The sequence below is a fragment of the Pseudomonas sp. DCB_BI genome, from assembly GCF_026240995.1.
Taxonomy (GTDB): domain Bacteria; phylum Pseudomonadota; class Gammaproteobacteria; order Pseudomonadales; family Pseudomonadaceae; genus Aquipseudomonas.
This window is the reverse complement of sequence record NZ_JAPFCG010000002.1, coordinates 285,623-342,149: the sequence shown is the minus strand read 5'-3', so window position 1 is coordinate 342,149 and position 56,527 is coordinate 285,623. Positions and strand designations below refer to the sequence as shown.

General features: G+C 61.4%; 56 protein-coding genes (2 of these 56 cut by a window edge). 5 read left to right on the top strand and 51 right to left on the bottom strand.

The genetic code is table 11. The features are described 5' to 3' along the window. The 34 genes from OO258_RS03890 to OO258_RS03725 all read right to left on the bottom strand — a co-directional run. Nucleotides 1-1,076, bottom strand: the 5' portion of a protein-coding gene (locus OO258_RS03890; RefSeq protein WP_266028922.1) for a protein-glutamate methylesterase/protein-glutamine glutaminase. Its footprint begins 49 nt before the window's first position; 1,076 of the gene's 1,125 nt are visible here — the first part of the coding sequence; the start codon lies at nt 1,074-1,076; its stop codon lies off the left edge, out of view. Between the two features lie 46 nt (nt 1,077-1,122). Next, entirely contained in the window at nt 1,123-3,360 is a 2,238-nt protein-coding gene (locus OO258_RS03885; RefSeq protein WP_266028921.1) for a chemotaxis protein CheA, read from the bottom strand. Between the two features lie 12 nt (nt 3,361-3,372). Next, on the bottom strand, nt 3,373-4,161 hold the full coding sequence (locus OO258_RS03880; protein WP_266028920.1) for a protein phosphatase CheZ: 789 nt from the start codon (nt 4,159-4,161) through the stop codon (nt 3,373-3,375). Nucleotides 4,162-4,181: 20 nt separating this feature from the next. Then, the gene (locus OO258_RS03875) at nt 4,182-4,556 is read right to left on the bottom strand and encodes a chemotaxis response regulator CheY (protein WP_010955070.1); all 375 of its coding nucleotides are present in this window, start codon (nt 4,554-4,556) and stop codon (nt 4,182-4,184) included. A 108-nt stretch (nt 4,557-4,664) separates the two neighbouring features. Then, a complete protein-coding gene (fliA, locus tag OO258_RS03870; RefSeq protein WP_110747204.1) occupies nt 4,665-5,405 on the bottom strand; it encodes an RNA polymerase sigma factor FliA in 741 nt (246 codons plus the stop codon). Continuing rightward, a complete protein-coding gene (gene fleN / locus OO258_RS03865) occupies nt 5,402-6,235 on the bottom strand; it encodes a flagellar synthesis regulator FleN (RefSeq protein WP_003254408.1) in 834 nt (277 codons plus the stop codon). The genes fliA and fleN overlap by 4 nt, the downstream gene beginning before the upstream one ends. Nucleotides 6,236-6,328: 93 nt before the next feature. Then, entirely contained in the window at nt 6,329-7,636 is a 1,308-nt protein-coding gene (gene flhF, locus OO258_RS03860; RefSeq protein ID WP_266028919.1) for a flagellar biosynthesis protein FlhF, read from the bottom strand. Nucleotides 7,637-7,647: 11 nt separating this feature from the next. Continuing rightward, nucleotides 7,648-9,777 carry a flagellar biosynthesis protein FlhA gene (flhA, locus tag OO258_RS03855; RefSeq protein ID WP_266028918.1) on the bottom strand — a complete coding sequence of 710 codons (2,130 nt, stop codon included), beginning with the start codon at nt 9,775-9,777 and terminating at the stop codon, nt 7,648-7,650. 429 nt (nt 9,778-10,206) lie between these two features. Then, nucleotides 10,207-11,349 carry a flagellar biosynthesis protein FlhB gene (gene flhB, locus OO258_RS03850; RefSeq protein WP_266028917.1) on the bottom strand — a complete coding sequence of 381 codons (1,143 nt, stop codon included), beginning with the start codon at nt 11,347-11,349 and terminating at the stop codon, nt 10,207-10,209. 2 nt (nt 11,350-11,351) lie between these two features. Beyond that, the gene (fliR, locus tag OO258_RS03845) at nt 11,352-12,128 is read right to left on the bottom strand and encodes a flagellar biosynthetic protein FliR (protein WP_266028915.1); all 777 of its coding nucleotides are present in this window, start codon (nt 12,126-12,128) and stop codon (nt 11,352-11,354) included. 7 nt (nt 12,129-12,135) lie between these two features. Then, nucleotides 12,136-12,405, bottom strand: a complete 270-nt coding sequence (fliQ, locus tag OO258_RS03840; protein ID WP_266028914.1) for a flagellar biosynthesis protein FliQ — start codon at nt 12,403-12,405, stop codon at nt 12,136-12,138. 21 nt (nt 12,406-12,426) lie between these two features. Next, on the bottom strand, nt 12,427-13,182 hold the full coding sequence (gene fliP / locus OO258_RS03835) for a flagellar type III secretion system pore protein FliP (RefSeq protein ID WP_266028913.1): 756 nt from the start codon (nt 13,180-13,182) through the stop codon (nt 12,427-12,429). Next, on the bottom strand, nt 13,182-13,616 hold the full coding sequence (gene fliO / locus OO258_RS03830) for a flagellar biosynthetic protein FliO (RefSeq protein ID WP_266028944.1): 435 nt from the start codon (nt 13,614-13,616) through the stop codon (nt 13,182-13,184). Before fliO ends, fliP begins: the two co-directional genes overlap by 1 nt. 12 nt (nt 13,617-13,628) lie before the next feature. After that, nucleotides 13,629-14,096 carry a flagellar motor switch protein FliN gene (gene fliN, locus OO258_RS03825; protein WP_266028912.1) on the bottom strand — a complete coding sequence of 156 codons (468 nt, stop codon included), beginning with the start codon at nt 14,094-14,096 and terminating at the stop codon, nt 13,629-13,631. 47 nt (nt 14,097-14,143) lie between these two features. Next, nucleotides 14,144-15,112, bottom strand: a complete 969-nt coding sequence (fliM, locus tag OO258_RS03820; RefSeq protein ID WP_012273501.1) for a flagellar motor switch protein FliM — start codon at nt 15,110-15,112, stop codon at nt 14,144-14,146. A gap of 9 nt (nt 15,113-15,121) precedes the next feature. Then, complete coding sequence (fliL, locus tag OO258_RS03815; RefSeq protein WP_110747218.1) at nt 15,122-15,619, bottom strand: flagellar basal body-associated protein FliL; 498 nt, start codon at nt 15,617-15,619, stop codon at nt 15,122-15,124. 356 nt (nt 15,620-15,975) lie between these two features. Further along, nucleotides 15,976-17,241 carry a flagellar hook-length control protein FliK gene (locus OO258_RS03810; RefSeq protein WP_266028911.1) on the bottom strand — a complete coding sequence of 422 codons (1,266 nt, stop codon included), beginning with the start codon at nt 17,239-17,241 and terminating at the stop codon, nt 15,976-15,978. Between the two features lie 72 nt (nt 17,242-17,313). Next, a complete protein-coding gene (locus tag OO258_RS03805; protein WP_266028910.1) occupies nt 17,314-17,661 on the bottom strand; it encodes an Hpt domain-containing protein in 348 nt (115 codons plus the stop codon). 48 nt (nt 17,662-17,709) lie between these two features. Continuing rightward, entirely contained in the window at nt 17,710-19,401 is a 1,692-nt protein-coding gene (locus OO258_RS03800; RefSeq protein ID WP_266028909.1) for a fused response regulator/phosphatase, read from the bottom strand. A gap of 8 nt (nt 19,402-19,409) precedes the next feature. Beyond that, nucleotides 19,410-19,718 carry an STAS domain-containing protein gene (locus OO258_RS03795; protein WP_110747226.1) on the bottom strand — a complete coding sequence of 103 codons (309 nt, stop codon included), beginning with the start codon at nt 19,716-19,718 and terminating at the stop codon, nt 19,410-19,412. Between the two features lie 162 nt (nt 19,719-19,880). Then, nucleotides 19,881-20,333 carry a flagellar export protein FliJ gene (gene fliJ / locus OO258_RS03790; protein WP_266028908.1) on the bottom strand — a complete coding sequence of 151 codons (453 nt, stop codon included), beginning with the start codon at nt 20,331-20,333 and terminating at the stop codon, nt 19,881-19,883. Between the two features lie 6 nt (nt 20,334-20,339). Then, nucleotides 20,340-21,695 carry a flagellar protein export ATPase FliI gene (gene fliI / locus OO258_RS03785; protein ID WP_266028907.1) on the bottom strand — a complete coding sequence of 452 codons (1,356 nt, stop codon included), beginning with the start codon at nt 21,693-21,695 and terminating at the stop codon, nt 20,340-20,342. Beyond that, nucleotides 21,685-22,479: a flagellar assembly protein FliH gene (fliH, locus tag OO258_RS03780; protein WP_266028906.1), complete on the bottom strand. Its 795-nt coding sequence runs from the start codon at nt 22,477-22,479 to the stop codon at nt 21,685-21,687. The genes fliI and fliH overlap by 11 nt, the downstream gene beginning before the upstream one ends. A gap of 186 nt (nt 22,480-22,665) precedes the next feature. Beyond that, nucleotides 22,666-23,685 (bottom strand): flagellar motor switch protein FliG, encoded by a 1,020-nt coding sequence (gene fliG / locus OO258_RS03775; protein WP_013973604.1) that lies wholly within the window; start codon nt 23,683-23,685, stop codon nt 22,666-22,668. Then, nucleotides 23,678-25,456 (bottom strand): flagellar basal-body MS-ring/collar protein FliF, encoded by a 1,779-nt coding sequence (gene fliF / locus OO258_RS03770; protein WP_266028905.1) that lies wholly within the window; start codon nt 25,454-25,456, stop codon nt 23,678-23,680. The genes fliG and fliF overlap by 8 nt, the downstream gene beginning before the upstream one ends. A 15-nt stretch (nt 25,457-25,471) precedes the next feature. Further along, complete coding sequence (gene fliE / locus OO258_RS03765; RefSeq protein WP_003254438.1) at nt 25,472-25,804, bottom strand: flagellar hook-basal body complex protein FliE; 333 nt, start codon at nt 25,802-25,804, stop codon at nt 25,472-25,474. Nucleotides 25,805-26,046: 242 nt separating this feature from the next. Continuing rightward, entirely contained in the window at nt 26,047-27,402 is a 1,356-nt protein-coding gene (locus OO258_RS03760) for a sigma-54-dependent transcriptional regulator (RefSeq protein WP_266028904.1), read from the bottom strand. After that, on the bottom strand, nt 27,402-28,619 hold the full coding sequence (locus tag OO258_RS03755; protein ID WP_266028903.1) for a sensor histidine kinase: 1,218 nt from the start codon (nt 28,617-28,619) through the stop codon (nt 27,402-27,404). Before OO258_RS03755 ends, OO258_RS03760 begins: the two co-directional genes overlap by 1 nt. Nucleotides 28,620-28,838: 219 nt before the next feature. Continuing rightward, entirely contained in the window at nt 28,839-30,314 is a 1,476-nt protein-coding gene (fleQ, locus tag OO258_RS03750; protein WP_110743612.1) for a transcriptional regulator FleQ, read from the bottom strand. A gap of 354 nt (nt 30,315-30,668) precedes the next feature. Then, nucleotides 30,669-31,046 carry a flagellar protein FliT gene (locus OO258_RS03745; protein WP_266028902.1) on the bottom strand — a complete coding sequence of 126 codons (378 nt, stop codon included), beginning with the start codon at nt 31,044-31,046 and terminating at the stop codon, nt 30,669-30,671. Beyond that, nucleotides 31,043-31,441 carry a flagellar export chaperone FliS gene (gene fliS, locus OO258_RS03740; RefSeq protein WP_266028901.1) on the bottom strand — a complete coding sequence of 133 codons (399 nt, stop codon included), beginning with the start codon at nt 31,439-31,441 and terminating at the stop codon, nt 31,043-31,045. The genes OO258_RS03745 and fliS overlap by 4 nt, the downstream gene beginning before the upstream one ends. A 94-nt stretch (nt 31,442-31,535) precedes the next feature. Beyond that, nucleotides 31,536-32,936 carry a flagellar filament capping protein FliD gene (gene fliD / locus OO258_RS03735; RefSeq protein WP_266028900.1) on the bottom strand — a complete coding sequence of 467 codons (1,401 nt, stop codon included), beginning with the start codon at nt 32,934-32,936 and terminating at the stop codon, nt 31,536-31,538. A 94-nt stretch (nt 32,937-33,030) separates the two neighbouring features. Beyond that, nucleotides 33,031-33,384 carry a flagellar protein FlaG gene (locus OO258_RS03730; RefSeq protein WP_266028899.1) on the bottom strand — a complete coding sequence of 118 codons (354 nt, stop codon included), beginning with the start codon at nt 33,382-33,384 and terminating at the stop codon, nt 33,031-33,033. 75 nt (nt 33,385-33,459) lie between these two features. Continuing rightward, nucleotides 33,460-34,596 (bottom strand): flagellin, encoded by a 1,137-nt coding sequence (locus OO258_RS03725; RefSeq protein WP_266028898.1) that lies wholly within the window; start codon nt 34,594-34,596, stop codon nt 33,460-33,462. Between the two features lie 180 nt (nt 34,597-34,776). On the opposite strand from OO258_RS03725, the gene OO258_RS03720 reads away from it, so the two are divergent. After that, entirely contained in the window at nt 34,777-36,480 is a 1,704-nt protein-coding gene (locus tag OO258_RS03720) for a tetratricopeptide repeat protein (RefSeq protein WP_266028897.1), read from the top strand. 48 nt (nt 36,481-36,528) lie between these two features. Here OO258_RS03720 and OO258_RS03715 read toward each other — a convergent pair whose 3' ends face one another. From OO258_RS03715 to OO258_RS03640, 16 genes are all read right to left on the bottom strand, one after another. Then, entirely contained in the window at nt 36,529-38,118 is a 1,590-nt protein-coding gene (locus OO258_RS03715) for a class I SAM-dependent methyltransferase (protein WP_266028896.1), read from the bottom strand. A gap of 224 nt (nt 38,119-38,342) precedes the next feature. After that, a complete protein-coding gene (locus OO258_RS03710; protein ID WP_266028895.1) occupies nt 38,343-39,275 on the bottom strand; it encodes a ketoacyl-ACP synthase III in 933 nt (310 codons plus the stop codon). 267 nt (nt 39,276-39,542) lie between these two features. Next, nucleotides 39,543-41,111, bottom strand: coding sequence for a flagellar hook-associated protein 3 (locus tag OO258_RS03705; RefSeq protein ID WP_266028894.1), 1,569 nt, complete (start codon nt 41,109-41,111; stop codon nt 39,543-39,545). Nucleotides 41,112-41,122: 11 nt separating this feature from the next. Then, nucleotides 41,123-43,171, bottom strand: a complete 2,049-nt coding sequence (flgK, locus tag OO258_RS03700; protein ID WP_266028893.1) for a flagellar hook-associated protein FlgK — start codon at nt 43,169-43,171, stop codon at nt 41,123-41,125. 10 nt (nt 43,172-43,181) lie between these two features. Next, nucleotides 43,182-44,351, bottom strand: a complete 1,170-nt coding sequence (flgJ, locus tag OO258_RS03695; protein WP_266028892.1) for a flagellar assembly peptidoglycan hydrolase FlgJ — start codon at nt 44,349-44,351, stop codon at nt 43,182-43,184. Nucleotides 44,352-44,388: 37 nt separating this feature from the next. Next, nucleotides 44,389-45,498 carry a flagellar basal body P-ring protein FlgI gene (locus tag OO258_RS03690; RefSeq protein ID WP_266028891.1) on the bottom strand — a complete coding sequence of 370 codons (1,110 nt, stop codon included), beginning with the start codon at nt 45,496-45,498 and terminating at the stop codon, nt 44,389-44,391. A 12-nt stretch (nt 45,499-45,510) separates the two neighbouring features. After that, nucleotides 45,511-46,206, bottom strand: coding sequence for a flagellar basal body L-ring protein FlgH (flgH, locus tag OO258_RS03685; RefSeq protein ID WP_266028890.1), 696 nt, complete (start codon nt 46,204-46,206; stop codon nt 45,511-45,513). A 54-nt stretch (nt 46,207-46,260) separates the two neighbouring features. Further along, complete coding sequence (gene flgG, locus OO258_RS03680) at nt 46,261-47,046, bottom strand: flagellar basal-body rod protein FlgG (protein WP_236198238.1); 786 nt, start codon at nt 47,044-47,046, stop codon at nt 46,261-46,263. A 71-nt stretch (nt 47,047-47,117) separates the two neighbouring features. Next, nucleotides 47,118-47,855, bottom strand: coding sequence for a flagellar basal-body rod protein FlgF (gene flgF / locus OO258_RS03675; RefSeq protein WP_266028889.1), 738 nt, complete (start codon nt 47,853-47,855; stop codon nt 47,118-47,120). A 213-nt stretch (nt 47,856-48,068) separates the two neighbouring features. Next, nucleotides 48,069-48,257 carry a hypothetical protein gene (locus tag OO258_RS03670; protein WP_236198240.1) on the bottom strand — a complete coding sequence of 63 codons (189 nt, stop codon included), beginning with the start codon at nt 48,255-48,257 and terminating at the stop codon, nt 48,069-48,071. Next, on the bottom strand, nt 48,257-49,555 hold the full coding sequence (gene flgE, locus OO258_RS03665) for a flagellar hook protein FlgE (RefSeq protein ID WP_266028888.1): 1,299 nt from the start codon (nt 49,553-49,555) through the stop codon (nt 48,257-48,259). The genes OO258_RS03670 and flgE overlap by 1 nt, the downstream gene beginning before the upstream one ends. 27 nt (nt 49,556-49,582) lie before the next feature. Continuing rightward, entirely contained in the window at nt 49,583-50,278 is a 696-nt protein-coding gene (gene flgD / locus OO258_RS03660; protein WP_266028887.1) for a flagellar hook assembly protein FlgD, read from the bottom strand. 12 nt (nt 50,279-50,290) lie between these two features. Next, nucleotides 50,291-50,734, bottom strand: coding sequence for a flagellar basal body rod protein FlgC (gene flgC / locus OO258_RS03655; protein ID WP_266028886.1), 444 nt, complete (start codon nt 50,732-50,734; stop codon nt 50,291-50,293). A 2-nt stretch (nt 50,735-50,736) separates the two neighbouring features. Further along, nucleotides 50,737-51,147 carry a flagellar basal body rod protein FlgB gene (flgB, locus tag OO258_RS03650; RefSeq protein WP_266028885.1) on the bottom strand — a complete coding sequence of 137 codons (411 nt, stop codon included), beginning with the start codon at nt 51,145-51,147 and terminating at the stop codon, nt 50,737-50,739. Between the two features lie 315 nt (nt 51,148-51,462). After that, on the bottom strand, nt 51,463-52,290 hold the full coding sequence (gene cheR, locus OO258_RS03645; RefSeq protein WP_110743631.1) for a protein-glutamate O-methyltransferase CheR: 828 nt from the start codon (nt 52,288-52,290) through the stop codon (nt 51,463-51,465). Nucleotides 52,291-52,342: 52 nt separating this feature from the next. Further along, nucleotides 52,343-53,272 carry a chemotaxis protein CheV gene (locus OO258_RS03640; protein ID WP_266028884.1) on the bottom strand — a complete coding sequence of 310 codons (930 nt, stop codon included), beginning with the start codon at nt 53,270-53,272 and terminating at the stop codon, nt 52,343-52,345. A 77-nt stretch (nt 53,273-53,349) separates the two neighbouring features. Here OO258_RS03640 and flgA point away from each other — a divergent pair, with 77 nt between their 5' ends. The 4 genes from flgA (at nt 53,350) to OO258_RS03620 (ending at nt 55,921) form a co-directional block, all read left to right on the top strand. Beyond that, nucleotides 53,350-54,102 (top strand): flagellar basal body P-ring formation chaperone FlgA, encoded by a 753-nt coding sequence (flgA, locus tag OO258_RS03635; RefSeq protein ID WP_266028883.1) that lies wholly within the window; start codon nt 53,350-53,352, stop codon nt 54,100-54,102. Nucleotides 54,103-54,266: 164 nt separating this feature from the next. Next, a complete protein-coding gene (gene flgM, locus OO258_RS03630) occupies nt 54,267-54,581 on the top strand; it encodes a flagellar biosynthesis anti-sigma factor FlgM (protein ID WP_266028882.1) in 315 nt (104 codons plus the stop codon). Nucleotides 54,582-54,630: 49 nt separating this feature from the next. Continuing rightward, a complete protein-coding gene (locus OO258_RS03625; RefSeq protein ID WP_266028881.1) occupies nt 54,631-55,098 on the top strand; it encodes a flagella synthesis protein FlgN in 468 nt (155 codons plus the stop codon). 79 nt (nt 55,099-55,177) lie between these two features. Then, entirely contained in the window at nt 55,178-55,921 is a 744-nt protein-coding gene (locus tag OO258_RS03620) for a flagellar brake protein (protein ID WP_266028880.1), read from the top strand. A gap of 69 nt (nt 55,922-55,990) precedes the next feature. Here the strand turns inward: OO258_RS03620 and OO258_RS03615 are convergent, their stop codons facing one another. Beyond that, nucleotides 55,991-56,527 carry the final stretch of an MFS transporter gene (locus tag OO258_RS03615; protein ID WP_110743637.1) on the bottom strand. It continues 804 nt past the right edge of the window, so 537 of the gene's 1,341 nt are visible here — the last part of the coding sequence; the start codon falls outside the window, past its right edge; the stop codon is at nt 55,991-55,993.

The window sequence follows — 56,527 nt, the reverse complement described above, 5'->3', positions numbered from 1 at the left end:
ACCGCGTCGGCCAGGTTGGCCTTGACGATGGCCATGGGCATGCCATAGATCACGCAGCTGGCTTCATCCTGGGCCCACACCGTACTGCCGCCCTGCTTGAGCAGGCGTGCGCCTTCGCGGCCATCCGCGCCCATGCCGGTGAGCACCACCGACAGCACCTTGTCACCGTACGACTTGGCCGCCGAACCGAAGGTGATATCCACGCAGGGCTTGTAGTTCAGGCGTTCGTCACCCGGCAGGATCTTCACCGTGCCACGGCCGTCGATCATCATCTGCTTGCCACCAGGCGCCAGCAGGGCCAGGCCCGGGCGCAGCATGTCGCCGTCCTCGGCTTCCTTGACGCTGATGCGGCAGAGCTTGTCGAGGCGTTCGGCAAAGGCCTTGGTGAACGCCGCCGGCATGTGCTGGATCAGCACGATTGGCGCCGGGAAGTTGGCCGGCAGCTGGGTCAATACCCGCTGCAGCGCTACCGGGCCACCCGTGGACGTGCCGATGGCCACCAGCTTGTAGGGCTTGCGCCTGGGCGGCGGCGAGTGCGCAGGCGTGGCCGTCGGGGCGGGTGCACGGGCCGGCACAGGCGCGCGCGCCGCTGTCGGGCTGGCAAAGCTGCTGGCAGGCGTGTGGCTGCTGGCCGGTGCTGCGACCGGAGCCGGGCTGCTGTAGCTGCCAAACCGGCGGTTGCTGCGGGAAATGGTATGCACCTTTTCGCACAGCAGTTGCTTGACCTTGTCGGGGTTACGCGAGATGTCCTCGAAGTTCTTCGGCAGATAGTCCACCGCGCCGGCATCCAGCGCATCGAGAGTGACCCGGGCGCCTTCATGGGTCAGCGAGGAGAACATCAATACCGGCGTCGGGCAGCGTTGCATGATGTGCCGCACCGCGGTAATGCCATCCATCATGGGCATTTCGTAGTCCATGGTGATGACATCGGGCTTGAGCGCCAGCGCCTGGTCGATCGCTTCCTTGCCGTTGGTCGCGGTACCCACTACCTGGATCGTCGGATCCGCCGAGAGGATTTCCGAGACGCGGCGGCGGAAGAAACCGGAATCATCCACCACCAGGACCTTGACTGCCATAAACACTCCATTAGGCGGCGCAACCCGCCAGGGTGCGCCACCGAAATCAAATACGCCGTGCGGCGTAACGCTTGAGCATGCTCGGGACGTCGAGAATCAACGCAATGCGACCGTCGCCGGTAATGGTGGCCCCGGACATGCCCGGGGTACCTTGCAGCATCTTGCCCAGCGGCTTGATTACCACTTCTTCCTGGCCCACCAGTTGATCGACGACAAAGCCGATGCGCTGGGTGCCGACCGACAGGATCACCACGTGGCCCTCGTGCTGCTCTTCGTGCACCTGGCCCTGCACCAGCCAGCGCTTGAGGTAGAACAGCGGCAGCGCCTTGTCGCGCACGATCACCACCTCCTGGCCATCGACCACGTTGGTGCGCGACAGGTCCAGGTGGAAGATTTCGTTGACGTTGACCAGCGGGAAGGCGAACGCCTGGTTGCCCAGCATCACCATCAGGGTGGGCATGATCGCCAGGGTCAGCGGCACCTTGATGACGATCTTCGAGCCCTGGCCCTTGGCCGAGAAGATGTTGATCGAGCCGTTGAGCTGGGAGATCTTGGTCTTCACCACATCCATGCCCACGCCACGCCCGGACACGTCGGAAATCTCGGTCTTGGTCGAGAAGCCCGGGGCGAAGATCAGGTTGTAGCAGTCCGACTCGCTCAGGCGCTCGGCAGCATCCTTGTCCATCAGGCCCTTTTCCACGGCCTTGGCGCGCAGGATGTTGGGGTCCATGCCCTTGCCGTCGTCCGAAATCGACAGCAGGATATGGTCGCCTTCCTGTTCCGCCGACAGCACCACACGGCCGGTGCGGGCCTTGCCAGAGGCTTCACGCTCATCGGGCATCTCGATACCGTGGTCGACGGCGTTGCGTACCAAGTGCACCAGCGGGTCGGCCAAGGCCTCGACCAGGTTCTTGTCGAGGTCGGTCTCTTCGCCAACCAGCTCCAGGTTGATCTCTTTCTTCAACTGGCGCGCCAGGTCACGGACCAGACGCGGGAAGCGGCCAAAGACTTTCTTGATCGGCTGCATGCGGGTTTTCATCACCGCAGTCTGCAGGTCGGCCGTGACCACATCGAGGTTGGACACGGCCTTGGACATGGCCTCGTCGCCGCTGTTCAGGCCCAGGCGCACCAGGCGGTTACGCACCAGGACCAGCTCGCCGACCATGTTCATGATCTCATCCAGGCGCGCGGTATCGACGCGCACCGTGGTTTCCGCTTCGCTGGCGGCATGTTTTTCGGCGGCCGGGGCCGGCGCGCGAGGCGCTGCGGCAGGCTTGCTGGCCGGCGATGGCGCTGGCGCGGCGGCTGGCTTGGCCACCGGCTGGCTTGCGGCCTTGGCGGCAGCCGGCGCGTGCGCCTGGGCAGCTACCGGGGCCTCTGCTGCGGCCACATCGCCGCCGAACTTGCCCTTGCCGTGCAACTGGTCCAGCAGGGCTTCGAACTCGTGCTCGCTGATTTCGTCGCTGGCTGCGCTGTGTTCCGGCGCGGCGGGTGCTGGTGCCTGGGCGGCGGGCAAGGCGCCCGCCTGGAAGGTACCCTTGCCATGCAGCTGGTCGAGCAACGATTCGAATTCGGCGTCGGTAATGTCGTCGCTGACCGCTTCGCTGCTGACGGCAACCGGCGCTGGCGCAACCTCGGCATTGAACTGGCCCTTGCCGTGCAACTGGTCGAGCAGCGATTCGAACTCGGCATCGGTGATTTCATCACCAGCAGCGCTGACAGTCTCGCCCTGCATCTGCTCGTCGGCCGCCGCTTGCGCCTTGACCGCATCGAGCGAATCGAGCAGCTGCTCAAACTCGCTGTCGGTGATGTCCTGGTGCTGCTCCTCGGCCTCGGCCGGCGCTGCAACCGCCACGCCGGCAACCGGCGCCGGCGCTGCAACAGCTTCGGCTCCGCCCGGTTCTGCCAGGCGCGACAACGCCGCCAGCAGCTCGGGGGTGGCCGGAGTGACTTCGGTGCGCTCGCGCACCTGGCCAAACATGCTGTTGACGGTATCCAGTGCTTCAAGCACCACGTCCATCAGTTCCGCGTCGACCCGGCGCTCACCTTTGCGCAGGACGTCGAAGACGTTCTCGGCGATGTGGCAGCACTCCACCAGCTCGTTCAGCTGAAGGAAGCCGGCGCCCCCTTTTACAGTGTGGAAACCGCGAAAGATCGCATTGAGCAGGTCGGCATCGTCGGGCCGGCTTTCCAGCTCGACCAGTTGCTCGGACAGTTGCTCAAGAATTTCGCCGGCTTCTACCAGGAAATCCTGGAGGATTTCTTCATCGGCGCCGAAGCTCATCAAACGTGCTCCTTAAAAACCCAGGCTGGACAGCAAATCGTCGACATCGTCCTGACCGGACACGACGTCTTCACGCTTATCGGCATGAATCTGCGGACCTTCACCCCGAGTCGGATGTTTTTCTCGATCTTTTTCTGCGCGCAATTGATCGTGGTCATGCTGGATGCCCGCAAAGCGGTCCACCTGGCTGGCCATCAGCACCAGTTTGAGCAGGTTGCTTTCCACATCGGTCACCAAACTGGTGACGCGCTTGATCACCTGGCCGGTCAGGTCCTGATAGTCCTGGGCCAGCAAGATGTCGTTGAGGTGGCCGGCCACCTTGCGGTTGCCTTCGGCACTGTGCGTCAGAAAACTGTCGACACGCTTGACCAGGTCACGGAACTCCGGCGCAGCCACTTCGCGGCGCATGAAGCGTTGCCAGTCGGCGCTCAAGGCCTTGGCCTCGCTGGCCAGCTCGTTGAGCACCGGGGTGCTTTCCTCGACCAGGTCCATGGTGCGGTTGGCCGCGCCCTCGGTGAGCTTGACCACGTATGACAGACGTTCGGTGGCGTCGGTAATCTGCGACACCTCCTCGGCCTGCGGCATGGTCGGGTCGATCTGGAAACTGACAATGGCACTGTGCAGCTCGCGGGTCAGCTTGCCGACTTCCTGGTACAGGCCGCGATCACGGGTCTGGTTCAGCTCGTGAATCAGCTGCACCGCCTCGCCGAAACGGCCCCGCTCCAGGCTTTCTACCAACTCCTGGGCATGCTTCTTCAGGGTCGATTCGAACTCGCCCAAAGAGTTTTGTGATGAATCCATGGCGCGCCCCCTGACGTGACTCAGCCGTTGACGCGTTCGAAGATCTTCTCGATCTTTTCTTTGAGCACCTGGGCAGTGAACGGCTTGACCACATAACCGTTGACGCCCGCCTGGGCCGCTTCAATGATCTGGTCGCGCTTGGCTTCGGCGGTCACCATCAGCACCGGCATGCTTTTCAGCTTGTCGCTGGCACGCACTTTACGCAGCAGGTCGATACCGGACATGCCGGGCATGTTCCAGTCGGTCACCAGGAAGTCGTAATGGCCGTTTTCCAGCATCGGCAGTGCCGTAGTGCCGTCGTCAGCCTCGTCGGTGTTGGTGAAGCCCAGGTCACGCAACAGGTTCTTGATGATCCGCCGCATCGTCGAGAAGTCGTCAACGATGAGGATTTTCATGTCTTTGTTCAAGTAGACCTCCAAGCAGTCTCAAACGCGCTCGGCCCCCGAGCGCGCGCATTCATTCAATTCGGTACAACATGGAAAACGACTGCAACGAACCCGGGCTCAACGCGCCCGCCATTCCCCCAGGCGGCTGCGCAGGCGCGCGGCACATTGGCTGTGCAACTGGCTGACCCGCGACTCGCTGACCCCCAGCACCTCACCGATTTCCTTGAGGTTCAGCTCTTCGTCGTAGTACAGCGCCAACACCAGGCGCTCACGCTCCGGCAGGTTGGCGATGGCCTCGGCCAGGGCAATCTGGAAGCGCTCATCCTCAAGGCCGCGCGCAGGTTCCACCTGCCCACTGGCGCCATCCTCATGCAGGCCTTCGTGCTCGCCGTCCTGCAACAGGTCGTCGAAGCTGAACAGCCGGCTGCCCAGGGTGTCGTTCAAAATCCCGTAGTAATCATCGAGACTCAATTGGAGTTCGGCAGCAACTTCATGATCTTTAGCGTCACGGCCTGTTCTGGCTTCGACCGCACGCATCGCGTCGCTGACCATGCGGGTGTTGCGGTGCACCGAACGCGGCGCCCAGTCGCCCTTGCGCACCTCGTCGAGCATGGCCCCGCGAATGCGGATGCCGGCGTAGGTTTCAAAGCTGGCGCCCTTGCTGGCGTCGTATTTGTTGGCCACTTCCAGCAGGCCGATCATGCCGGCCTGGATCAGGTCCTCGACCTGCACGTTGGCCGGCAAGCGTGCCAGCAGGTGGTAGGCAATGCGCTTGACCAGCGGCGCATAGCGCTCGATCAGCTCGTACTGGGCATCTTTCGCTGCCCGGCTGTACATCTTGAAGCCGCTGGCGTTCATAGCACGGGTCCCGCGCTGGTGGGTTGCACCAGGCGCTCGACGAAGAACTCCAGATGCCCACGCGGGTTGGCGGGCAGCGGCCAGCTGTCGACCTTCTGGGCAATCGCCTTGAAGGCCAGCGCGCACTTGGAGCGAGGGAAGGCTTCGTAGACGGCGCGCTGCTTCTGTACTGCCTTGCGCACGCACTCGTCGTAGGGCACGGCACCCACGTACTGCAGGGCAACGTCAAGGAAGCGGTCGGTGACCTTGGTCAGCTTGGCGAACAGGTTGCGCCCTTCCTGCGGGCTTTGCGCCATGTTGGCCAGCACGCGGAAACGGTTCATGCCGTAGTCGCGGTTGAGCAGCTTGATCAGCGCGTAGGCGTCGGTGATCGAAGTGGGTTCGTCGCACACCACCAGCAGCACTTCCTGGGCCGCGCGGACAAAGCTGACCACCGAATCACCGATACCCGCAGCGGTATCGATCACCAGCACGTCGAGGTTGTCGCCGATTTCGCTGAACGCCTGGATCAACCCGGCATGCTGGGCCGGAGCCAGGTGCACCATGCTCTGGGTACCCGATGCCGCCGGCACGATGCGCACACCGCCGGGCCCCTGCAGCATCACGTCACGCAGCTCGCAGCGCCCCTCGATGACATCGGCCAGGGTGCGTTTGGGGGTCAGGCCCAGCAACACGTCGACATTGGCCAGGCCCAGGTCGGCGTCCAGCAACATGACCCTGCGGCCGAGCTCGGCCAGCGCCAGGGACAGGTTCACTGAAACGTTAGTCTTGCCGACGCCACCTTTGCCACCGGTCACGGCGATCACCTGTACGGGATGCATGCTACCCATGTCTGTTCTTTACCTTGTCTCGCTGGGACTCAGGCCACACGTAGGGCAATTCTGCGTACCCCTTGGCATAGCTACTTTGCACACACTTCATGGTCAACCCGCTCGCCGTGGGTTGTGGTAGAGATCAGCGAACATGTCGGCCATGGCCTCTTCGCTGGGCTCGTCCTGCTGCTGCACGTTCACCGCCCGGCTGACCAGCTGGTGGCCCCGCGGCAGGTGCAGGTCGTCAGGAATGCGCGGGCCGTCGGTAAGGTAAGCCACGGGCAATTCATGACTGATGGCAAGGCTCAGCACATCGCCAAGGCTTGCCGTTTCATCGAGTTTGGTCAGGATGCAGCCGGCCAGGCCACAGCGCTTGTAGCTGTGGTAGGCGGCGGTCAGCACCTGCTTCTGGCTGGTGGTGGCCAGCACCAGATAGTTCTTCGCGGCAATGCCACGCCCGGCCAAGGTTTCCAGCTGCATGCGCAGAGCTGGGTCGCTGGCCTGCAGGCCGGCGGTATCGATCAGCACGACGCGCTTGCGCAGCAGCGGCTCCAGCGCGGCCGCCAGCGACTGGCCCGGGTCGACGTAGGTCACCGGCACATTGAGGATGCGGCCCAGGGTCTTGAGCTGCTCCTGGGCACCGATGCGAAAGCTGTCCATGCTCACCAGCGCCAGGTTGTGCGCGCCGTACTTGAGCACGTAGCGCGCAGCCAGCTTGGCCAGGGTGGTGGTCTTGCCCATGCCGGCCGGGCCGACCATGGCAATCACGCCGCCCTCTTCGATCGGCTCGATCTCCGGTATTTCGATCATCCGCGCCAGGTGGGCCAACAGCATCCGCCAGCCCTGGCGGGGCTCCTCGATCTCGGCGGTCAGCTCCAGCAGCTCGCGGGCAATCGGCCCGGAAAGGCCGATGCGCTGCAAGCGGCGCCACAGGTTGGCCTGCTGCGGCTTGCTGCCCTGCAGCTGATTCCAGGCCAGCGAGCCCAGTTGCACTTCCAGCAGTTCGCGCAGGCCCGACAGCTCGGAACGCATGGCATCGAACAGGCGCGGGTCGACCGGTGCAGCCGTTGCTGCAGCCGGCGCTTCGGGGGTCTCGACGTGCGGCTCGATCAACGGCTCGGCGGCGGTCAGCGACTGGCCGGCGAACAATTGGCGGTTGTTGTCGCTGCTGTCCTGACGGTGGTCCAGCTCGGCCTGGACAGTGGCGATGCGCGTGTGGGTCTTGCGCAGCTCCTCTTCCAGCTCAGCGTTGGGCACCCGCGGGGCCAGGGCGGACAGCTTGTAGTCCAGCGCGGCCGTCAGTTCGACACCACCGGCAATGCGGCGGTTGCCAATGATCGCGGCATCGGCGCCCAGCTCGTCCCGGACCAGCTTCATGGCCTGACGCATATCGGCGGCGAAAAATCGCTTAACTTGCATTATCCACTACCTCAGCCGTTAGGGCCCACGGTGGCAACGATGGTGACTTGCTTGTTGTCCGGTATTTCCTGATACGCCAGAACATGCAAATTCGGTACAGCCAGGCGACCGAAACGCGACAACATGGCGCGGATCGGGCCGGCGACCAGCAGGATGGCCGGCTGGCCCTGCATCTCCTGGCGCTGGGCCGCTTCGATCAGCGAGCGTTGCAGCTTCTCGGCCATGCTAGGCTCAAGAAGAACACCATCTTCCTGACCCTGCCCGGCCCTCTGCAGACTATTGAGCAAAATCTGTTCCAACCTTGGCTCCAGGGTGATCACTGGGAGCTCGGACTCAATGCCGACAATGCTTTGCACGATGGCGCGACACAATCCGACGCGCACCAGCGCCACCAGCGCGGCGGTATCTTGACTCTTGCCTGCGTTGTTCGCGATGGCCTCGGCAATACTGCGAATATCGCGCACTGGCACCTGTTCCGACAACAGGGCTTGCAAGACCTTGAGCAGGCCCGACAAGGAAATGACACCCGGCACCAGCTCTTCTGCCAGCTTCGGCGATGCCTTGGCCAGCACCTGCAGCAGTTGCTGGACTTCCTCGTGGCCGATCAGCTCGTGGCAGTGCTTCTGCAGGATCTGGTTAAGGTGAGTAGCCACTACGGTACTGGCGTCGACCACCGTGTAGCCCAGCGACTGGGCCTGCGAGCGCTGACCGACGTCGATCCACACCGCCTCCAGGCCAAACGCCGGGTCGCGCGCGGCTATGCCGTTGAGGGTGCCGAACACCTGCCCCGGGTTGATCGCCAGTTCGCGGTCCGGGTAGATCTCGGCTTCAGCCAGGATCACCCCCATCAGCGTCAGGCGGTAAGCACTGGGCTGCAGGTCGAGGTTGTCGCGAATATGCACGGTAGGCATGAGGAAGCCAAGGTCCTGTGACAGCTTCTTGCGCACACCCTTGATCCGCGCCAGCAGTTGACCACCCTGGTTGCGGTCGACCAGCGGGATCAGCCGGTAGCCAACTTCAAGGCCGATCATGTCGATCGGGGTCACGTCGTCCCAGCCCAGCTCCTTGGTTTCCAGCGCGCGCTGTGGCGAGGGCAGCAGGTCCTGCTGGCGCTGCGCCTCTTCCTGGGCCTTGACCTTGACCTGTTGTTGCTTCTTCCACACCAGGTAGGCGCCGCCACCGGCCAGCAGGCCGAGGCTGATGAACGCCACGTGCGGCATGCCGGGTACCAGGCCCATGACGATCATCAGCGCACCCGACACCGCCAGCGCCTTGGGCGAGTCGAACATCTGCCGGTTGATCAGCTTGCCCATGTCCTCGGAGCCCGAGGCACGGGTGACCATGATCGCCGCGGCGGTGGACAGCAGCAGTGATGGCAATTGCGCCACCAAACCGTCACCGATGGTCAGCAAGGCGTACACCCTGCCAGCATCGCCGAAGCTCATGCCGTGTTGCAGCATGCCGATCAGCATGCCACCGATCAGGTTGATGAACAGGATCAGCAGGCCGGCGATGGCGTCACCGCGGACGAACTTGCTGGCACCGTCCATCGACCCGTAGAACTCGGCCTCCTGGGCCACCTCGGCACGGCGGTGCTTGGCCTGCGCCTGGTCGATCAAGCCGGCGTTGAGGTCGGCGTCGATGGCCATCTGCTTACCGGGCATGGCATCGAGGGTGAAGCGCGCGCTCACTTCGGAAATACGCCCGGCGCCCTTGGTCACTACCACGAAGTTGATGATCATGAGGATGGCGAACACCACCGCACCGACCACATAGTTGCCGCCGATCACCACCTCGCCGAAGGCCTGGATCACTTTACCGGCAGCGCCGTGGCCCTCCTGGCCATGCAGCATGACCACGCGGGTTGATGCCACGTTCAGGGCCAGGCGCAGCAGCGTGGCCACCAGCAGGATGGTGGGAAACGCGGCAAAGTCCAGCGGGCGCAGGGCGTACACGCAGACCAGCAGCACCACGATCGACAGGGCGATGTTGAAGGTGAAGAACACGTCGAGCAGGAACGGCGGTATCGGCAACATCATCATTGCCAACATCACCAGCAGTAACAGCGGCACGCCCAGGTTGCCCCGGCCGAGCCCGGCCAGGTTGTTACGGGCGTTGCTGATTAACTGAGTGCGATCCACCGCGAGTCCTCTTGATGCAAAACTTTGACGCCCAGGGGGTGCCTGCGGCTGGCATTGCAAGAAGCTTTCCAACTTTGTGGTTTGGGGTGAATCAGGGTGTTCGCCTTGTGGTTTTTGGCGCCTGTAAGATCGAGCACCGCCCGCGCGGCGCTTCGCGGGGCAAGCCCGCTCCCACTGTCTGTTTCGGGCCAGTCACTCCAGTGAGATTGCCGCTGGCCGCCTTGTTTGTTCCCTTCGATATTTAAGGGTGCGCCGCCGCTTTTTCATCAATCTCCAGCCATGCACCCAGGGTGCGCGTACCAAGGGAACAGGAGTACCTGTCCCGAAACAGATGTGGGAGCGGGCTTGCCCCGCGAAGCGCCGCGCGGGCGGCGCTCGATCTCATGGCCAACAAAAACCTCAAGGCAAATACCCGCCACCTACCACCAATCAACTGTCGCGGCGCAAATCCGGCGGGATCGGCAGGTCGTCTTTCAATGGCTCCGGCCGCTTGCCCTTGCCGGCACGGTACTGACGGATCTGGAACACATAGGCCAGCACCTGCGCCACCGCCAGGTACAAGCCGGCCGGGATTTCCTGCTCGATCTCGGTGGAGTAGTAGATCGCCCGCGCCAGCGCCGGCGACTCGAGGATCTGGATCTTGTGTTCTACCGCAATTTCGCGAATCTTCAGGGCCGTGAAGTCAGTACCCTTGGCCAACAGCAACGGCGCCGCCCCGCCATTTTCCGGGTCGTACTGCAAGGCCACCGCATAGTGCGTCGGGTTGGTGATGATCACATCGGCCTGCGGCACCGCCGCCATCATCCGCCGCTGCGACACTTCGCGCTGCAACTGGCGAATCCGCTGTTTGACCTCGGGCTTACCCTCGCTGTCCTTGTACTCGTCACGCACTTCCTGCTTGGTCATCTTCAGTTTCTTGTGCGTCTGGTACAGCTGGAACGGCACGTCTGCCGCGGCGATCAGCAGCAACCCGGCCGACATCCACAACGCGCTCCAGCCCACCACCTGAAGGCTGTGGATGATCGCCTGCTCCAGCGGCTCGTTGGCAATCGACAGCAAGGCCTGACGGTCACTGGACAGCACCACCACCGCCACGATCAGGATGACGAAAAACTTCGCCAGCGCCTTGAGCAGCTCCGTCACGCTGTTCATCGAGAACATGCGCTTTATCCCCGACAACGGGTTCATGCGGCTGAACTTGGGTTGCAGCAGGCTGCCGGAAAACAGGAAGCCACTAAGGGCGATGGGTGCCACGAAGGAAATCACGAAAAGCAGAATCAAGACCGGCTGCACCGCCCAGATCGCCATCTTGCCCGAGGCCAGCAGGAAGGCCCCCATGGCCCGCTCGTCTACGATCATTTCACGGGTCAGGCTGAAGTTCATGCGCATCATGGCCAACATGGTCTCGGCCAGATGGCCGCCGAACGCCAGCAGGCTACCGGCGCCGGCCAGGGTCACCGCCACCGTGTTCAGCTCCTTGGAACGCGCAACCTCGCCCTTTTCGCGGCTGTCGCGCTTACGTTTGTCGGTGGGGTCTTCTGTCTTGTCCTGGCCGCTCTCGCTTTCTGCCATGTTCAGCGCGCCCCCGCCAGCTCACGCAGCCATTGCAGCGTTTCGCTGGCCAATGCCTGGTAGTGAGAGAGTACATCGGCCAGGCCGACCCAGAAGACGAACATGCCCATGACCAAGGTCAGCGGGAAGCCGATGGAAAAAATGTTCAGCTGTGGCGCTGCGCGGGTCATCACGCCAAAGGCAATGTTCACCACCAGCAGCGAGGCAATCACCGGCAGAATCAACAGCAGGCCAGCACCAAACACCCAGCCCATGCGCCCGGCCAGCTCCCAGAAGTGGTTGACCACCAGCGCACTTCCCACCGGCAAGGTGGTAAAGCTCTCGGTCAGCACCTCGAACACCACCAGATGGCCGTTCATCAACAGGAACAACACACTCACCAGCATGGTCATGAACTGGCTGATCACCGCGACGTTGACCCCGTTGGCGGGGTCAACCATCGAGGCGAACGCCATGCCCATCTGCACCGCAACGATCTGCCCGGCAACCACGAATGCCTGGAACAGCAACTGCAGCGCCAGGCCGAACAACGCACCCACGATGATCTGCTCGGCACACAGCAGCAGGCCCGGCAAACTCAGCGGGTCGAATTCAGGCAGTGGCGGCAGTGCCGGCACGATCACCACGGTGATGGCCACGGAGACGTACAAGCGCACCCGCGCCGGCAACATGCGGGTACCGAAGATCGGCATGGTCATCAGCACCGCCGTCACCCTGAACAATGGCAGGATGAACGTGGCGACCCAAGTGCCGATCTGCGTGTCGGTCAGCTCCAGCATCGCCGCATCAGCCTATGAGCTGCGGGATGTTGGTGTAGAGCGTGGTGATGTACTCCATGAATTTCTGCACCAGCCACGGCCCGGCAATGATCAGCGTGACCAGCATCACCAGCAGGCGCGGCAGAAAGCTCAGGGTCTGTTCGTTGATCTGCGTGGCCGCCTGGAACATTGCCACCACCAGGCCCACCAACAGGCTCGGCACCACCAGCACGGCAACCATCAAGGTTGTCAGCCACAAAGCATCACGAAACAGGTCGACAGCTACTTCAGGTGTCATCGGCGGCTCTCCTTGACGGCGTCAGACGCCGCCGAAACTGCTGGCCAGGGTACCCATGATCAGCGCCCAGCCGTCGACCAGCACGAACAGCATGATCTTGAACGGCAGCGAGATGATCAGCGGCGACAGCATCATCATACCCATGGCCATCAGCACACTGGCCACCACCATGTCGATGATCAGGAACGGGATGAAGATCATGAACCCGATCTGGAACGCGGTCTTGAGCTCCGAAGTGACGAACGCCGGTACCAGGATCGTCAGCGGCACCTGGTCGGGGCCGGCGATGTCGGTGCGCTTGGACAGGCGCATGAACAGGTCGAGGTCGCTCTGCCGGGTTTGCGCCAACATGAAGTCCTTGAGCGGGCCCTGGGCTTTGTCGATGGCCTGCTGGGCGGTCATCTGCTCTTTCAGGTAGGGCTGCAGCGCGTCCTGGTTCACCCGGTCGAACACCGGGGCCATGATGAACAGGGTAAGGAACAGCGCCATGCCGGTCAGCAGCTGGTTTGAAGGCGTCTGCTGCAACCCCAAGGCCTGACGCAGGATGGAGAAGACGATGATGATACGGGTGAAGCTGGTCATCAGAATGACGAACGCCGGAATAAAGCTCAGCGCCGTCATGATCAGCAGTATTTGCAGGCTGACCGAATATTCCTGCTGCCCGTCCGCAGTGTTGGACAGGGTAATGGCCGGGATCGACAGCGGGTCGGCGGCCAGGGCCAATGGCGCCGCCAGCAGCAACGCCAGAGTCAACAACGTACGCAGCGCGCCGCTCATCACTTGTTGTCCTTAGGGTTCTTGCCCATCAGCTCCAGCAGCCGCTGGGCGAACTCCGGCGTCGCCTGACGGGCGCTTTCCGCCACCTGCACCGGCTCAGCCAGCACATGCAACGCCTCGATGCTGCCAGGAGTATGGCCGATCAGGATCTGCTCCTTGCCCACCTGCACCAGCAGCAGGCGGTCACGCGGGCCGATGGCGCGACTGCCGACGATCTCGATCACCTGCCCACCCTTCACCGCCGTGCTCTGCAGGCGCCGCAGCAACCAGGCCAGGAAGAAGATCAGGCCGACCACCAGCAGCAGGCCGAAAACCATCTGCGCCAATTGCCCACCCAGGCTGCCAGGCGCAGCCGCCGGGGTAACCGCAGGCGTGGCAGCGGCCAGGCAGGCGTGGCTGGCGAACAGCACCGCGAGTGCCGCAATGGCGCGCATCGTGCCCTTCACTCAGCGCAGCTTCTTGATACGTTCGCTGGGGCTGATCACGTCGGTCAGGCGGATGCCGAACTTCTCGTTGACCACGACCACTTCGCCATGGGCGATCAGCGTGCCATTGACCAGCACGTCGAGCGGCTCGCCGGCCAGGCGGTCGAGCTCGATCACCGACCCCTGGTTGAGCTGCAACAGGTTGCGGATGTTGATCTCGGTGCTGCCCACTTCCATGGAAATGCTCACCGGGATATCCAGAATCACATCCAGGTTCGGGCCTTCGAGGCTGACGTTTTCGTTCGGCTTCGGCGAGCTGGCGAACTCTTCCATCGGCAGGCGGCCGGGGCCGCTGTTGCTGCCGGTGTCACCACCCAGCAATGCATCGATGTCGGCCTGGCCGGCGGCACCGGTTTCCTCCAGCGCTGCAGCCCACTCGTCGGCCAGCGCCTGGTCCTCTGGGGAGGTGATCTCGTTTTCGTTAGCCATGGTTTCCTCGACAGGCATTCAATTCGTTATGAGCGACCGGCACGCCGTCAGCGGCGTTCGATCGGGTCGATGATCTGCAGGGCCAGGTTGCCCTTGTGCGAACCCAGCCGCGCCTTGAACGCCGGCACCCCATTGGCACGCAGCACCAAGTGCTCGGGCAGCTCGACCGGGATCACATCGCCCGGCTGCATGTGCAGGATGTCACGCAGCTTCAGCTGACGCCGGGCGACGGTGGCAGTCATTGGCACGGCCACGTCCAGCACGTCCTCGCGCAATGCCTTGACCCAGCGCTCGTCCTGGTCGTCCAGGTCGGACTGGAAACCGGCATCGAGCATTTCCCGCACCGGCTCGATCATCGAGTACGGCATGGTCACGTGCAGGTCACCGCCGCCGCCGTCCAGTTCGATGTGGAAGGTGGACACCACAACGGCTTCGCTGGGGCCGACGATGTTGGCCATGGCCGGGTTGACCTCAGAGTTCATGTACTCGAAGGTGACCGGCATGATCGCCTGCCAGGCTTCCTTGAGGTCGACGAAGCACTGGTCCAGCACCATGCGCACCACGCGCAGTTCGGTCGGGGTGAACTCGCGGCCTTCAATCTTGGCGTGGCGGCCATCGCCGCCAAAGAAGTTGTCCACCAGCTTGAACACCAGCTTGGCGTCGAGGATGAACAGCGATGTGCCGCGCAGCGGCTTGATCTTGACCAGATTGAGGCTGGTCGGCACGTACAGCGAATGCACGTATTCGCCGAATTTCATCACCTGCACGCCACCCACGGCGACGTCGGCCGAGCGGCGCAGCAGGTTGAACATGCTGATGCGGGTATAACGGGCGAAGCGCTCGTTGATCATTTCCAGGGTCGGCATGCGACCCCGCACGATACGGTCCTGGCTGGTCAGGTCGTAACTTTTGATACTGCCAGGCTCGGATGCACTCTCGGTCTGCACCAGCCCGTCGTCGACGCCGTGCAACAGGGCATCGATTTCATCCTGGGACAGCAGGTCCTGTACGGCCATTACGGACTCCTACTGCAATACGAAATTGGTGAACAGCAACTGGTCGATGACCGGCTTGCCGACTTCCTTCTGCGCCACTTCCTGGACCACTGCGGTAGCCTTCTGACGCAGCATCTCCTGCCCTACCGGGCTGCTGGCGAGGGTGTCGAAGCCTTGCCCGGAAAACATCATCACCAGGTTGTTGCGGATCACCGGCATGTGCACCTTCAGTGCATCCAGATCAGCCTGGTTGCGCGCCTGCATGGTGATGCTCAGCTGCATGTAGCGCTGGCGGCCGTTCTGGTTGAAGTTGACCACGAAGGCCGGGGTGAGGGCCTCGTAGATCGCCGCAGGCTTGACGTTGCTGGCCGCGGCTTCAGCGGCCGGTGCTGGCTCGCTCTTGTGCATGATGAACCAGGTAGCGCCCACCGACAGGCCGATCGCCAGCAGCAGGCCCACTACGGCCAGGATGATCAGCTTGAGTTTGCCTTTAGTGGCGGGGTCTTTGACTGCTTCGCTCTTCGCCATGCCAATAATCCGTCGTCCATCGGGGGTTCAAGGGAGAATGGCTTGGCTTGAGCAAGTGTTATGCCAGAATTCGGCTTGAGGGATTTTACGCCTGTGAGATCGAGCGCCGCCCACGCGGCGCATCGCGAGCTGCGCTCGCTCCTACGTTTGTTTCGGGCCAGTATCCCAGTGGCAGACGCGCGCGACCGCCTGGTGTGTACTGCGCGATATCAAGCCATGCCCCCAGGCGTTCGCGCGCAAATCCCCCAGGAATAATTGGCCCGAAACAAACGTAGGAGCGAGCGCAGCTCGCGATGCGCCGCGCGGGCGGCGCTCGATCTCACTGCCCCCACAAGAACCAAGCCATGCACCAGACATCAGGCGTAATAATCGACCGCACTGTCGCCGACAACCACCTGCTGTTCCAAAGGCCGGGCGCTATCAACCACCTCGACCCCACCCTGTTCCGCCTGCCGCGCCGCGACCCCGGACAAGTTGCTGCCCTGCGCCTGCGCCTGCCCCTGCTGCTGTTGTTGCCCACGCGACTGATCAGCCACATTGACATCTGGCTGCGCCAGCCCCTGCTGGACGAACAGCTCGCGCAGGCGGTGCACCTGGCTGTCGAGGGCATCACGCACACCGGCGTGACCACTGATGAAGGTGACCTGAGTGGCCTGGTCCGCCGCGACATTGACGCGAATGTCCAGGCGGCCCAGCTCGGCCGGTTCCAGTTGAATATCCGCCGACTTGAGGTTCTGGCTGGAGAGGTACATGACCCGGTTGACCAGCCCTTCGGCCCAGGCGTCCTGGTTCATCGGCAACGGCTGGTGCAGCGGGCTGGCATTGGCCGGCACGGCGTTGGCGGTCTTGGCCGTGGCCGCCTGGGTCAGGCTCGCCAGGCGGTTGGCGAAATCGTCGACACGGGTGTCGCTGCTGGCGCTCTTGGTGTCCTTCAAGCCATCTTCGAGCAAGGCGCCAAAGGCCTTGTCACCCGGTTCACCGCTTTCGCCCTCGGCATTCTCGACCACATTCGCCAAGGTATTGACGGCCACCTGCCCATCTTCACCCTGGGCCTGGGAGGGATCAAGGGCATGTGCGGAGGTATTACCCTTGGCCTGGGCACTGTGCTCCAGCGCCAGGCGCAAGGTCGGCAGGTTGGCTAAAGGGTCGGCTTCCGGGTCGAACGCTTCTTCGGCAGGCGGCGCCTCAGGTAGCGCCTCCTGGATTTGCGCAGTAGCGGCCTGCAGCATCGGCGCCACCGCCTCGGCCTGGGCCTGGATCAGCTGCGCGCCCGGCTGGGCATCGGTGACCTGGCCGGCCACCAGGCTGGCATCAAGCAAGCCAGTATCAGCCTGGACCACCTCTTGCGCTGGCAATTTGTTGCCGTCATCGGCAACGGCGGTTTCGTCGGCCGGGTCTTCCTTGCCGCCCGCCACCACATCAGGTTTGTCCTTGGGTTTGGCCTGGGCGACCTTTTCATCCTGCCCCACAGCCTTGTCGCGGCCCTGTCGGGCCATCACCTGGCCAAAGCCGTCGCCCTTGTCGCCCACTGCCTGCTGCGGTTTGTCCGCCTGAACGGCGGCCGGACGCGATGTGTTGGCAGCGGCGTTAGCTTGCAATAGAGGGTTGGGTGCGACAGGCATCGAGGGGTCTCCGCGCCAGAAACAATAAAATCATCTGGCTAGAGACACGCAAGACTCGCGCCAACTCACAGTTCAGCCTGCAGATATACGCTGCTGCTCATCGCGGTAAAAGCGCTGCACTTCAGCGAACTCCTCGTCGATGCGGCTGATGAGGTCTTCGATGCCATACAGCGGGGGCCGCCGGGCACTTTCTTCCAGCTGCTGGCACAGCGCTGCGAGGGCAACCGCCCCCATGTTACTGCTGCTGCCCTTGAAACTGTGGGCAGCCGCGCCGAGTTCTTCGGCGTTTTTCGCCGCATGCAGCTGCCCCAGACGCCGTTCGGAGTCATCCAGAAAAGTTTGCACCAACTGCAGGTAGCCATCTTCCATGACCTCACGCAGGTCCCGGAGTACCTTGTGGTCAATATGCATGTCAGTCACTTGTTCACTCCTTGATCAAGCCAGATTATGCCCGAGCCAGCCGCTGGCTCACCAGACGAAGTCCACATGTGCGCAGCGCCCGCCTTCACTCCAGCGCGCATCACTGGCCAGCCGCTGCACCAGGTTCAGACCACGGCCGCTCAACCCCTGATCTCGCGGAGGCCGCGCCAGTACACGCTGCACATCGAAGCCGGCACCACTGTCGCGAACCTCGATCATCAGACGCCCGCCGTCGCCATGCGGTTCAACCTTGAAATTGATGCTTACAAAACCATCGGTCAGCGCGCCCAGGCGCCGGGCGCGCTCCTGATAGTAGTTGGCAAAGCCCTGCACATCGCTTTTCAGCTGCGAGTCCAGGCCGAGCACGCCATGCTCCAGGGCATTGGAATACAACTCGCTGAGCACGCTGTGCAGGTTGCCTGTACGCGTGCGCAGGCCGTGAATTTCCTGCAACAACTGCACCAGGTACGGCACCGGATTGAAGCGTTTCAGGCTCTCGCCACGAACCTCGAAGCCGAGCGACCAATCCAGCGGGCTGGAGCGGCCACTCTCAGCGTAGATCATCGGCACCGGGACCCGCTCTTCGGCGCTGAACATGCGGATGTCGCACAAGCTGATATCGTCGCGAGGACGCCCGCCAAACCGCTCCAGGGCCTGCATCAGCTCATCGAACAACTGGGCCGGCTCACGGTTATCGGCCAGCACTGCACGCAGCCGCTGTACGCCGAACAGGCGATCCTCGTCGTCGGCCGTATCGAGCACCCCGTCCGACAACAGCAACAGGCGCTCACCTGCCGCCAGCGGCAACACCTCGGTGCTGTCATCAAAGCGCTCGGCAGCGAGAATGCCCAGCGGCAGGTGCCGCGACTCCAACACCGACAGCACCTGGCCCTTTACTGACAGCCGGTAGCCATCCGGCATGCCGCCGTTCCATACCTCCACCGAGCCACGCTGCATGCTGAGGTTGAGCAGCAGCGCACAGCAGAACATGTCCACCGGCAGGATGCGCTTGAGCTTGGCGTTCATCTCGCGCAGGATCTGCGCCATGCCATAGCCCTTGGCGGTCATGCCGTAGAACACCTCGGCCAGTGGCATGGCTCCGACCGCCGCTGGCAAGCCGTGCCCGGTAAAATCGCCCAGCAGCACGCGCATGTCGCCGGCCGGGGTAAACGCCGCCAGCATCAGGTCGCCATTGAACAGCGCGTAGGGCGATTGCAGGTAGCGGATGTTCGGCGCCGACAGGCAACCGGAGTGTGCGACCTTGTCGAAAACCGCCTTGGCCACCCGCTGCTCGTTCAGCAGATGGTGATGGTGCCGGGTGATCTGGTCGCGCTGCTCCAGCACGGTGGCCTGCAACCGGCGCAGGCGGTCCATGGCCCGTATCTTGGCGGCGAGAATCACCGCGCTGTAGGGCTTGGCCATGAAATCATCACCGCCGGCCTCCAGGCAGCGCACCAGGCCTTGCTCCTCGTTCAGCGAGGTGAGGAAAATGATCGGCACCAGCGCCTCGCCTGCCAGGGCCTTGATCTGCCGCGCCGCTTCGAAACCGTCCATCACCGGCATCAATGCGTCAAGCAGCACCAACTGCGGGCGCCGCTCTACGAACAGCGCCACAGCTTGCTCGCCGTTTTCTGCGGTAACTACCTCATGACCCTGGCGGCGCACGATCTGCGCCAGCAGCAGGCGGTCGGCGGCACCGTCTTCAGCTACCAGCACGGTCAAAGCCTGTTCGGCCGGCATGTCGGGGCTCAACTACTGATATCGAAGAGTTTTTCGAAATTGGAAATGGCGAGGATCTTGCGCACGTCGGAACTGGCATGCACCACCCGCACATCCGACTCGTCGCCGCCTGCGTGGTCGCGCAGCAACAGCAACATGCCGAGCGCAGAACTGTCCAGGTAGGTAGTGTCCCTCAGGTCGACAACAACCGAATCTGGCCGGCTGGTCTGGCGTTCGTAAGCGTCGCGAAACTCCTGATGCTTGCCGAAATCGAAGCGCCCCTTGATCTTGATTGTCAGCTTTTTCCCGTCCTGCGAAAAATCAGTCTCGACTGCCATGCTAGCGATTCCTTCGATGATGGCGGATGCAACTCCTTTAAGGTTTAGCAGGCGATGGTGGGGGTGGCAAGTGTTCGCCGTGCGGCCTGCGGTGTCCGGGGGATCGAGCGCCGCGGGGGCGGCGCTCGATCTCACAAACGCTGCAAGACCAGCGACGACCCCCTACACATGGCTCTGCCGGGGCAACCGCTGGGAAAGCTCATCCAGCAACCGCTGCTCACGCTTGTCTTCGGCCCGTCGGGCTTCATCCAGGTAGCGCTGCACCAGCTTGCGCAAACCCTCCACCCTGGCATAGGCCTGCTGCCAGGTGCCTCGGGCGTTGTTGAGGTTGTTCTGGTGCCAGACCAGGCTTTGCCGCTGCTGGGTCATGGCCGCTTCCAGCTGCCCCAGAAAGCGCTGGTAATTGACCAGCCAGCTGCCATTGACCCCCTGCCCGCCACGGTTGATCCACTGCAATTGGTAATCCTCGCGGTAGCGCTCCAGCTCGGCCAGCTTGGCCTGGGCGGTGGCCACCTGCTGCTGGAAATGGCCAAGGCGCTGCGCCGCCTTGCGCTCGGCCTCCTCGGCCATATCCACCACCGGCGCCAGGCGCGCGGCACGTCCGGGCAGTGCCATGGCCTATCAGCCTGCCGGGGGCGTGAAAATCGCCCCCAGATCATCGCGGCTCTGCGCCATGCCCACGTTCTCATGCAGGCCCTGACGCAGAAACGCTACCAGCTTCGATTGCAAGGCAATGGCCAGGTCGGTTTCCGGGTCACCGCCCGCCACATACGCACCGACGCTGATCAGGTCGCGGCTTTGCGACAGGCGCGACCATAGCTGCTTGAATTTCTGCGCCTGGCGCAAGTGGTCGGCGTCCACCACCTGCGGCATGACCCGGCTGATCGACGCTTCGATATCGATGGCCGGATAATGGCCCTCCTCAGCCAGTCGCCGCGACAGGACGAAGTGGCCGTCGAGCACGCCCCGTGCCGAGTCCGCGATCGGGTCCTGCTGGTCGTCACCTTCCGACAGCACCGTGTAGAACGCCGTGATAGAGCCGCCACCCGGCTCGCCATTACCGGCCCGCTCGACCAGCTTGGGCAGCTTGGCGAACACCGACGGTGGATAACCGCGGGTGGCCGGCGGCTCGCCGATGGCCAAGGCAATTTCCCGCTGGGCCTGGGCGAAACGGGTCAGCGAGTCCATCAGCAACAGCACGTTCTTGCCTTTATCGCGGAAGTACTCGGCAATGCGCGTGCAGTACATGGCGGCGCGCAGGCGCATCAGCGGCGCATCATCGGCGGGCGATGCGACCACCACCGAGCGCTTGAGCCCCTCCTCACCCAGGATGTGCTCGATGAACTCCTTCACTTCCCGGCCCCGCTCACCAATCAGGCCGACCACGATGATCTCGGCTTCAGTAAAGCGCGTCATCATGCCCAGCAGCACCGACTTACCCACGCCGGTACCGGCGAACAGGCCCAGGCGCTGGCCTCGGCCGACAGTGAGCAGGCCGTTGATGCTGCGGATACCCACATCCAGCGGCTTGCTGATGGGGTCGCGGTTGAGCGGGTTGATCACCGGGCCGTCCATCGGCACCCAATCCTCGGCCTTCATTCCGCCCTTGCCGTCCAGCGCGCGGCCAGCACCGTCGAGCACCCGGCCGAGCATGCCCATGCCCATGGGCAGGCGGCCACCGTCGTCCAGGGGCACCACGCGGGCGCCCGGGGCGATGCCGACAATGCTGCCAACCGGCATGAGGAACACCTTGGGGCCGGCAAAGCCCATGACTTCGGCTTCGACCTGCACCGGGTGGTAACTGTCGTCATTGATGACCAGGCAGCGGCTGCCGACAGCGGCGCGCAGGCCTTCGGCCTCCAGGGTAAGGCCGACCATGCGCAACAGGCGGCCCTCCACGATGGGCCGCGCTGGCAACTCGATGGCCTCGGCGTAGCTACCCAGGCGCTTGCCGAAACTGGTGCGGTCAAGGCGCATCAGGGTTGTCCATGGCAGGCTCGACCGGGGCGTCCAGGTTTACCGACATGTCGGGAGCCGCCGGGTGCAGTGAATGGTCGTGCAACTGGTCGAACAGCTGTGCCACGGCCTTTTCGATACGGGTTTCCATGGTCGCGTCAATGCGGCTGTGGGCTGTTTCGATGCGGCAGCCCCCCGGCAGCAGCGCGCTGTCTTCCAGCAGCCGCCAGTTTTCCTCGTGGCGTTCGCGCAGGGCCTTGGCCAGCTCGAAATCCTGCGGGTGGAGGTGGATGCGGATATTGTCCGCCCCCATCGGCAGCAGCTTAAGCGCCTCGCGCAGCACCTGGGTGATCTGGCTGGAATCGCTGCGCAGTTCACGGCCGATGACCTGGCGGGTCATGTGCGCCACCAGGTGGACGACGGTTTTCTCGATCTGGGTGTCCTGCTCGGCGATCGGGTCCATCAGGTTGGTCATCAGCCGCTCGAGGCTGGACAGCTTGGCCTTCAGGGCCTCTTCGGCCTCCTGGCGGACCTTGAGCTGGGTGCTGTGGAAGCCCTCGCGTTCACCGGTGGCGAAACCCTCGTTGTAGGCTTCCTGACGAATGGCTTCGAGCTCTTCCAAGGTCAGCGGCTGGACTTCTTCCAGCGGCACTTCCTCTACTTCTTCCGCGATGACCTCAGGCTCCGGTTCCGGCTCGGGCTCTGGCTCGGGCTCCGGGTCGAAGCTGGGCAGCGTCCACACATCCACGCCCTCGAGGTCGCGGGCGCGGATCAGGTCGCTGGGGTGATGTTCTTTGGTGGACATGTTTTCAGGTACTCAATCCATGTTCAGCCAATGCACACTCGCTCAAAAAGATTGAACTGGCGCGCACGCTGTGGGAGCAGGCTTGCTCGCGAACACGGGCAACGCCCGTGCGATCCACCGCAGCGCCTGCTTCGCGGGCAAGCCCGCTCCCACAGGGTCAACGGCGGACTTGCCGCCGCTATAAGATCAGATCATTTCCTCGGCGCCCTTGCCGCCGAGCACAATCTCGCCGGCTTCGGCCATGCGCCGGGCGATGGTGAGGATTTCCTTCTGCGCCGTCTCGACATCGCTGACCCGCACTGGCCCCTTGGCCTCCAGGTCGTCGCGCAGCAGCTCCGAGGCCCGCTTGGACATGTTCTTGAAGATCTTGTCCTTGACCCGCTCGTCGGCGCCCTTGAGCGACACCACCAGCACGTCGGACGACACTTCGCGCAACAGCGCCTGAATGCCACGGTCGTCGACGTCGGCCAGGTTGTTGAAGACAAACATCAGGTCTTCGATCTGCTCCGACAGGTCGCTGTCGATTTCGCGGATCGCGTCCATCAGTGCGCCTTCCACCGAGCTGTCGAGGAAGTTCATGATGTCGGCCGCCCGCTTGATGCCACCCAGGGTAGTGCGCGCTGCGTTGGAGTTGCCCGAGAACTGCTTCTCGAGGATCTGGTTCAGCTCTTTCAATGCAGCCGGCTGCACCGTGTTCAGCGATGAAACACGCAGGACGATGTCCAGGCGGACCTTGTGGTCGAAGTTGCTCAGCACTTCACCGGCCTGGTCCGGGTCGAGGTAGGCGACCACGATGGCCTGGATCTGTGGGTGCTCGTAGCGGATCACGTCGGCCACGGCGCGCGGCTCCATCCACTTCAGGCTGTCCAGGCCGCTGGTGTTGCCACCCAGCAGGATACGGTCGACCAGGCCGTTGGCCTTGTCCTCGCCCAAGGCCTGGTTGAGCATTTTGCGGATATACGCGTCGGAACCCACGCCCAGACTGGTCTGATCACCGACGATCTCGACGAACTCGCTCATCACCTGCTCGACCTGGTCACGGTGCACATTGCCCATCTGCGCCATGGCCACACCGACCCGCTGCACTTCCTTGGGGCCCATGTGGCGCAGTACCTGGGCCGCATCGGTCTCGCCCAGCGACAGCAAGAGGATCGCCGCTTTGTCGACGCGGCTCAGCTTGGCGGTAACGGCTCGGTTATCACTCATCGGCGTTGATCCACTCTTTCACGACCTGGGCAACGCGGCCCGGGTCTTCGGCCACCAGGCCTTTGATTGCGTTGAGCTGTGCCTCGTAACCCTCGGTCGGGCTAGGCAGCAGAATGCTTGTCGGGCCACCCAGGCTGACGCGGTCGTTGGCCAGTTCGCCATCCAGACCCATCATGCCGCCCAGCTCCATGTCGCTATCCGAGGCAGCCTGCTTGCCGCCCCCTGTGATGTTGTTCAGCACCGGCCGCAGTACACCGAACACCAGCACCAGGATGAACACCACGCCCAGCACCTGCTTGACGATGTCCCAGAACCACGGCTGCTGGTAGAAGGCGATCTCGGCAATTTCCTCGCCCCGGTCGACGGCGAACGGCACGTTGATCACCGTCACGCTGTCGCCACGGCTGGCATCGAAGCCGACGGCGTCCTGCACCAGGCGGGTGAAGCGCGCCAGGTCTTCGGCGCCCCACGGTGCCCGGGTGGTGTCGCCGGTAGCCGGGTCGATCTTGACCTGGTCGTCCACCACTACCGCCACCGACAGGCGGGTCATGCGCCCTTGCTGCTGGCGGGTGTGGCTGATGGAGCGGTCCAGCTCGAAGTTCTTGGTGCTTTGCTGACGTTTATCTGACGGATACGGCGCAAGCATCGGCTGGCCGGTGGCCGGGTCCATGATCTGCTGGCCGTTGGCATCCACCAGCGGTTGGCCAGGCTGAATGGCCGCAGCCGGGGTGGCGGCGCCACCAGTGGTCTGCGGTGCCGAGGCAGCGCCGGGCGGCTGGTTGCTCAATGCGCCGGGCACGCCCTGCGGGCCCTGGCTGCTGGCACGCTGCTCATCAACCGACTGCTCGCTGCGCAGTGCCGGCTGGTCCGGGTTGAACTGTTCGGCGGTGGACTCGACCGCGCTGAAGTCGAGCTCGGCGGACACTTCGGCCTTGTAGCGGTCATTGCCCAGCACCGGCTGCAGGATGTTGCGCACACGCTGGGTGAGCATGCTTTCCATGCGTCGGCTGTAGTCGTACTGCTTGCCGGCCTCGGTCAAGGCAGAATCCTGCAACTGCTCGGACAGCAGGTTGCCCTTCTGATCGACCACGGTGACCTGGGACTTGTCCAGTTCCGGCACGCTGGTGGCGACCAGGTTGACGATGGCCATTACCTGACCGGCTTCCAGGGCGCGCCCTGGGTACAGCTCGACCAGTACCGAGGCGCTTGGCTTGCGTTCATCCCGCACGAACACCGAGCTTTTCGGAATGGCCAGGTGCACACGTGCGGCCTTGACGTTGTTCAGGCTGGACACTGTGCGCGCCAGCTCGCCTTCCAGGCTGCGGCGGTAGCGGGTGGCTTCCATGAACTGGCTAGTGCCCAGGCCCTGCTCCTTGTCGAGCAGTTCAAAGCCGACATTGCCGTCGCTGGGCGCCACCCCGGCGGCGGCCAGTTTCAGGCGCGCACGGGAGAGGTCGTCGGCCTTGACCAGCAGGGCGCCAGAATTGGGCTCTACATTGTAGGGAATGTCGGCAGCGGACAGGGTGTCCATGACCTGCTTGGTGTCCATGCCCGACAAGCTGCCGTACAGCGGACGATAATCGGGTTGTTGCGACCACAGCACCACGGCAAAGCCGATCGCCACGCTGGCCGCCAGTCCGACCATGAGGCCGATCTGCCGCAGCATGGGCATCCGCGCGATGTTTTCCAGAAACGCCATGCCGAACAGCGGCGGCTTGGCCGCTGGCGTACCAGACTTGGCGGGGGCGTTTTCGACGACTGCTTCAGCCATGGTTTACGTCCGCCCTCAAACCGGCATCTGCATGATGTCCTGGTACGCCTGGACCAGCTTGTTGCGTACCTGGGTCATGGCCTGCATCGACACGCTGGCCTTTTGCGAAGCGATCATCACGTCGGTCAGGTCGACGCCGCTCTTGCCGATTTCAAAGGCGTTGGCCAGCTGGGTCGAGGCCTGCTGGGTTTCATGCACCTTGCCAATGGCCTGGCCGAGCATGTCGGCAAAGGTACTTTGCCCCGGCGCCAGTTCGGGCGCCGCGGTAACCTTTGGCAACGACATGGCATCGGCCTGCATGGCCCGCATGTCCAACATCAGACGATTGAATTCAACACCTTGGCTCATGACCCTTCTCTCTCCTGCGGCCGCATTTTTTTGACACGCCTGCGGCGGATAGCCTACGTAAAGCAACAAAGGTGCCAGCCTTGGCAACTAAAGCGTGTGCCCAGGTGTTGGCCACAAAGGATGCAGCGCCTGTGAGATCGAGCGCTGAAGATGCCATGCCGAGCACCTGGCAACCCTGATGCCATAGCCAAAAACCCTGGAATCTCCCCAAGGAACCGCGCTGCAGCGGAGTGCGCTGTTCCTCAGCCGAACAGGCTGGCCTCGACGTCGAACCCGGCATCACGCATCTGCGCCAGCTTGTAACGCAAGGTGCGCGGGCTGATTCCCAGGCGCTCCGCTGCCTCCTTGCGGCGGCCCCGCTCGGCGCGCAGGGTGTCGATGATCATCTGGTACTCGTGGCGACGCATGTCATCGCCCAGCCCACCCACTTCGGCGGCCACTTCAGGTGATGGCTCGATGCCAGCTGACAATGGAATGGCACCCGCCAGACAAAAATCCGCCGCCTCGATCACCCCGCCCTGCTGCAGGATCAGCGCCCGCTGCAGGGCGTTGTCCAACTCGCGAACGTTGCCCGGCCAGGCATAGGCTTGCAGGCAGGCCCGCGCCTGCGGCGACAGGCGCACCGGGGCGTGCCTCATCTTGGCCACGTGTCGCGCCAGCAAGCGCTCGGCCAGTTGCAGAATGTCGCCCGGGCGCTCACGCAACGGTTGCCAGGCCAAGGGGAACACCGACAGGCGGTAGTACAGGTCTTCACGAAAACGGCCGGCCGCCACCTCACCCGCCAGGTCACGGTTGGTGGTCGCCAGCACGCGGATATCCAGGCTGATCGGCTTGCGCCCACCTACCCGCTCCACTTCGCGCTCCTGCAGCACACGCAGGAGCTTGGCCTGCAAGGCCATGGGCATTTCCGAGATTTCGTCCAGCAGCAAGGTCCCGCCTTCGGCCTGCTCGAACTTGCCAGCCTGGGCAGCGATGGCGCCGGTGAACGCGCCCTTCTCGTGGCCGAACAGGGTGGCTTCGAGCATGTTGTCGGGGATCGCCGCGCAGTTGATCGCCACGAATGGCTGCGCTGCCCGTGGCGATTGCTGATGAATGTACCGCGCCAGCACTTCCTTCCCGGTACCGGACTCCCCGGAAATCAGCACGGTCGAATCACTGCGCGCCACCCGCGCGGCCAGCTCCAGCAACTGTCGGCTGGCCGGCTCGCAGGCTACCGGGCCCTCTTCACCCGTCACCCGCCCGGCGGCATGCCGCTCGACGAGGCTGAGCAGCGCCTTGGGCTCGAACGGCTTGACCAGGTAATCGGCAGCGCCCTGGCGCATGGCCTCGACCGCACGCTCGACGGCGGCGTGCGCGGTCATCAACAGCACTGGCAGCTGTGGTCGCTGGCGGCGCAACTGGCTGAGCAACTGGTGCCCGTCCATACCGGGCATGTTCACATCACTGACCACCAGGCTGAAGGTGTCATCCTGCACCGCCTCCAGCGCTTCTTCGGCGGAGCCAACGGCCCGGTAGGCAAAGCCGCCGATTTCCAGGGTGTCGCCCAGCGCCTGGCGCAGTACCCGGTCGTCCTCGACCAACAGCACATTGATTGCCATTACGCGCCCTCCGCCAGCTGCCCGTCGATCAGCGGCAACTCCACCCGTACGCAAGTGCCTCGACCGATTTTCGAACGCAGGCTGATCACGCCTTGGTGCGCACGCACCACAGCCTGGACCACCGCCAGCCCCAGGCCGGTGCCCGTGGCCTTGGTGGTCAGGAACGGCTCACCCAGGCGCGCCAACAACTCGGCGTCGATACCGCTACCAGCATCACTCACGCACAGGTGCAAGGTGCGCTCGCGGCGGAACAGGTGCACTTTCAAGCGCGCCGAGCCATCGCTGGCTTGCAGTGCATTCTCGATCAGGTTGAGCAAGGCGCCGACCAGGGTGTCGCGGTTGCACAGCAGTTCACCCAGATGGCTGTCGCACTGCCAGCGCACGGCATGGCCTTGCACATGTGCCTGCGCTGCCTGCTGCAGGGCCTGGAACAAGGCTTTTGGGGTAACTCGGTCACCCAGTGGCAACTCACCACGGGCGAACACCAGCATGTCACGCACCTGGTGCTCCAGTTCGTGCAGACGCTCCTTCAGGGTGCCAGCGAAGCGTTGGCGGGTTTCTGCGCTCAGTGGTTGTTCGCTGTCGGCCAGGTGGCTGGCGTAGAGCATGGCGGCCGACAACGGTGTACGGATCTGATGCGCCAGCGAAGCGACCATGCGGCCCAATGACGACAGGCGCTCGTGGCGCGCCAGCTGGTCCTGCAGGCGACGGGTTTCAGTCAGGTCGTTGAGCAGCACCAGTTGGCCGGGTTCGGCATCCAGCGAACGGGTGGCGATCGACAGGCGGCGACCATCGCGCAGCGAGACCTCATGACCGTCATCCTTGCGCGGCGCAAAGCTGCGGGCAATCACCAGGCGCCAAAGCTCACCGATCAGCGGCTCGCCGAGCAGTTCGCAGGCAGCCGGGTTGGCTTCGCGCACAAGGCCTTGGCCATCGATCACAATCACGCCGCCAGGCAACAGGTCCAGCAGGTTTTGCAGGCGGTTGGCCAGGCGCTCCTTTTCGCTGAGTTCGTCGATGCGCTGGGCGCTGACCACGGCCAGCTCGCCCTTGAGTTCACTGACCCGGGCTTCAAGCAGGCTGTAGGACTGGCTCAGCTGGCTGGACACCTGGTTGAACAGGGCGAAGGCGTGCTCGATACCCTGACGGCTGTCCTGCTCGACCGGGGTATGCCCCTGCTGATCGGGGGCTCGGGATAGGTGGGCGACCTGGGGCATCGTGCTCTCTCGCGTGGCTGACCGTCATAAAAACGGTGTGATGCCAGCGGTGTAGCAATAGACGTGCCGGAGATAGGGATTTGGGTTGGATGTGGGATTGGGTCAGGGCGGAGAAGGGTTCGCCGTGCGTTTTGTTGCGCCTGGGAGATCGCGCGCCGCGCGGGCGGCGCTCGATCCCCGCCCAAACGCAAATCCCCAGGCGAACACCCCGCCCAAACATCAATCCTCCGCCTGCTCCTCACCGCCTTGGCGGCTCATGCCGTACTTGCGCATTTTCTCCACCAGGGTGGTACGGCGAATACGCAAACGTTCAGCCGCGCGCGCAACAATACCATTGGCATCATCCAGCGCCTGCTGGATCAGCCCCTGCTCCAGGCTACCCAAGTAGTCCTTAAGATCGAGGCCTTCCGGTGGCAGCATGGCATGGCTGCTGAAGTCGGGCGCGTGACCGTTGATCGCCACCCGCTCCTCCAGGTCGCTGCGCAGGCTGTCCACCATCTGCTCGTCTTCGTCATCGACGTAGCGGAATTTCTTCGGCAGCTCGGACACACCGATCACCCCGTACGGGTGCATGATCGCCATGCGTTCGACCAGGTTGGCCAGCTCGCGCACATTGCCCGGCCAGCCGTGGCGGCACAGGGACATGATCGACGCCGAGTTGAAGCGGATGGAACCGCGCTTCTCGTGCTCCATGCGCGAGATGAGCTCGTTCATCAGCAGCGGAATATCTTCTACCCGCTCACGCAGTGGCGCCATCTCGATGGGGAATACGTTCAGGCGGTAGTACAGGTCTTCGCGGAAGGTGCCGTCCTCGATCATGGTCTCGAGGTTCTTGTGGGTCGCCGCAATGATGCGCACGTCGATGCTCTGGGTCTTGTTGCTACCGACGCGCTCGAAAGTGCGCTCCTGCAGCACGCGCAGCAGCTTGACCTGCATCGGCAACGGCATGTCGCCAATTTCGTCGAGGAACAGGGTGCCGCCGTTGGCCAGCTCGAAACGCCCGGCACGGCTGGTGATCGCCCCGGTAAAGGCGCCTTTCTCATGGCCGAACAGTTCGCTTTCCAGCAGCTCGGCCGGGATTGCACCGCAGTTGACCGGCACGAACGGCGCTTCACGGCGCTTGGAGTGGTAGTGCAGGTTACGCGCCACCACTTCCTTGCCGGTGCCCGATTCACCCAGGATCAGCACGCTGGCGTCGGTATCGGCCACCTGCTGCATCATCTGCCGCACATGCTGGATGGCCCGGCTGGTGCCGACCAGGCTGCGGAACAGGTTGGGCTCGCGCTGGCGACCGCGCTCCCGCGCCTGGTCGTACATTTCGCGGTAAACCTGGGCACGGTGCAGCGAATCCAGCAGTTGGCTGTAGCTTGGCGGCATTTCCAGATTGGAGAGCACCCGGCGGCGAAGGTCTTCCGGCAGTTCGGCAGAAGAAATTTCACCTAAAAGCAGAACCGGAAGGAACTCATCCCAGGTAGCCACTGTCTTAAGCAGCCCAAGAAGGTTGCCCGGAGCATTTACGGTGCCGATGAGCACGCACAGCACTTCGCGGCTCGAGGACAATGGCTCGACCGCCTGCTGCCAGTCATTGCTGGCACATGCGAGGTTTTCTTCGCCGAGGAAGTTCAGCACCACCGCAAGGTCGCGGCGGCGCGCGCTGTCGTCATCGATCAGCAGAATCTTGGTTTCACGCCACATGCAATAGCAACTTCCCTAGTCATATCGGCGCCCTGCAGGGGCGTGCTCGACATCATTCCGACTGAATGGTCAGTGTTCGGACGTCTGAAATTCGAAAACAGCCACTAGTAAAGTCAAAAAGGCTCATGTAGTCAAATTTATGGCGCACATAAATTTACAAATGAGCTGCCGACTGACAGTGATGGTATACCATGACAGCGGCTTGAGCTTAGCGCGACAGGCGAATTCTCTCACGAAATTGAGGCAGCTGCCGCCCCGATACCCCGGCAGCGGACACCGCTCACAAAAAAAACCGACCGAACGGTGACGCAGATCAATTCAGTCGAGCTCGCTCAACCGGAGAGCTCGATGCACTCAAGCACCGGGGCTAGAAAAGAGATTGTAGATCTTGGCCTGGCTGGCTGACTTCCGGAACTCGGATACTTCCCTGGCGATTGCCTGGCGGGCCTGACTGGCATCCGCAACCAGTGAGCGGTAAATTTCCAACAGCGCTTCCAGATCTGCTTGCACCTGCGCACGGTCTAGACTTGGCTCGCTCAACACGGCCTCGACACATGCCCGGCACTCGATATCCAGCACGCTTACGGCCTCCCAGTCTTCCCTGGCCAACGCATCAGCCAACGCAACGCGAGAAGCGTTAACGCGCTGCGAAACCGAGATCGCACCCTCAGCCCCCACCTGCGCGGAGGCACCTGAGACCTGGGTATCTGCGCCCCCGTCATTCTGACTCATGACACCTCCGCTGCCTGCTGAGCGATACCATCCCAACCGATCTTCAGCTCTAGCAGTACCCTGGTCACCTCATCCAGAATCCGGGGGTCGCTGGAGCGATTTGCCTCAACCAGACGACGCATCATGAAATCATAGAGGCGCGCATAATCCATCGCCAACTGCCCACCCTGCTGGAAATCAAGGCTTTCGCGCAGCCCGGCGACGATCCCCATGGCCTTGGTAATCAGCTTGGCTTTTTCCAGGTGCTCCCCCCGCTCCATGCTTCCACGCGCCTGAGCGATACGGCTCAAGCCGCCTTCCATCAGCAACTGGATCAACCGATGTGGCGAAGCGCCGTGGATTTCCGACTGGGTGTTCACATTCTGGTATTGCCGAAGCGCGGCCATACGGTTCATTACGCTGCCCCTATCAAATATTTTTGGCGATGATCGCCATTGAAAAGTGTATCGGCCCAAGGGCGCCGTTCTTTAACCCCAGGGCCGCAGCGACCTACGAATCCTCAGAGCTGGCGTTGTTCAACGCGTTCAAGGTCGTCATCACGCTACTGCTCGTCGATTTGAGCTGTGCGATCAACGTATCCATCGCGTTGTACTTGGAGTACATCGTCGCTTCGTATTTAGTGATACGGCGATCAAGTGCGGTCTGCTGCTCAGCCAGATCAGACAGCGTGTCGTTCAACGTGTCAGTGCGCTTGTCCAGCAAACCGTCATCAGCAACGTACAGATCCAGCGCCGAGGACATACGGGTCAGCAGGCCACCCGACCCCGTGAAGAATCCCTCCACCGAGGCAGCGTTTGTTTCCAGCGCAGCGTCGAGCTTGTCCTCATCGACGGCTAGAGTTCCGTCGTTCTGGGTCGAAACGCCCAGCTGCGACAGCAACTTGATCGTTCCGCCATCGGTTGAGCTGCTGATCAACTGATTGCGCAGGCCGCTTACAATATTACGGACCGACGAGTCACTGGTCAGCGCCGCAGCCGAGGTTGTCGCATTACCATCGTCATCCGTGGTGGAGGTCACCTTGGTCAACGATTTGATCGACGCCATCAGGGTGTTGTAGGCATCCACGAAGGTGTTGATGGACTCCTTCAAACCGTCGGTGTTGGTATCGACCGTGATCGTGGCTTTTGTATCATCTTCCAGCAAGGTGAACTCGACGCCACTGATTGCCGTCGTGATCTCGTTGGTGGCACTTTTCATCGACAGACCGTCGATGGTGTAGACCGCATCAGCAGCCGGAGCGACAACATAACCGCCGACATCGTCAGAGGCCTGGGTACCCGCACCATCGATTGTCAGCGCCGTCAACGCATCGGTGCTGGAGGTAATACTGATGTCAGTGCCTTCACCTGTCTTGGTGGAGCTCAGCACCAGTCGCTGGCCTTCCGAATCGGAAATGATGTTGGCCGTGATACCGCTGGATTTCAGCTGGGTGTTGATGCTGTCCCGAATATCCGACAGCGAAGCCCCAGCGGCCACCTTGACGGTGGTTGCGGCGCCAGACCCCTGCTTGACGCTTAGGGTCCCAGCCTCGAACGTAGTGCCGGTATCGATGTAACGCGTGGCAACCTTCGAGCTGGTGGCGATCGAAGTCGTCTTGATAACGTAAGTACCCGTGGCAGCACCGGCACCCACCTTGGCTGTCAACGCCTCTTCATTGGACGATTTGGCGGTCAACCCTGTGAACGAGCTGTTTTCGCTCAAGTCTTCCATGGCGGTCTGGAATTTTGACAGCGCGCTTTTCAGCGTTCCGATAGCCGACAGCGTCGTGCTGGCTGACGTAGTCGCCTTATCGATCTGGCTTTGCTTTGGCGCTTTTTGCGCGCTGACCAAGGCCGATACGATCGTGTCGATGTCGTACCCCGACCCGACTCCATTAATGGAAGTGCCCATTATTCAGACTCCCTTAAAATTTGACGCTCAACGCTGTGCAGCAGCGGATTTCCGACGCCTTTGGAAGTAGGCATACAAAATCCGCGCCACGTCCTCAGGCCTCGACGTTCAGCAGCAGCCCATCGGCATCTTTCAGGTTTTGCGCCAGCTTAAGCGCAACCTCCGAAGGAATCTGCCGAATGACCTCACCGGTTTCGCTCGCAATGACTTTGACCACGGTCTGCCCGGAGCCTTCGTCAATGGAAAAATCGAGATTGCGGTGCGAGGCCTGCGCCAGGGAACGAAGCCCCTCTACCGCCTGGTTCAACGCGTCTGCCGAATATGCAGTTGCGTCGCTTTGCGTTGCTGCAGGTGCGCTTGCAGCGGCCTGCCGACCGGCTACGGAGCCGACCGTTGGAGCGCTGGCGGCATTGCCTGCGGCAGCGTTCACATTGAGATTCACGTCCATAGACCACACCTCTCAAGCGAAAAGCAAGAAAGGGCGCGATGCGCCCCTTCTCGACTATCGGCCGTCAGGCCAACCTTATTGCAGCAGCTTCAGTACGGCGGAAGGCAGCTGGTTGGCCTGGGCCAGTACTGCAGTGGCCGCGGACTGCAGGGTTTGCTGCTTGGTCATCTCGGCGGTTTCTGCCGCGAAGTCCACGTCCTGAATGGTCGACAGTGCCGCGGTGGCGCTTTCGGCAACGTTCTGCAGGTTGGTGATGGTGCTGTCCAGACGGTTCTGGATGGCACCCAGAGCGGAACGCTGAGTGTCGATCTGCTTCAGGGCACCGTCGATGACCTGGGTGGCGATCTGAGCGGAAGCTGCATCGGAGATGTTCAGCTTCTGCACGGTCGAAGAACCGGTGCTCGCGGTGGTGATGGCGGCTACGGCGGTAGAACCACCGATTGCGCTTACCGAAGCAATGTCATCACCCGAAGTCAGGATGATACCGGTGCCGGCCGAGTTCATAACAGCAGTTACGCCGCTGATGTTGGTGTTGATGGCGCTAACCACGTCGGACAGCGACGAGTTGGAAGCGATCTCGACGTCCACACCACCAATGGTGAGGGTACCGCCAGCGGTGATAACGTCACCTTTGGCAGCGACAACCGAGTTAACCGACAGGGTGGCCAGCGACGCAGTACCTTTCAGGGCGCTAGCCCCCATGTCGCTCAGGGTGAAGCTGACAGTTTCGTTGGCGTTGGCGCCTACCTGGAAGGTCAGGGTACCGGCGTTGCCAGCAGTACCGTCCAGCAGGTTGATACCCGAAGTACCGCCACCGAAGGTGGTGGTCTTGGAGATACGAGTCAGTTCGGCGGTCAGCGACTTGAACTCTTGGTTCAGTGCACCTTGGTCTTCAGCACTGTTGGAGCCGTTAGCCGACTGCAGGGACAGTTCACGCATACGCTGCAGGATGCTGGTCGACTCTTGCAGAGCACCTTCAGCAGCAGTAGCGATGGAGTTGGCATCCTGGGCGTTCTTGATGGCGACGTTCAAGCCGTTGGTCTGACTAGTCAGACGGTTGGAAATCTGGGAGCCCGCTGCGTCGTCCTTGGCACTGTTGATACGCAGACCAGTCGACAGACGGGTCATCGAGGTAGTCAGAGAGTCGGACGCTTTGGTCAGGTTCTTTTGAACCGACAGGGAGGCGATGTTGGTGTTGACGGTAAGAGCCATGACAAGATCCTTGCATTTGGGCTAACGGGGTGGAGTTCTAAAGCGGTGTGGTTGCCGTTCAACGCACCCCGCAGAACCTTCACTAGGGTTATCGTCGTCATGGCCAGTGGCTTTAATTTTTTTTTTCGCCTTTCTGCGCCATCCACTCGACAAGGCTGATTTCCCCACTGTCGCCACAGCGTGGCCCTCTTCTTGCTTTACACCAGGATTAGTCAAAACACCGACACCCGCCCAGGATCCCGGAAGCCCATGCAATCAGAATACGCAGCGGTCAAGCGCATCGGCAAAGAGCTGCAGCTCGCTGAGAAGAAGCAAGATTTCACAGCGCAGATTCGACTCTATCAACAGTTGTTGCACATCACGCCGAATCTGGCCGAAGGTCATGCCCAACTGGCCCATCTCTATTTCGAGCAGGGCAACGAGGCGGATGCGGCACCTCACGTTAAGCAGGCGTTGCAGCAGGCACCGAGTGAGGGAGTGGATAAAACCCTCTTCCCACACCTGTATGAAAGTGCCCAGTTCAAGGCAGATGTGGCACTGGCACGCCGTTGGTATGAGGCCCACCGCACCTTGCGCCGCTTCAAGCTGCTGTATCAGGCACTGGAGAGCAGTGCCAGAACCAGCGAACTGGAGTTGCTGCTGGTCGATGCCCTAGAGCGCTTCACCCATCCGAAGGAGCAATCGCAGACCCTGACGCTGCTGGGCCAGCTCTACTACGGGCAAGCAAAATTCCACGATGCGGTAGGCTGTTATCAACTTGGGCTGGAGATGACACCCGACAACACCACGCAACTGCTCAATCTTGCGGTGACCCTTGAACAGCTAGGCAGATACGCCGAGTCTCTGCCCTACTACAAGCGCCTGCTGGCCCTTGAGCCTGAACATGCCTCAGCGCACAACAACATCGCAATCAACCTGCTCAAACTCGGCGAGTTCGAAGCCGGATGGGAGTACTACGAATGGCGCTGGCCAGCCGTGCAGCCCGAGCACTACCATGAGTTCGCCATCCCGCGCTGGACAGGCGAACCATTGAACGGCAAGACGCTGCTGGCCTGGGCCGAACAGGGTATTGGCGATCACATTATGTTCGCCAGCATGCTCAGCGAGCTGCACCAGGTGGCCGAGCACCTGCACTACGAGATCTATGCCAGGCTCGACACACTGTTCAAACGCAGCTTCCCCCACATCAACTTTGTGCGCCGGGAACAACAGGGTGAACAGGACCTGGCGGGCAAGAAGATATTCCAGCAAAGCTGGCCGAAGAGCGATTACCAGATTCCGATCGGCAGCTTGCCATCCATCTTCCGCAAGTCGCTGGACAGCTTCCCCCGACAGCAGAGCTACCTGAAAGCAGACCCTCAAGAGACACAAATGCTTCGGGATGACTATCGCAAGCTGTTCCCCGGCAAGCGCCTGATTGGGGTTTCGTGGCGCGGCGGGAAAACGCTGTTCACTGAGATGCAAAGCCGATTGATTGCATTCAAACATCTGGCCCAATTGGCTGCATGCACGGATGTGCAACTGATTGACCTGCAGTACGACACCTGCGCATCCGAACGCGAGGAGGCAGCACGACACGGTGTCCCGTTACACCATGATCCTCGCATCGACGCCCGCCTTGACATGGACAAGCAAGCCTCGCAGATCAGCGCATTGGATGCCGTGGTGAGTATCGACAACACCACCGTCCACTTAGCTGGCGCCCTCGGCGTGCGCACCTTCGTCTTGCTCCCCACCAACCCGAGCTGGCGCTGGGGCATCAAGCCGGGTCGCAGCTACTGGTACCCCAGCGTGGAGATGATTCGTAACCGTGAATTGCTGGACTGGGAAGCGGCCATCGCCGAAGTGGTACGAATGCTCAAGGCTGAGCACATCATCGCCTGACGATCGGCGATTAAACGGCCCCCGCCTACGGGGGCCGCTTACTACCTGTCAGTCCAGACGTTTGAAGACGCAGAACCCGCGGTTGATCACACCGTCGTCCTGCAGCCTGCCCTTGTAGAGCAGGAAAAAGCCTTGCTCGTAGAACGCAGCCATATTGGTAAAGAATTGGGCATCGTTGCGCACCAGATCGTTGCTCTCGATCACCACGATACCGCCAGGCTCCAGCATGTCCTTCAGGTCAGCCACATAGCTAGCCATAGGCTTACCGATCCACACGTGCACGGCAAACGAGAAAATCAGGTCGAACTTGCCTGGGTTACTGTTACGGTAGTCTTCAAACGAAGCGGTCAGGAACTCGCAATTATCCGCGGCGTGATAGCTCGCCAGGCGCTGACCGATCTGCACCAGCGATTCATTGATGTCGAACCCGACATAGCTGCCGACACTTTTTGATACTTCGATCCCGAAACAACCAATGTTGCAACCAATATCAAGCACCCGGGCCTGCGGGCTCAGCCAGCGACTGAGGGCATACTTTTCGACACGATGAAGTGTCGGCCGCTGCCCCGGCATGCTCCAGCCTTCATGCCCCTGATAGAGCTCCCGCTTACGACCAAATTGCTGAGCTTGGGCAAAGAAGATCGCATAGACCTCAAGCAAACACGCCAGCCATTTATCATCTTTTACTGGCACGCCCGGTGTAGCGAAGTAGCACAATACCTTGGCACCATCGCCGACAGCGAGCGTTTCGCGCACAGCGCACTCGGCAAATACTTCGATCACATCAGCACTGTTGGGCGTCACCGCTCGACGGAACAATACGGGTACATGCTTACCCTGATAGTGTACATAACCGGTGTAATACCAGTACCCGACCCGCGCCTTTGGGATGTGCTCGTAACCTTGTGGATACACCACTTCCGCGCCCGCCTCATAGAACGCAGGTGCGACAGCCTGAGCAACATCATCGAAGTCGAACTGCAGCGAAAGATTCAGCGTGCCCGGTTCAATGCGCGACCAACCACAATGCGCCAATATACCGTCGACGCGTTCTGGATTAAGTTCCAGCAGTTCACGCTCGCCAGGTGGGCCTTCGGCCGACTTACTGGAACGAGAGAACACCACGGCACTACCGCAATAATATTCACTGCCCGCACTGCGCTTGTTCAGCAGCATTTCCAACTGCGCACTCACAGCACTGATATCGCCTTTGGGTTGATAAGCCGACAGGCTACCAATCCAGTGGTAAGCCTCGTCCAGATCACCGGCATACAGGGCCAGAGTCGCCAGAGAACGGCGAGCGGGAGCATGGCGCGGCTCAAAAGCAACAGTGGTCAAGAAGCAGTCACGAGCCGCAGCATGCTCACCACGACGGTTCAGCAATTGCCCCCAGAAGAAATTGGCCGCCATGTCCTGCGGCGCACCCTCCCAGGCCTCTCGCAGATAAGGCTCGGCCAGGAAGTCATGCCCTTGCTGAAGAAGCGCCGAACCCAGCGCAACCTTCACCGCCAAATCGTCAGGCTGCTGATCAGCCAATACGCGGTATTGTGCAATCGCTTCATCGACGTAGCCGTCACCATGCATCTTTTGCGCATGGGCGAAGCTCGCCTCATAAGCGGACGATGGATTCCCAGTCATTTAAAACCTCGGCAAGAATGGCTGAAGCGAGGATACTTGGCCCTCGCATGCATGTGCTTAACTGTTCGCATCTCTACTGAAAGACGCATTGTTGACAGCTAACCCCTTATTGCAAAAAGAGGGCCAAACCAAGCTGAGCGCAATAAAGAAGTGCCGCCTACAGGCAAGTTACAGCCGAAAAAAAACCGCTCGGCTGAGCGGTTTTTCCATGACCACGGGAACGCTCAGCCACGACGCTCGATAATGGCCGACCCCCACGACAGCCCCACGCCAAACCCACTGATCGCTACGCGATTCCAGCTCGAGTCGAACATGTGCTTTTCCAGCAGCAAGGCAATGCTCGAGGACACGGTATTCCCGGTCTCGACCATATCCTTGACGAACTTCTCCGGCTGCTCTTCGTCGAAGCGCCGCGCCACGGCATCAACAATAGCCGCACTGCCTTGGTGGATGCAGAAGGCATCGATATCGCTGGCCTGCAGATTAGAGTCGCCCAGCAGCTCCTGCAAATGCGCCGGAACTTTGACCAATGCAAAGTTGAATACCTGGCGGCCATTCATGAAGAAGGTGCCATCGGAAACCTTGAGATGCGGAGCCCCGGAGCCATCAGTGCCGAATTTCGACTTGCCGAGTACCCAGGCAGGGTCTTCGCCCATCCAGGTGGCTGTGGCGGCATCGCCAAACAGCATGGTGGTATTGCGGTCTTCAGGGTCGACAATCTTCGAATAAGGGTCAGCCGTGATCAGCAAGCCGTTCTTCAGGCCCGCCGCCTCCATGAAACCCTTCATCGCATACAGGCCGTAAACGTAGCCCGAGCAACCCAGCGAGATGTCGAATGCCGCAATGGTCGTAGGCAAGCCAAGCTTGCTTTGCACAATTGCAGAGGTGTGTGGCAGCCCCTCTTCATCGCCGTTCTGGGTAACGACGATCAGCGCATCGATAGAATCCGGGTTCAACTGCGGGTTATTCGCGAACAGGTTTTTGACTGCCTCGACACACAGGTCGGAGGTTTCCTGGTCATCATCCTTGCGCGGCAGGAAAGCCGAGCCGATCTTGCCTAGGATGAAGGCATCATCCTTGCCGAATTTTGCACCTTGGGCGTAATTATCAAGGCCGGCTGAGGGCACGTAGCTCGCTATGCTTTTAATGCCAATCATTCTGGCTTCCCAATACTGAATAGCTGATGATCACCGCTCGCCTGAACCGAGGGGTGCCTGAAAAACTGGCCACATTAACCGGGGCTGGCACAAGCCACAATACACCCGCAGCCTGAGCCAGCCTGCACGTTACAGTGAAGATGCGCGTTTTGACCCGTGGGTCACAACTGAAAATGGGACGTCACATCCGAACACTAAGATACAAAAAAGCCGAATCGAGCGCTGCTTTTAAATGAAAAAGGCAGCGACTCGACCCGGCCCTGATGGTTAGAGCTTGTCGAACAGGCTGAGTTGCGAGATGCGTGAAAACGCAAGCTGAGCGGCTTGCAGCATGGTTTGCTGCAAGGTCAGCTGAACGCTGGCTTCAGCCATGTCGGTGTCTGCGATGGTCGATTGGGTAGCGGCGTTGACCAGGCCCAGGCTGGAATTTTCAGTCGACTGGATTTCCAGGGCATTGCCACGTGCACCGATCGAGCCACGGACGATGTCGATCTGATCGCTTGCCGAGTCGAGGTTGCCGATAGCAGACGCCACCGCATTGGTGATGGACAACGAGGTAGCGCCATCGGATGTGGGTGTGTTCAGCGCATTCTTCAATGTGGCGAGGGTATTGAGAACGTTCTGGTTCTCGTGCGAATCAGCCGAAATATTGAACTGGTCGCCTGCCGCCGGCGTACCCGCCACATTCAACGTAACCCCCGCGACCGTAACCGTGGAACCGGTCAACGTGCCTTGACCGATGACCTTGCTGGACTCGCTAAGCGGTGCAGCATAGACCTCATAGGCCGTGTCACTGGTGAACTTGATGACCGCCCCCCCATCAGGGAAACCCGCCGCGTATGCCTGGGCATCGGTCACGCTGCCACCGGTAACCTGCGCGGTCGAAGTATTGCTCGGCAGGCGCGAGGACGTGATGCTGTCCGGGACACTGGACAGATTGAAGCTGTACTGGCTGACCAGGTTATCGGCATCTGCCGCCTGCTCTTCATCCAGCGTCACGTTAACCGCGTATTCCACACCGCGGAAGGTGAACGCTGTACCCGCCTCGTCATCCGGGTCAATGATGCCGCCCGTGCTGGTCTCGGAGGTGACATCATTACCTGCCCCATCGGTCACGGTGAACTCGGTGCTGCTGGTGAACGTGACGGTGTAGGGCTCACCCGATGTAAAGGTGCTGTTGTAGCTGCGCGCCGAGGTCAAGGTGCCCGCAGACAGCGTCAGCACGCCGCTGTCTGGAGCAGGCGTGACTTGTGCCGTCTGGGTGCGGGAAACATTGGTGGCCTGCTCGAAGATGCTGTAGCCGGTGTCATTGGTAGCAATGCTCAGGGTGTCGGAGACTTGCAGGCTGAGCTGTGTCTGATCCCCCTGATAGGTATAGGTGCCGTCGCTGTTGCGTACATAAGGCTGAGTCGTGCTCTTGGACCCGGCAAAGATGTAATTGCCGTTGGAGTCCTTACTGTTGAGCAAGCTGAAGACCGTGTCTTCGATCTGGCCAATCTCCCCGGCGATGGATGCCCGGTCTTCATCGGACAACCCACCACTGCCTGCACGCAACGCCAACTCACGCGCGCGCTGCAACGAGTCGGTCACACTGCTCAGAATCGACTCTTCGTTGTTCAACGCGTTGTTGATGGTGGTGATATTGCCGCTGTACTGATCTAGCATGGCGCTCTGCTGCTGCAGCTTGAGCAGCTTGGCAGCGCCGACGGGGTCATCCGCTGCGGTCTGGATACGCGTCCCCGACGAAATCTGCTCCTGGGTCTTGGTGACCGAGGCAAACGCCTTGGAGTAGCTGGTCGTGCTGTTGGCAAAGTACTGGCCAGTAGAAATACGCATGATCGCCCTCCTTACAGACTGCTGATCAGAGTTTGGAAAATTTGCTGCGCCGCTTTGATGATCTGCGACGAGGCGGTGTAGTACTGCTGGAACTTGACCAGACCGGCGGCCTCTTCATCCAGGCTCACGCCGGATAACGAATCACGGCTGTCAGTGGCAGACGTCAGTACCGCAGTGGTTGCCGTGGAATCAATCGATGCCTGGCTGGACAACGCCCCGACACCCTCTACCAGCGTTGCATAGACACTCGTGATACTCATGCCGGTGTTCGTGCCGCCGACGCCGACGGTATTCGAGGTTTGCAGCGCCAGCACACTCTGGGCGTTGCGATTGTCAGTGGTGCCGGCACTGTTGAAGGACACGCTGTAGGTATCATTGGTCGCAGGCGACCCGCTCACCGTCATTTCGAAGCTATAGGTCATGGCGTTGCCGTCGGCATCGGTCATGGCGTTGCCGTCATCATCGAGCATCGGGACGGTGATGCTGAGGGTATTGTCCTGGTTCGGCACGATGGTCCCGCTGCCAATACTCACACCCTGGGCGTTATAGACGGTATAGCCTTGGGTGCCGGCGCTGGCGCTGCCAAACACCAGTTTTACGGGGCTGGCATTTTCGATACCGCTTTGCTGCTGCGCCAGCTCAGTGCCACCGTAGATGTCCAGCTCGCTGGTCAGGTTCGGCAGGCTGAACGTTCCGGTGCCACTGTTGCTCGACCCCGCCACACCACCCAGCGCGCCGGCGAAGGCCAGCTTGTTGTAGTCCGTCATGACCGTGGCGATGTTGGTGGCACCGGTCTTGGTAGGAATCACCTTGAAGCTGTCACCCTGCGCCAGGCCGCCGCCATTGAGTGCCAAGCTGAAACCATCGATGACCGGCGCCGGGTCATCATCAAGGCTGAACGACCCCATGCTGGTGCCGTCCGAGCGCGTCACCGTGTAGTCTGTGTCGCTGGTGAATTTGACCTCGTAGTTGTACGCCGTCAGCACACTGGAGTCTTCGATGGTGACGTCCAGGTTGCCAGAACCTGCGCTGTTGCTGGCCGAGGCCAGGCTCCGCTGACTGATCGCGGCGGCGCTGTTGATGCTGGAAAACAACATCGAGCCAAAATCGCCATTCAGGTCCAGCCCCTGGCCCAGCTGGCTGTTGACAGTATCACTGACCACAATGGCCATACGCCCCAGCTCGTTGAGCGCAGGGTTGAGCACGTCCTCGCGATAGCGCAGCAGACCGCCGATCTCGCCCCCGCTGGCAACCGACGTCACGTCAGTGCTGTAGTTCTGATAGTGGATGACAAGGCTGTACTGGGAGGGATCAGTGGTGCTCGCCTGGGCCGACAGGGCATTTGAAGTATTACCCGTCACCAACGCTTGGCCGGTACCCAGGAAAACGTCATAGCTGCCATTGGTCTCTTGTACGGTGACGCCAACCAGCTCGTTCAGTTGGCGGACGGCCTCGTCACGCGCATCCAGCAAGCTGTTCGGCTGCGTGCCATTGGCCGAGAGGGCAACGATCTGCTGGTTGAGTTTTGCAATCGACGAGGTAATTGAATTGACCTGCCCCGTCAAAGTGGTCAACTGCCCATTGATGCTGCTGTTCTGCTGAGTCATCTGCGAAGCGATCGAATTGAATCGATTGCTCAGGGTTTGTGCCGAGGTCATCAACAGCTGGCGCGATGCGGTGTCGCTTGGCGCTGAGGACGCAGTCTGCAAGGCACTGAAGAAGGACGAGAGCACACTGGTAATGCCGGTGGTGCTGTCCGAAAGCAAGGAATCAAGCGAGGAGACCTGCGAGGCGTAGGTGCTGGCCTCCGAACTGAGCGAAGTGCTGGAGTTGACCTGTCGCTGCAGGAACTCGCTGTAGATGCGGCGGACCTCCGACAGCGTAGTGCCACTTCCGACATAACCGGCCCCACCAATGCTTTGCAAGGCCCCTGCCGAATTCACCGTTTGCTGGCGCGAATAACCCGACGTCGCCACGTTGGTGATGTTGTTACCGGTAGTCGCCAATGCACTTTGGCTGACCGACAAGCCGGAAAGCCCTATAGAGATCAGATTCGACATACTTCAAGCCTTATAAAGTCGTTTGATTGCCGTTGGCTGCAAATTGCTGGTATTTGTCGAGCTGCCGGGCGATGGCGGTAATCTTCCGCGCATAGTTCGGATCGGTGGCGTAGCCAGCCTTCTGCAACTCACTGGCAAACTGTTCCGGGTTATCGGCAGACTTCACCACATCTTGATAGCGATCGTTGTTCAGCAACAGGCTGGCCAGGTCATGGAAACTTTCGCTGTAGGAGCCATAGGCACGGAATGCCGCTGACTCCTTGACCATCTGGCCATCGCGAAACTCGCTGGTGACTGCCCTGGCCTGGTCACCCTGCCAGCTACCCGTGGCCTTGATATTGAAGAGGTTGTAGCTGCTGCTGCCATTTCCCTGGCGCAAGATCGACTTGCCCCAGCCTGTCTCCAGGGCTGCCTGGGCCACCAGCATTTTGGGGTCGACGCCTATACGCTGTGCAGCATCCTGGGCCATGGGCAGCAAGGTGGCGACAAACTCGTCAGCGCTGGCGAAGGCGCTTTTGCCAGGTGCCAGCGGCACTTGCACGGTACTGCGCTGACCGCCCGCCAAAAGCTCCGCAAAGGCCGGCGAGCGAGTCCAGTCACCGTATCCGCCATCACCCCCCGCAATGGCCGTCGCAGTACCGCCGGCACGACGCAGGCTTTCGGCTGGCGCACTGGCTCCAGCCCCCGGCACGATCCCGGCCAGCAGACGGTCAGCGAGTTTGCCCGGCAGTGAAAGACGTCGTTGGTTAAGCATGGCCACGTCACTGCGAGGTTCAGCCGAGGCCTGCCCTTCCACTGCTGTATCGCGCACCGCACCAAGGGCATGTCCGCCAGCGGCCGGGCGATTGAACGGGTTGGCGCCTGGCCGCGCTGATGTGCCTTTGGACAATTGGCGCATCAGGACATCCTGCAGGCCGATCCCTCCACCTTGCTTGGACAAACTGACCGACAACTGCTGGTCATACATTTCCTGGTACTGCTTGGTGGTCTCGGTATTGAGCGGATTGTCCTTGGCCAGCACGTTGTTGGCAGCACGCATGGACTTGAGCATCTCACTGACGAACAGCGACTCGAACTCCTGCGCAACCTTGCGCAGGTTGGCTTCGCTATCGCGATCACCCACTTTCAAGGCGTTGAGCCGGTTGAGGTCGGTGTAGGCGCCGGTGTCCACCGTTTTCATGAGCAAGCGCTCCAGTACTGGTCCATGTCACCCGGCCTCAGATCACGATAAGGTCGGCCTGCAAAGCGCCGGCCTGCTTGAGTGCTTCGAGAATTGCCATCAGGTCGCCAGGCGCAGCCCCCACCTGGTTCACTGCCCGGACGATTTCATCCAGGGTGGTACCGGGGCCAAACTTGAACATTGGCTTGGCTTCCTGCTCGGCATTCACGCGCGAGCGCGGTACCACGGCGGTTTGGCCGTTGGAGAACGCCCCTGGCTGGCTGACGATCGGGTCTTCGGTAATGGTCACGGTCAAACTGCCGTGGGTGACCGCAGCCGGTGAAACCTTGACATTCTGGCCAATGACGATGGTGCCAGTGCGCGAGTTGATGATGACCTTGGCCACGGCCTGGCCCGGGTCGATTTCCAGGTTCTCGAGAATCGACAGGTAGTCGACACGCTGACTTGGGTCCATGGGTGCACTGACGCGTACCGAGCCGCCATCCACCGCTTGAGCGACCCCAGGTCCGAGCAAGTCATTGACCTTGTCGACAATACGCTTGGCCGTGGTGAAATCTGGCCGGTTGAGGTTCAGCGTAAGGCTGTTGCCCTGGTTGAAACCGCTCGGCACGGCACGCTCTACGGTTGCGCCGCCCGGAATACGGCCTGCCGAAGGCACGTTGACCGTTATCTTGGAGCCGTCACGCCCCTCGGCATCGAAGCCCCCGACCACCAGGTTACCTTGCGCGATGGCGTAGACGTTGCCATCGATACCTTTGAGCGGGGTCATCAACAGACTGCCGCCACGCAGGCTCTTCGAGTTACCGATCGAAGACACCGTGATGTCCACAACCTGCCCCGGCTTGGCAAACGGCGGCAGATCGGCATGGATCGACACTGCCGCGACGTTCTTGAGCTGCACGGTACCGGTGCCGCTCGGCACCTTGATACCGAACTGCGCCAGCATGTTGTTGAAGGTTTGCAGCGTGAATGGCGTCTGGGTGGTCTGGTCACCCGTACCATTGAGGCCGACCACCAGGCCATAGCCGATCAGCTGGTTGCTGCGCACGCCGGAAATACTGGCGATATCCTTCAGGCGCTCGGCGTGCGCGTCGAACGCGCACAACATCACCGCACAAAGGGCCAGCATGTGTTTGAACTTGAGCATGGCGATACGCACTCAGAAAGGCCAATAAGGGCTCAGGAAGAACCGGTCGAGCCAACCCGGCTGGCTGGCATCGGCAAACGAACCGGTTCCTGAATACGTGATGCGCGCATCCGCCACACGGGTAGAAGACACCGTGTTGTCGGTTGCGATGTCATCGGCCCTGATCAAGCCCGCAATACGCACCAGTTCCTCACCGGTGTTGAGGGTCATCCATTTTTCCCCGCGCACCGAAAGAATCCCGTTGGGCAGTACGTCGGCCACGGTGACGGTAATTGAACCGGTCAGGCTGTTGCCCTGCGCCGCCTTGGCGTCACCTTTGGTGTCACGGGTGCCGCTGTAGGAGGCGTCGAGGCTGAGCGAACCGCTACCAAACGGGCTATTGGTCGACACGCCCCCACCGAACAGCGAGCTCAGGCCCAGGCTGGTATTGCTGTCCTTGCCAACCGAGGAGTTGGCACTTTTGCTGGCCGCCATCTTCTCGTTCAGCGTGATGGTGATGATGTCACCAACACGAAATGCCTTGCGGTCGCTGTACAGGTTCTGGTCGAAACCGGCCTGATAGATCGAGCCATTGTTCGCCGCCGCCGGCAGCGGTGTGCGCGGAAGCACCGGAGCGTAGTAAGGATCGTTGGGCTTGGCCGGGGGCGCTATGCAACCCGCCAACACAGAAGCACCAGCCACGGCGAAAAGGACAGACAAACGGTTCATGACAACGACCTCACGGTGCTACAGCTACTTCAGGGTACTGAATGATTCAGTGGATCAGAGGTTCTGCGTAACGAACGACAGCATCTGGTCGGCGGTAGAAATCACCTTGGAGTTCATCTCGTAAGCACGCTGAGTTGTAATCATGTTGACCAACTCCTCGACCGTGCTGACGTTGGAGTTTTCCAGGGTGTTCTGCAACGTCGTGCCGAAGCCGTTCAGGCCTGGCGTGCTGACGTTTGGCGCACCGCTGGACGCGGTTTCCAGGAACAGGTTGTTGCCAATTGCCTGCAGGCCGGCCGGGTTGATGAAGTCGGCGGTCTGCAGGTTGCCGATCACCTGCGCAGCCGCGTTGCCCGCGGTAGTGATCGAGACAGTACCGTCGGTACCCACGGTAAAGGTCTGCGCGTCTGCGGGCACCACGATGGCAGGCTCCAGCGCCAGGCCATTGGCGGTGACAACCTGGCCGTTGGAGTCCAGGTGGAACGTGCCGTCACGGGTGTAGGATATGGTGCCGTCAGGCTGGATCACCTGGAAAAAACCGCGACCATTGATGGCCATATCCAGAGGCTGGTCGGTGGTCTGCAAGCTGCCGGCGGTGAAGTTTTTCTGCGTGCCGACGATCCGCACACCGGTGCCCAATTGCAGGCCGCTTGGCAGTTCGCTGTCCTGGGTGGACTGCGCACCTGGCTGGCGCTTGATCTGATAAAGGAGGTCCTGGAATTCCGCACGGTCTTTCTTGAAACCCGTGGTGGAAACGTTAGCCAGGTTGTTGGAAATGGTCGTCAGGTTCATGTCCTGAGCGGCCAGGCCGGTCTTGCTGACCCAAAGAGCCGGAAGCATCTGAATTCTCCTTACGCAACAGCCCTGCGGCTGTCAGTGTCGAACAGGGTGTTTAATCGGGGCCGCCTGGGTCACATCTGCAGGACGCGCGCCATGGATTCGTCGTTTTCTTTCGCTGCGGTCATCATTTTGACCTGCAACTCAAACTGCCGGGACAGCGCCATGATGGAGGTCATTTCGTCAACGGCATTGACATTGCTGCCCTCCTGAAAGCCCGACACCACCTTGACCGTGGCATCCGCCGCGGCTGGCTGGCCGTCCCGTGTGCGGATCAAGCCATCCGTACCCTTGGTCAACGAGGCCAAATCCGGTTTGACCATTTTGATACGGTCCACTTCCGCCATTACCGCAGGGCTCTCGCCCAAGGAGCGAATGCTGATGGTGCCGTCCTGGCCGATTTCGACCTTTTCCTCGGGCGGAATGGCGATAGGGCCACCGTTGCCCAGCACAGCCAGACCACTGCCGGTGCGCAACACACCCAGCGCATCGATATTCAGGCTGCCAGTACGGGTGTAGGCCTCGCTGCCATCCGCCGCCTGGACTGCAATCCAGCCATCGCCATCGACCGCGACATCCAGTTCACGGCCTGTCTCGACCAGCGGGCCATGATCGAAATCAGTGGCCGGCCGCTCGGTCATGGCATAAGCGCGCGAAGGCAGGCTCTCGCCGAACACCGGCATTGAGCGCGCCTGCTCAAGGTCGCGCTGAAAGCCCATGGTCGAGACGTTGGCAAGGTTGTTGGCATGAGCTTTTTGTGCCAGCGCGTTCTGGCTGGCACCCGTCATGGCCACGTACAGCATCTTGTCCACTAGCACCTCCCTCGACGGACCACTGCCGCCACTTCTAATGGTTTTAGCTTTAGCAAGTCTCGGGCCAAAACCTCACACCTCGTCAAACCCCCGAATTTACGGGAGTTCGGCACCCTGGACTCCGCTGGAAGCCAAGAAGGGGCGCCGGCAATTCGGCACCCTCTTGCCGATTGGCGGCAAGGTGTTGACGCTTGAAAGAACGCCGCCTGGCGCTTAGCGGCAGGCGGCGTTACGGAAGGGGCCGGCAAAACGGATGAAATGCTTGCCGGGGTCGACCTGAGTGCAAATGAACACTCCGGTGCTGATGCTTTGGTACTTGTACCAGGGCGCCGGTGCCGCCAGCGGAGCTGCCAGAGGCAACCCGCATAGCAGCGCCAGCACCAGCCCAATAGCACGGCTCATCAGGTCATCTGGAGGATGGTTTGCATCAAGGTGCTTTCGGTGGAAATCGTCTTGGCGTTGGCCTGGTAGTTGCTCTGCGCCTTGATCAGATTGACCAATTCGGAGGTCAGGTCCACGTTCGAGTCTTCCAGAGCACCAGCGGTGATATCACCCATCACACCCGAGTTCGGCGCGCCAATCACCGGCACACCCGAAGCGTAGGACTCTTTCCAGCTGGTGCTACCCGACGGGGTCAGGCCCTGATTGTTGGCGAAGTTCGCCAGCGCAACCTGACCGATCACCTTGGACTGGCCGTTACTGTACGTCCCGAACAGATAACCGTCGGCGTCGATCGACAGCGAGGAGAGGCTCCCTGGCGCATAACCATCCACCACCTTGGCGGTCTGTGCCGATGTGGTGTTGTACTGGGTAGTTGCCGCAACATCCAGCAGCATGCCCCCGGAGGCCGGCGAAGCACCATTGGCAACCATGTCGCCATCCGCATTCTGATAAGCCGGAACCCAGTTCGTCAGGGTAAGCTTGCCCAGGCTGTCGACCGTAAAGTCGTCACTGGTGGAACCGACCAAGGCACCCGCAGAGCTGAACGAAAGGTCCGCACTGTAGGGCTCGGTAGACGAAGGATCGGCCGGGTTCACGCCATCCACGGTTACATACATGGACCATTCATTCGTATCTGTCTTCACGAAATACTGGTTCAGGCTGTGCTTGTTACCCTGGCTGTCGTAGACATCGGTCGCGAAGGTGTAGTTGTAGCTTTTCGAATTGGACGCATCGAACGGGCTTTCAGACGGAACCGTATCAGAAGAGTTGAGGTTGACGGTCTCAGTCAGGTTCGAGGTGGCTTTCGGCGAAACTGCGGCGGTACTGACGGTGAGATCGGTCAACACACCGGAAACCAAGTCACCATCGGCATTGACACCGTACCCTTGCAGGCGATTACCGTTGGCGTCGACGATATTGCCAGAACTATCAGTGCCGAATGCACCGGCGCGGGTGTACGAGTTCGAGCCGTTGTTGCTGGTAATGAAGAACCCGTTGCCATTGATGGCAAGGTCCAGGCTGGCGCCGGTGGTAGTGACATTACCCTGAGTGAACTGCTGCGAAATAGCCTGGGTACTGACGCCACTGCCGACCTTGTAGCGCCCACTCCCCAGGAACAACGAGTTGGCATACATATCACCGAACTCAGCCCGCGCCGATTTGAAGCCGGTAGTGCCCACGTTGGCAATGTTGTTGCCGGTGGTATTGAGGCTGGTGCTTGCAGCATTGAGGCCGCTAAGGCCGATGTTGAATGACATTGCGTGACTCCTGTGCCGATGAGCGGCTTACGATCCGATGGTTTTGACGTCCGAAAGCGCAACGCTCTCGCCATTCGCCAGGTTGAGCGTGAACGCACCTGCGGTGCTGCCAACCGTGACACTGCTGACCACCGAAGGCAGATACGTGGTTTGTGCAACGGCGGCACCGTCCACGGTGGCCTCGGCCTTGAACGTGTAGGTGCCAGCAGCTGCCGCCTCGCCGTCGTTGTCCGTGCCATCCCAAGTGAAGTTGATCGTCCCGGCACTCTGATCGCCGAGGTCGATGTTCTTCACAATGTCGCCGTCGGCGTCATACACCGTGACCGTCATGGACGAAGTCGACGAAGTGAGTTCGACCTGGCCGCTCAGACCGGTACCTGCTTCGATTGTGGCGGTGTCCCCTTCGGCGATCACTGTGCGACCGACAAGCGAGGAGGCCTGCAGAGCTTGGCTGGAGGTGTAGTTGCCAAGCAGGGTGTCAACGGTATCGTTGAGCGTTTGCATCGACTCAAGGCTACTGAACTGCGCCAGTTGAGCGACAAATTCCGAGTTGTCCTGCGGGTCGAGCGGGTTCTGGTTCTGCAGCTGGGTTACCAGCAATTGCAGAAACGTGTCCTTGCCCAGCGTCTCGCTGCTGGAGCCGGTTGTGCTGCTGCTATCACTCTTCAGCGAGTACTGCGAGTAGATAGAAGAGGCACTGGTGGTATCGGTCGTAGTCGTCATGAGCTATCCCTTTCACTGCCCCAGCGTCAGCACTTTCTGCATCATGCTTTTCGCGGTATTCATGATTTCCGCATTGGTCTGGAACGCACGGCTGGACGAAATCATATCGGCCATTTCCTCGACCACATTCACGTTGGGGTAATACACGTAGCCATCTTTGTTGGCCGCAGGGTTGCTGGGCTCGTAGCGCGCTTCCAGCGTGCTCTGATCCTCGACGATGCCTTTAACCTGGACGCCCTGCCCTGCCTCGCCCTGGTCTTCGAACAGCGACTGGCTGCCGCCGGCTTGCGCATCCTGGAAAGCGGTGGCGAACACCGGGTGGCGGGCGCGGTAAGTCTGATCGATGCTCGAGGACACGGTATCGGCGTTGGCGATGTTGGAAGCCACGGTGTTAAGGCGCGTGTTCTGCGCACTCATGCCGCTACCGGCAATGTTGAAGACACTGGAAAGGGACATGATCATTCTCCCCGCAGGGCGGAAACCAGCCCTTTGAATTTACTGTTGAGCAAGGTGAAGCTGGCCTGGAAGCCGATGGCGTTTTCGGTGTAGTTCGACTGCTCGATCTGCGCGTCCACGGTGTTCTGGTCGATCGAGGGCTGCAACGGCGTACGGTACTTGAGGGTATCGTCAGCCGCGACGGCGAGGCCTTCGGCTTCGATGTGCCGGCTGTTGGTACGGTCCATGGCGAAGCGCCCGCTTTGCTGCTTGCTGGTCTCGGCGGCGAGCACCGAAGAGAAGTCCATGTCACGCGCCTTGTAATTGGGCGTGTCGGCATTGGCGATATTGTTGGCCAGCACCTCAGCGCGCTGGGCGCGGAAGCCCAGAGCCTTTTCGTGGATACCAAGCGCCTTGTCGAAACTGATGCTCATGTCGGGGAAACCTTCGGAGGTTGACCGGAATTTCGTTGAGCTTGGTATAGCAAGGGCTGTGCCAACCCCGAAGAAGCCCCTGTTTATGGGGCTTGGCGGAATCGTACTGTCAGACTGATGCCAGAAAAGCGGCAAAGGCCTTCCGCCTGGGGCAGCGAAAGCGGCAATTGCCGGGCGGCAAAAGCGGCAAAACAAAAAATTGACGTCATTGTTTGGCGATAGACGTTTTTGGCGATAGACGTGTTTCGCCTGGAAGATCGAGCGCCGCGCGGGCGGCGCTCGGTCTCACAAACGCCGCCCACCTCCAGGCATACCTTACTTGGCCTGGTAGATGATCCCAGGGCTGCACTGCACCATCTGGTAATGGTCCGGCAAGCCGTTCAGCGCCTCCGAAGCACCAAGGAACAGGTAACCACCCGGCTTGAGGGTGCTGTGGATGCGCAGCAGGATGTCCCGCTTCACCTGCGCGGAGAAGTAGATCAGCACGTTGCGGCAGAACACGATGTCGAACTTGCCCAGGCTGGCATAGCTGTCCAGCAGGTTGAACGAGCGGAACTCAACGCGGCTGCGGATCGCCGGTTTGACCGCCCAGCGCCCCGGCCCCTTGGGGTCGAAGTAGCGCTGCAGACGCTCCTGCGACAAACCGCGGGCAATCGCCAGACTGTCGTACTCACCGGTCTTGCAGTTGGTCAGCATGGTGCCGGACAGGTCGGTGGCAACGATTTGCGCCCCCATCTTCAGCTGCCCGAGGTTGCTGCGCTCGAACTCGTCGATGGCCATCGAGATGGAGTACGGCTCCTGGCCCGACGAACAGGCCGCCGACCACATGCGCAGGCGCTGGCCGGGGTTGTTGCGGATGAACTCGGGAATGACTTTGTTCTTCAGCACCTCGAACGGGTAGGTATCCCGAAACCACAGGGTCTCGTTGGTGGTCATGGCATCGACCACCTGTTCGCGCAAGCCGCCGCGCGGCTGGGCCTGGATGCGCTGCACCAACTCGCCCAGGCTCTTGATGCCCTGTTGCTCCATCAGCTTGTTGAGACGGCTGGACACCAGGTACTGCTTATTTTCGCCCAGCAAGATGCCACAGGCTTTTTCCAGGAAGACCCGGAACTGTTCGAAATCCAAATTACCCGTAGACACTACTGCCGCCTCTTTTCAATCACTGGTGCCGGGGGGCTTGCCCCCGGCTGCTTCAATGCGCTGCCTTGATCCGGTCGACCACCCGTTGGGCCAGGTCGTCCGGCTTGAACTTGGCCAGGAAGTCATCGGCACCGACCTTCTTGACCATTGCCTGGTTAAATACCCCGGAGAGCGAAGTATGCAGGCAGATGTGCAATTTTTGCATGCGCGGATCGCTGCGGATTTCTGCCGTTAGCGTATAGCCGTCCATTTCGGGCATTTCAATGTCCGAGATCATCATCAGGAACTCTTCTTCGGGCTTTTTGCCCTCGTCCACCAGCTGGCGCAGGTAGTTCAGGGCCTGACGACCGTCGTTGAGGGCCACCACTTCAACGCCGACGGTCTGCAGGCAACGGCTGACCTGCTTACGTGCCACCGACGAGTCGTCGACAGTCAGCACCCGCATCAGCACGGCCTTGTCCTGCACCTCGGCATCGACCACCCCGGCCGATACCGACTCGGACGACGGCGATACTTCGGCCAGCACCTTCTCCACGTCGATGATCTCGACCATGCGGTTGTCCACCCGGGTGACCGCGGTCAGGTAGTGATCACGGCCCGTGCCCTTGGGTGGCGGATGGATCTCTTCCCAGTTCATGTTGACGATGCGCTCCACCGAGTGCACCAGGAAGCCTTGGGTCTTGGTGTTGTACTCGGTGATGATCACGAAACTGTTGCGCGTGTCTTCCTGCAGGGGCCGCAACCCGGTGGCCATCGACAAGTCGAGGATCGGGATGGTGGCCCCACGAATGTTGGCAACGCCACGCACCACTGGGTGCGCCTTGGGCAGCAGGGTCAGCGCCGGGCACTGCAGCACCTCCCTGACCTTGAATACGTTGATGCCGTAAAGCTGCTCGCCATTGAGGCGGAACAGCAGCAGTTCCAGGCGATTCTGCCCCACCAGCTGCGTGCGCTGGTTGACCGAATCCATAACACCCGCCATGCCAGACTCCTTAATGTTTCAGCCTTTCGTTGCAACTCAGGTAGCGAGTCGGCACGGGCTTTGCTTTTTTGAGCGTCATGCATACGAAAACGACATTTTTCCGACGATTGACGCGCCTGCTGACTGGCTTGCTGGCCACGCTGTGCCTGCTGGTGCCCGGCGTGCGCACTGTAGCGGACGCGTTCACCTTGCCTGAACAGCTTATCGGTGTCACCCAAGGGTTTCTTGAATTCACCGTCGAAGATTACCTCGCCAGCACCCAGACTGCCGGCCGCTATGAAATCCAGGTCAACCCGCTGGACCCGCGCCTGCGTATGCCGTTGTGCAGCCAGCAGCTGGACGCCTCGCTGGAAAGCCCGGCGCAGCCGCTGGGCCGGGTGACCGTGCGGGTACGCTGTGATAGCGCAGCGCCGTGGACCGTGTTCGTGCCGGCGACGGTGCGGCTGTTCCGCGACGTGGTGGTGGTGACGCGCCCGCTCAAGCGCGACAACACGGTGGGCGAAGGCGACGTGGCCCTGCGCGAGCGCGATGTCGGCACCCTCGGCCAGGGCTTCCTGACCGAGCTGGACCAGGCAGTGGGCATGAAGATGCTGCGCCGCACCGTGGTCGATCAGGTACTCACCCCGCAGCACCTGGAACAGGCCGAGGTGGTGCGCAAGGGTGACCAGGTGGTAATCGTCGCCCGCAGTGGCAGCCTGAGCGTGCGCATGCCCGGCGAAGCGCTGAGCAAGGGCGGCCTGAGCGAACAGATACGGGTACGCAACCTGAATTCCAAACGGGTGGTCAAGGCCAGGGTCACCGGCCCTGGCCAGGTCGAGGTCGGTATGTAGACCAGTCGCCAGATTGCGCTGGCAGTGAGGAACCGCTTTTCCTAAACTGTGTCAGAACACGGGTTCGCGAGCTTGCTGACAGGCGGCTATGCATTTGTGCCTAAAGTTTCTTTCGGGTTGGCCGAAAACAAGGCAAGCGTCCAAATACCCAGAGGTTTCTGATCATGGTCATCGACTTCAGTCGTTTGAATAACTCTCCGTCCGTCACGGGCGGCGTGCGCGGCAGCACCGCGTCCGGCAGCGCCGAAAAGCCGGCAGCCAGCCAGGAAGCGGTGAAAGACACCAGCGCCAGCGGAGAAGCGGTACACCTCAGCCAAGAGGCACAGCAGTTGCAGAAGATCAGCGACAAGCTGCGCGACGAGCCAGTGGTCAACAGCGCCCGTGTGGCGGAGTTGAAGCAGGCAATCGCCGACGGCAGCTACCAGGTCGATGCCGGCCGGGTCGCCAGCAAACTGCTTGATTTCGAAGCCCAGCGCTGACCCTACGGCGCGCTGACTTCACGGACGCCAGAAAAGCCAAGAGTTAGCCATGCACGACACCACCTTGCTGCAACTGATGGAAGATGACATTGCCCCGATGCAGGAACTGCGTGACCTTCTGCGCCAGGAAGCGATCGCCTTGCATGGCCGCGACATGCCGCTGCTGGAACAGATCCTTGCGCGCAAGCAGTCGCTGATCATCTTGCTCGAACAGCACGGCCAGCGCCGCAGCCAGTTGCTCGGTAGCCTGGGCCTGAGTGCCGACCGCAGCGGTGTGCAGGCGCTGGCCGCACAATCGCAGCATGGCGAGGTGTTGCTGCAACGGCTCGACATGCTGTCGCAGCTGATGGATGAATGCCAGCAGGTCAATCAGACCAATGGCCGCATCATCCAGGTGCAGCAACACGTCACCAGCAATCAGATTCGCATCCTCCAAGGCGGCGATTCACCCTCGCTCTACGACAGCCGAGGGGGCACTTCGCTGCTGGCCAAGCCACGCGCCCTCAGCCAAGTCTGATTTTTCTATCAAGGCACGGAACATACTGGCAAAATGCCGTTACTTGCGTGTGTCGCTTTTGCCTGGAGAACGATAAGCCGTGTTCAATGAATCCGATGCCCCGCAGCCACCAAAGGTGCTGAGCACCCCCTTGGAGATTGCGGCCAACTTGCGGCAGCTGCAGGAAAGCCACGACCCCCTGATCATCACGTTCCACGACCGCAGCCAGCGTTTCCAAAGCTATGTGGTGCACGTGGACCGGGAAAGCAACACCCTGGCACTGGACGAGATGATCCCGCGCGACGGTGAGAAATTCATCGAAAACGGCGAGCATTTCCGCGTTGAGGGCTTTCACGATGGCGTGCGCATCGCTTGGGAATGCAATCACGAGCTGAAGATCACAGAAGTCGACGGCCACCGCTGCTACAGCGGTGCCATGCCGGAGGAAATGACCTACCACCAGCGCCGCAACGCCTTCCGCGCCGCGCTGAAGCTGTCGCAGCTGGTCGATATCATCCTCGATGGCACCCACCTCAAAGGTAACGGCGCCCTGCGTGGCAAGCTGCTGGATATCTCGGCCACTGGCTGCAAGCTGCGCTTCGACGGCAATGTCGAAGACCGCCTGCAACTGGGCCAGGTGTACGAGCGTTTCAAGGCAGGCAACCCGCTGGGCCTGGTTGACACCATGGTCGAGCTGCGCCACTTGCATTATGAAGAGCGCATCAACACCACCTTTGCCGGCGTACGTTTCCACAACCTCAGTGGCCAGGCGCAACGCAAGATCGAGAGCTTTGTGTACCAGCTGCAGCGCGAGGCGCGGCGGTTCGACAAAGACGACTATTGATCGTCGGCTGAATGCAAAAACGCCACCTTTCGAGGTGGCGTTTTCATGTGTGCCCTTCCTGTGCCGGCCTCATACCGACTTGCTGACCTCCTCCGGTTCAGCTGCCTGCTGCTCAGCCCCTTTATCTTCATCCTCGGTATCTTCCGCCGCCACCGGCGCCTGCATCACGTCCTGCACGGTCTGCTCATCCACCCGCGGGTCCAGCGCTGCCGACAATGGCGAACCTGCCGCCGGCATCGCCACGTGGCCCAGCGGCGCGTCCTGCACCTGGTGCAGGCCGGTGACCGCTTTGGGCCGGATACGCCACACCAGCACCAGCGCGAAGAATACGAAGAACGCGTACAGCATCTGCGGCCCCAACACCTTCATCAGCACACCGGCCGCCAAAGGCCCGATACAGGCGCCAACGCCATAGGTGACCAGCAGCATCGCCGTCAGCGACACCCGCCGCTCGCTTTCCACGTGGTCGTTGGAAAACGCCACCGCCAGCGGATACAGGCAGAACTGCAGCAACGAAATGAGGAAGCCGATGCCGAACAGCAGCTCCAGCGGCACACTGGGCAATATCGCCAGCGGCGCAGCGGCCAGTGCCAGGCCCACCGCCAC

What these genes read in the sequence shown, in the direction of transcription:
- fliF (WP_266028905.1), bottom strand. Translation starts at nt 25,456, where the DNA reads ATGGCTGAAGCAGTCGTCGAAAACGCCCCCGCCAAGTCTGGTACGCCA.
- fliI (WP_266028907.1), bottom strand. Translation starts at nt 21,695, where the DNA reads ATGCGCCTTGACCGCACCAGTTTCGGCAAGCGCCTGGGTAGCTACGCC.
- OO258_RS03730 (WP_266028899.1), bottom strand. Translation starts at nt 33,384, where the DNA reads ATGGACGTGAATCTCAATGTGAACGCTGCCGCAGGCAATGCCGCCAGC.
- fliL (WP_110747218.1), bottom strand. Translation starts at nt 15,619, where the DNA reads ATGGCGAAGAGCGAAGCAGTCAAAGACCCCGCCACTAAAGGCAAACTC.
- OO258_RS03875 (WP_010955070.1), bottom strand. Translation starts at nt 4,556, where the DNA reads ATGAAAATCCTCATCGTTGACGACTTCTCGACGATGCGGCGGATCATC.
- OO258_RS03710 (WP_266028895.1), bottom strand. Translation starts at nt 39,275, where the DNA reads ATGATTGGCATTAAAAGCATAGCGAGCTACGTGCCCTCAGCCGGCCTT.
- flgB (WP_266028885.1), bottom strand. Translation starts at nt 51,147, where the DNA reads ATGAGCATCAGTTTCGACAAGGCGCTTGGTATCCACGAAAAGGCTCTG.
- fliM (WP_012273501.1), bottom strand. Translation starts at nt 15,112, where the DNA reads ATGGCCGTACAGGACCTGCTGTCCCAGGATGAAATCGATGCCCTGTTG.
- OO258_RS03795 (WP_110747226.1), bottom strand. Translation starts at nt 19,718, where the DNA reads ATGGCAGTCGAGACTGATTTTTCGCAGGACGGGAAAAAGCTGACAATC.
- fliD (WP_266028900.1), bottom strand. Translation starts at nt 32,936, where the DNA reads ATGGGCACTTCCATTAATGGAGTCGGGTCGGGGTACGACATCGACACG.
- fliH (WP_266028906.1), bottom strand. Translation starts at nt 22,479, where the DNA reads ATGTCCACCAAAGAACATCACCCCAGCGACCTGATCCGCGCCCGCGAC.
- fliR (WP_266028915.1), bottom strand. Translation starts at nt 12,128, where the DNA reads ATGCTGGAGCTGACCGACACGCAGATCGGCACTTGGGTCGCCACGTTC.
- OO258_RS03690 (WP_266028891.1), bottom strand. Translation starts at nt 45,498, where the DNA reads ATGCTCAAGTTCAAACACATGCTGGCCCTTTGTGCGGTGATGTTGTGC.
- OO258_RS03800 (WP_266028909.1), bottom strand. Translation starts at nt 19,401, where the DNA reads ATGCCGGCCGAACAGGCTTTGACCGTGCTGGTAGCTGAAGACGGTGCC.
- OO258_RS03880 (WP_266028920.1), bottom strand. Translation starts at nt 4,161, where the DNA reads ATGGATTCATCACAAAACTCTTTGGGCGAGTTCGAATCGACCCTGAAG.
- fliN (WP_266028912.1), bottom strand. Translation starts at nt 14,096, where the DNA reads ATGGCTAACGAAAACGAGATCACCTCCCCAGAGGACCAGGCGCTGGCC.
- fliA (WP_110747204.1), bottom strand. Translation starts at nt 5,405, where the DNA reads ATGAACGCCAGCGGCTTCAAGATGTACAGCCGGGCAGCGAAAGATGCC.
- flgH (WP_266028890.1), bottom strand. Translation starts at nt 46,206, where the DNA reads ATGAACCGTTTGTCTGTCCTTTTCGCCGTGGCTGGTGCTTCTGTGTTG.
- fliP (WP_266028913.1), bottom strand. Translation starts at nt 13,182, where the DNA reads ATGAGCGGCGCGCTGCGTACGTTGTTGACTCTGGCGTTGCTGCTGGCG.
- OO258_RS03705 (WP_266028894.1), bottom strand. Translation starts at nt 41,111, where the DNA reads ATGCGTATTTCTACTGGCCAGTACTTTGCCAACAGCACGACCAGCTAC.
- OO258_RS03885 (WP_266028921.1), bottom strand. Translation starts at nt 3,360, where the DNA reads ATGAGCTTCGGCGCCGATGAAGAAATCCTCCAGGATTTCCTGGTAGAA.
- OO258_RS03755 (WP_266028903.1), bottom strand. Translation starts at nt 28,619, where the DNA reads ATGCCCCAGGTCGCCCACCTATCCCGAGCCCCCGATCAGCAGGGGCAT.
- flgE (WP_266028888.1), bottom strand. Translation starts at nt 49,555, where the DNA reads ATGTCATTCAACATCGGCCTTAGCGGCCTCAATGCTGCAAGCACCAGC.
- OO258_RS03670 (WP_236198240.1), bottom strand. Translation starts at nt 48,257, where the DNA reads ATGAGCCGTGCTATTGGGCTGGTGCTGGCGCTGCTATGCGGGTTGCCT.
- fleN (WP_003254408.1), bottom strand. Translation starts at nt 6,235, where the DNA reads ATGGGTAGCATGCATCCCGTACAGGTGATCGCCGTGACCGGTGGCAAA.
- flgA (WP_266028883.1), top strand. Translation starts at nt 53,350, where the DNA reads ATGCATACGAAAACGACATTTTTCCGACGATTGACGCGCCTGCTGACT.
- flhF (WP_266028919.1), bottom strand. Translation starts at nt 7,636, where the DNA reads ATGCAAGTTAAGCGATTTTTCGCCGCCGATATGCGTCAGGCCATGAAG.
- flgJ (WP_266028892.1), bottom strand. Translation starts at nt 44,351, where the DNA reads ATGAAAACGGTGGACACCGGCGCCTACACCGACCTCAACCGGCTCAAC.
- fliS (WP_266028901.1), bottom strand. Translation starts at nt 31,441, where the DNA reads ATGAACCGTATGGCCGCGCTTCGGCAATACCAGAATGTGAACACCCAG.
- fleQ (WP_110743612.1), bottom strand. Translation starts at nt 30,314, where the DNA reads ATGTGGCGTGAAACCAAGATTCTGCTGATCGATGACGACAGCGCGCGC.
- flgD (WP_266028887.1), bottom strand. Translation starts at nt 50,278, where the DNA reads ATGACGACTACGACCGATACCACCAGTGCCTCTTCTATCTACTCGCAG.
- fliO (WP_266028944.1), bottom strand. Translation starts at nt 13,616, where the DNA reads ATGCGCGCCATTGCGGCACTCGCGGTGCTGTTCGCCAGCCACGCCTGC.
- flhB (WP_266028917.1), bottom strand. Translation starts at nt 11,349, where the DNA reads ATGGCAGAAAGCGAGAGCGGCCAGGACAAGACAGAAGACCCCACCGAC.
- OO258_RS03760 (WP_266028904.1), bottom strand. Translation starts at nt 27,402, where the DNA reads ATGGCAATCAATGTGCTGTTGGTCGAGGACGACCGGGTACTGCGCCAG.
- OO258_RS03725 (WP_266028898.1), bottom strand. Translation starts at nt 34,596, where the DNA reads ATGGCTCTTACCGTCAACACCAACATCGCCTCCCTGTCGGTTCAAAAG.
- fliE (WP_003254438.1), bottom strand. Translation starts at nt 25,804, where the DNA reads ATGAGCCAAGGTGTTGAATTCAATCGTCTGATGTTGGACATGCGGGCC.
- flgK (WP_266028893.1), bottom strand. Translation starts at nt 43,171, where the DNA reads ATGTCGAATCTGATCTCTATAGGGCTTTCCGGCTTGTCGGTCAGCCAA.
- flgC (WP_266028886.1), bottom strand. Translation starts at nt 50,734, where the DNA reads ATGTCCCTTTCCAGTGTCTTCAACATTGCCGGTAGCGGCATGAGTGCG.
- OO258_RS03745 (WP_266028902.1), bottom strand. Translation starts at nt 31,046, where the DNA reads ATGAGTCAGAATGACGGGGGCGCAGATACCCAGGTCTCAGGTGCCTCC.
- fliG (WP_013973604.1), bottom strand. Translation starts at nt 23,685, where the DNA reads ATGAGTGATAACCGAGCCGTTACCGCCAAGCTGAGCCGCGTCGACAAA.
- OO258_RS03640 (WP_266028884.1), bottom strand. Translation starts at nt 53,272, where the DNA reads ATGGCGGGTGTTATGGATTCGGTCAACCAGCGCACGCAGCTGGTGGGG.
- fliJ (WP_266028908.1), bottom strand. Translation starts at nt 20,333, where the DNA reads ATGGCACTGCCCGGACGTGCCGCGCGCCTGGCGCCGGTGGTGGATATG.
- OO258_RS03715 (WP_266028896.1), bottom strand. Translation starts at nt 38,118, where the DNA reads ATGACTGGGAATCCATCGTCCGCTTATGAGGCGAGCTTCGCCCATGCG.
- OO258_RS03810 (WP_266028911.1), bottom strand. Translation starts at nt 17,241, where the DNA reads ATGCCTGTCGCACCCAACCCTCTATTGCAAGCTAACGCCGCTGCCAAC.
- flgG (WP_236198238.1), bottom strand. Translation starts at nt 47,046, where the DNA reads ATGCTTCCGGCTCTTTGGGTCAGCAAGACCGGCCTGGCCGCTCAGGAC.
- OO258_RS03625 (WP_266028881.1), top strand. Translation starts at nt 54,631, where the DNA reads ATGCACGACACCACCTTGCTGCAACTGATGGAAGATGACATTGCCCCG.
- fliQ (WP_266028914.1), bottom strand. Translation starts at nt 12,405, where the DNA reads ATGACACCTGAAGTAGCTGTCGACCTGTTTCGTGATGCTTTGTGGCTG.
- flgM (WP_266028882.1), top strand. Translation starts at nt 54,267, where the DNA reads ATGGTCATCGACTTCAGTCGTTTGAATAACTCTCCGTCCGTCACGGGC.